Here is a 56,615-nt window from a genome sequence, read left to right as displayed (position 1 = left end):
GCGGCGCGCAGCCGCGTAGGCAAAGGCGGACAGGCCGATGGCCAGCGCGTGCGAGCTCATGTGCCAGCCGTCGGCCAGCAGCGCCATCGAGTTGAACCAGAGGCCGGCGGCGATTTCCACCACCATCACGATGGCGGTGATCACCATCACCAGGCGCGTGCCGCGCTCGGCAGCACGGTTGCCCCCGTCGAAGGTATGGCTGTGGGTCCATGCGGACAGGTCTTGGGTATGCATGGTCAGATCTGGCTATGGCTGGAAGTCAGTACGGATGCTGCAAGGTTAGCAGAGCGCGGCTGTGCGGCTGGCTGCGTCCCTGCCGGCGGCAGGGGCGGGCCGGCAGGGATAGATTCATGAATACTTCGACCGAATGAGTGTCGCTGCAGGAAATCCTGTCTCATCGCTTAGTGATTACACTAGCCGGCACGGATGCAGACGGCCGCCGGCCGGCCAAGGAGACAGACAATGTTCGAAGGATTCACGCCGCACCGGATCGACTGCGGGGATGTCGCCATCCACGCAGTGGCCGGCGGCCAGGGGCCTGCCTTGCTGTTGCTGCATGGCCACCCGCAGACCCATGCGATCTGGCACAAGGTGGCGCCGGAACTGGCGCGGCATTTCACCGTGGTGGCCGCCGATCTGCGTGGCTATGGCGACAGCGGCAAGCCCGCGGGCTTGCCGGATCACGCCAACTACAGCAAGCGCACCATGGCCGCCGACCAGCTTGCGCTGATGCGCGCGCTCGGCTTCGAACGATTCAGCGTGCTGGCGCACGACCGCGGCGCGCGCGTGGCGCACCGGCTGGCGCTGGATCATCCACAGGCGGTGACGCGGCTGGTGACGCTGGATATCGCACCCACGCTGGCGATGTACGCGCAGACCAGCGAGGCCTTTGCCCGCGCCTACTGGCACTGGTTCTTCCTGATCCGGCCCGCGCCGTTTCCGGAAACACTGATCGAAGCGGATCCTGCGCTCTACCTGCGCCAGACCATGGGTGCCCGCAGCGCCGGGCTGGCGCCATTCACCGACGCCGCCATGGCCGAGTACCTGCGCTGCCTGAGCCTGCCCGGCGCAGCGCACGGGCTGTGCGAGGACTACCGCGCCAGTGCCACCATCGACCTTGAGCATGACCGTGGCGACCTCGCCGCGGGCCGCATGGTCGAGTGCGAGATGCTGGCGCTGTGGGGCGAGCAGGGCGCCGTCGGGCAGTGTTTCCGGCCGCTGGACGAATGGCGCAAGGTGGCGCGGCGCGTGCGCGGGCATGCGCTGCCATGCGGCCACTATATTGCCGAAGAGATGCCGGAGCGGCTGCTGGAGGAGGTGCTGCCGTTCCTGCGCGGCTGAAAAGCCCAACCCGTTCGGCCCGCGGCATCTCGCCGCATCAAGCGCCTGCTGCATGCCGCAACAGGCGCTTTTTGTCTTCCACGTTACGAAAAATCCCCATGCACCTCAGGGAAATCCGATTTGCAGCTTACATACATTCATGAATGGATGTATGATTTTGCGAAAAATTCATATTCCCGCAACAACTTTATTGTCGGTTCTGAGATGACATACCGCTTTATTGCTTTCGCACTGGTGACCTGGGTGGGCGTCTGCGCCACCGCAGGCTGGGTCGTCGAACGCCTCTGGAGTTGAGGCAGCGCCCTGGGAGCGGCGCAGGCCCGCGCTCTCGCCACGAACAACAACAAGACCACAATCAGAAGAAGAAGGCTCTCGCATGCGCATCATCGCCGCCATGCTTGCCGCTACGGCCAGGAAGACCTCTGCGGCTGTCGTCCTGCTTTTGATCGGCGCACTGCCGCTCGCTGGTACCGCTCATGCCGATCCTGCGGTCTACGCGGCATTCGGGCGTGATCCCGGTCATGACATCAACAAATACGAGATCGGCATGAACTGGGATTCCGGTTTCGCCTGGGGCAACCCGCAAGGTTGGCTGGCGAGGCTGCAGTGGGAAGTGACGCTGGCGCAGTGGAATGCGCGCAGCGGCACCAACCGGCAGGACGTGACGGAATTCGGCTTCGCGCCGATCCTGCGCCTGGAAAAACGCGGCGGTGGGGTGGTGCCGTTCCTGGAGGCGTCCGTGGGTGCGCGCGTGCTCAGCCATACCAGCACGTCGGACGAGCATCGCTACAGCACGGCGTTCCAGTTTTCGGACATGATCGGCGTGGGCGTGGCCTTCGGGCCGCGCGCGGCGGCCGAGGCCGGCTTCCGCTTCCAGCACCTGTCCAATGCGGGTATCAAGGGCCCCAACCCCGGCACCAACTTCTATACCGGCTACCTGCGCTACCGCTTCTGAGGTAGCCGACTCTCACGCAGCGGCGGCACGCGGCGCCTGTGCCAGCCTGTCGAAGAACTGCCACAGCTGCGGCGCGTCGCCGGTGGCCACGTTGAAGCGAATCCAAGGCGAATCGGTCTCGTCCGGCTCGAAGTACGAGCCCGGCGCCAGCCAGATGCCGTGCTCCAGCGCCAGCGTGGCCAGGCGGTTGCCGCTCAGCGGCTCGCCGCGCCGGCTCGCCTGCAGCCGCTGCTGGATGTCTTCGCGCAGCCGCGCCCAGGCAAACATCCCGCCTTCGGGGCGCAGCAGCACCTCCAGACCGTGCGCCTCCATCTTTTCGGTCACCAGGTCCTGCTGTGCGCGCAGCCGGTCGGCCAGCGCGGCCACGTGGCGGCCGTAGTGGCCGCTGGTCAGCACCGAGTAGACCAGGCGCTCGGTCACTTCCGACGAGGTCAGCCCGACCGCCATCTTGGTCCGCGCAAAGGCCTTGGCCAGGTCGGGGCTGGCGGCCAGGTAGCCAACGCGCAGCGACGGCGTGATGGTCTTGGAAAAGCCATTGACGTAGACCACCTGCGATAACCCGTCCATGGCGGCCAACATCGGCGAGCCGGCCGGCGCCAGCTCGCGGTAGATATCGTCTTCCACCACCAGCAGCCGGTGCTGCTCGGCGAGCTGCAGTACGCGGAAGGCGTTCATGCTGCTGAGGCTGGCGCCGGTCGGATTCTGCAGCACGGTGTTGACGAAGAGGGCGCGGGGAGCGTGGGCGCGGATCGCGTCGTCGAGCGCATCGGTATCGAGCCCGGCCGCCGAACGCGGCACGCCGATGACGCGCAGCCCCGCCAGCCGCAGGATCTGCAGCAGGTTGCAATAGCAGGGCGCTTCCACCAGCACAGTGTCGCCTGCACGCAGCAGCGTGCGCACCACCAGGTCCAGCGCCTGGGTCGCGCCCTGCGTCAGCACTACCTGCTGCGCCTGCAGCGGGATGCCGTACTGGCCGAGGCCGGTGGCGATATGCTCGCGCAGCGGCGCGAAACCGTACGGATGGCCGTAGCCTGACAGCTGTGCCGCCGGCACCCGGGCCGAGGCGCGCATGGCCTGGTGCAGCCCTTCCTCGTTGAGCCAGTCGCCTGGAAGCCAGCCGGCGCCGGCCTTGATCGGCACGGAATGATCGGCGAACACGTCCGACAGCAGCCAGGCCGCGTTCAGTCCCGGAGCTTCCCATTGCGGCGCACGGGCGCTGCCGGTGGGGGCGTGACGGTGCGCCACGGTGTAGCCGGAGCCCGGCCGCGCGGCCAGGTAGCCCAGCGCGGTCAGCCGCCCGTAGGCCTCGGCCACGGTGAAGGTGCTGACCTGGTGGTGCTGGGCAAAGCGGCGTACCGACGGCAGCGTGGTGCCGGCGCGCAGTGCGCGCTGCTCCACCAGCGCGGCGATGCCGGCGACGATCTGCTCGGTGAGGGTTTCGCCGCCACGGCGGCTGCGGGTCAGGCTCAGGGTCAGCATCGGAAGCGTTGCACTAAGCACCTCGGAAGGCATCAACCTGTACAGTTTAACGGGCCGCGCAGGGCGCCGCGCGCGGTGCCATTCCGCGTTGCGAAATTGCCGCAGTGCAGCGTGGGATGCCGCACTGCGCTCGGCAAGCGCCACGTGGCAGGGTGCCGTGCCCCGCGCGCGCCGCGGCTGCTTGCCTGTACGGTTTGGCGTGATCAAACTGTACGGTAAGGCGGTGCTGTCCGGACTGTATATTTTGTCGGCCAGACGCCGCCGGTAGAGTGGCCGTCATTGCCGCCGTTTCCGTGCCCGCTTCAGTGCTCGTCACTCGCAGCGGCGCCGGAACGGCACCAGCCAACCGACCCGCCCAATTGCCCCGAGGAGGACGTATGGACGCCGCCAAGACCGTGATTCCCGATCTCGATGCCCTGTGGATGCCCTTCACCGCCAACCGCCAGTACAAGGCGGCGCCGCGCCTGCTGGCGTCGGCGAGCGGCATGTACTACACCACCCACGACGGCCGCCAGATCCTGGACGGTTGTGCCGGCCTCTGGTGCGTGGCCGCGGGCCACTGCCGCAAGGAGATCGCCGAAGCCGTCGCCCGCCAGGCGGCCACGCTGGACTATGCGCCGCCGTTCCAGATGGGTCACCCGCTGTCGTTCGAGGCCGCCACCAAGGTGGCCGCGATCATGCCGCCGGGGCTGGACCGCATCTTCTTCACCAACTCGGGTTCGGAGTCGGTCGATACCGCGCTGAAGATCGCGCTCGCGTACCACCGCGCGCGGGGCGAAGGCCAGCGCACCCGCTTCATCGGCCGCGAACGCGGCTACCACGGCGTGGGCTTTGGCGGCATGGCCGTGGGCGGCATCGGCCCGAACCGCAAGGCCTACTCGGCCAACCTGATGCCGGGCACGGACCACCTGCCGGCCACGCTCAACATCGCCGAGGCCGCCTTCTCCAAGGGGCAGCCGCAATGGGGCGCGCACCTCGCCGACGAGCTGGAGCGCATCCTCGCGCTGCATGACCCGGCCAACGTCGCCGCCGTGATCGTCGAGCCGCTGGCCGGCTCCGCCGGCGTGCTGGTGCCTCCGGTCGGCTACCTGGAAAAGCTGCGCGAGATCACCAGCAAGCACGGCATCCTGCTGATCTTCGATGAAGTGATCACCGCCTTCGGCCGCCTCGGCGCGGCTACCGCGGCCGAGCGCTTCAACGTGACGCCGGACCTGATCACCATGGCCAAGGCGATCAACAACGCGGCGGTGCCGATGGGCGCCGTGGCCGTGCGCCGCGCAGTGCACGACGCCGTGGTCAACAGTGCCGCGCCGGGCGCGATCGAGCTGCTGCATGGCTACACCTACTCCGGACACCCGCTGGCCGCCGCCGCTGCCGTGGCCACGCTCGACCTGTACCAGCGCGAGAACCTGTTCGGCCGCGCGGCCGAGCTGTCGCCGGTGTTCGAAGCGGCGGTGCACAGCGTGCGCGGCGCGCCGCACGTGAAGGACATCCGCAACTTCGGCATGGTGGCGGGGATCGAGCTGGAGTCGCGTCCGGGCCAGCCCGGTGCACGTGGCTACGAGGCCTTCCTCAAGTGCCTGGAGCTGGGCGTGCTGGTGCGCTACACCGGCGACATCCTGGCGTTCTCGCCGCCGCTGATCATCTCGGAAGCGCAGATCGGCGAACTGTTCGATACGGTGAAGAAGGCGCTGCAGCACATCAAGTAAGCGGCGCTCGCCGCATCGCATTGCCACCGGCCCTTCGGGGCCGGCTCTCAGATTGCAAGCCACGGCGCGCGCCGTGGCCATCGAAGGAATCCCAAGTGAGCATCGCAGAAAACCGGCAACTGGCCGAAATCCATCATTACATCGGCGGCGCCATGCGCCGCGCCGGCGGCCAGCGCCTGGCTGACGTATTCAATCCCGCCACGGGCGAAGTTGCCGCGCGCGTGGCGCTCGCCACTGCGCAGGACGTTGCCGATGCCGTGGCCGCCGCCAAGGCCGCCTTTCCCGCATGGTCCGAGACGCCGCCGCTGCGCCGGGCGCGCATCCTGTTCAAGTTCAAGGAACTGCTCGACCAGCACCACGACGACCTGGCCGCGCTGATCACGCGCGAGCATGGCAAGGTGTTCTCGGATGCCAAGGGCGAGGTCACGCGGGGCATTGAGGTGGTGGAATTTGCCTGCGGCATTCCCAACCTGCTCAAGACCGATTTCACCGACAACATCGGTGGCGGCATCGACAACTGGAACCTGCGCCAGCCGCTGGGCGTGGTGGCGGGAATCACGCCGTTCAACTTCCCGGTGATGGTGCCGATGTGGATGTTTCCGGTGGCGCTGGCGTGCGGCAATACGTTCGTGCTGAAGCCGTCTGAGCGGGATCCGTCTCCGAGTTTGCTGATTGCGGATCTGCTGCGCCAGGCAGGCTTGCCCGATGGCGTGTTCAACGTCGTGCAGGGGGACAAGGAAGCGGTCGATGCGCTGTTGGCGCACCCGGATGTGCAGGCATTGTCGTTCGTTGGCTCGACGCCGATTGCCGAGTACATCTATACGGAAGGGACGAAGCACGGCAAGCGGGTACAGGCGCTGGGCGGGGCCAAGAACCACCTGGTGGTGATGCCTGATGCGGATCTCGACCAGGCGGTCGATGCGCTGATTGGTGCGGCCTATGGCTCGGCGGGAGAGCGCTGCATGGCGATCTCTGTTGCGGTGGCCGTGGGCGAGGTTGCCGACAAGCTGGTGCCGCGGCTGGCGGAGCGCGCGCGTGCGCTGAAGATCCGCAACGGCATGGAGTCGGACGCGGAAATGGGTCCGCTGGTGACCGGGGCGCACAAGGCCAAGGTCGAGGGCTATATCGCCAAAGGCGTGGAAGAGGGCGCGACGCTGGTGACCGATGGGCGGGGGCACAAGGTCGACGGGCATGAGAACGGGTTCTATGTCGGCGGCACGCTGTTCGATCATGTGAAGCCCGACATGACCATCTACAAGGAAGAGATCTTCGGCCCGGTGCTGTCGGTGGTGCGGGTGCATGACTTTGCCGAAGCCGTTGCGCTGATCAATGCGCATGAGTTTGGCAATGGGGTGTCCTGCTACACCAGCGATGGTGGGATTGCGCGGGCGTTTGCGCGGCAGATCCAGGTGGGGATGGTTGGCATCAACGTGCCGATTCCCGTGCCGATGGCCTGGCATTCCTTCGGCGGGTGGAAGCGCTCGCTGTTCGGCGACCACCATGCCTACGGCGAAGAGGGCGTGCGGTTCTACACGCGCTACAAGAGTGTGATGCAGCGCTGGCCGGATGCTATTGCCAAGGGGGCTGAATTTACGATGCCGGTGGCTAAGTAGGGGGCTGTTTGTCAGATTGCTGACAGACTTCATATTGACCGTCGTTCCCGCGTGCACGGGAATGACGGGGACAGGTTCCGTTTGACGCCGGGCCCGGGCTGATCACCCTGCGTGACTGGCCAACAACGCGCCATGCCCCGCGATTCAGCCTTTGCGTGCCACCTCCGGGCGCGCCTTCCACATGTCGGACACTGCGCGAACGATTTCTTCCAGCGTCCGAGTCGTGCCATCGTCCAGCTTCACCCCCCCGCAGATCGCCGCTGCGAAGTATCCAGAGCCGAATGGGCCGTCGAAAAGGCCTGGCCGCACACAGATACCTGGCATGTGCCGGTGGTATGAAAGTCCCGATTATGCCGGGTGGCGCTTGGTCAGAACCCATGCCATGCCGGGCAGTCGCGCCCGGCCGCCTATCGCGTTAAACATTTCTTAAATTAAATTCGAAAACGCGAAATTGGATTCGGATGAATCCTATGGTTTCCGCAGTCACTTTGGGGAGCATATACCACGCGGGCGCGCATTGCGCCTGAGCGTGGCATTGGTGCGATCCATGCCGCCGTTTCCCCATCGTCTGTTGCCCTGCCGAAGGAGTCTTCCTCATGGGTGGTCGTGACCGTTTGCCATGTTCCCGCCGTACCGTTTCCGTTTCGGGGCCGGCCCTGCCCCAGTTGCTGGGGCAGCCCACGCTGGTGTTCTCCCGCCTGTCTGGCACCGACAACCTCAATGAGTTGTTCGAATACGAGTTGGAGTTGCGCACGCCGGATGAGCGTAACGCAATCTATGGCCCTGCCGCCGATCTCGACAAGAAGGCATTGGAAGGCACCGAGGTCACGGTGCAAATTGAGCTGGACGGCTCAGGCATCGGCTTACAAGGGGGCGTGGGCGCCGGCAAGCGCGAGATCACCGGCATTGTGACGCAGGTGCGAGGTCCCTGCCTGGTGGGCCGGCACATTGCCTACCGCCTCACCTTGCGGCCCTGGCTATGGCTTGCCACCTTGCGCTCCGATTACAAGATTTTCCAGAACAAGAATGTGGTCGAAATTCTGGATGAGCTGCTCGGCAAGTACAACTACCCGGTGGAAAAGCGGCTGGACGTGCGGCTGTATCCGCAGCGCCTCTTCCAGCAACAGTACGGGGAGACGGACTACGCCTTCTTTCAGCGGCTCACCCAGGAGTGGGGCATATCCTGGTTCGTCGCGCACTCGAACGAACGCCACCGCGTGGTGCTGACCGACGGTAACGGTGCCTTTGCGCGTTTCACGAGCCCGGCCTATCACACCATCCGATGGCAGGCCGCATCCGACCGCATCGATGAAGAGCATATCCATGAATTCGAGGTCATCGATAAGCTCGTGTCCGGCGAGTGGCGCAGCTCGGATTACGACTTTGGCAAGCCTCGTGCCGATCTATCGGTTAGCCACAGCGACCCGCGCGACACCGCGCACGATAGACAAGGCATCTACGAGTACCCCGGCGACCACAGCCAGCCCATTACCGGCAACGAACCGTGGGAGGACGGCCGGTTCCTTGCACGCATCCGCATGGAGGAAATCCGCCAGCATGGGCTGCGTGGCCGGGGCAAGGGCAACCTGCGCGCCATGGTGCCTGGTTGCACGTTTCACCTCACCAATTTCCTCGGGCGCGAAGCCAACCGGGAATACCTGATCTTCGCCACCCAACTGCGCATTGAAGAGGTGGGCGAAACCAGCGGAGCCGGCCAGCAATGGCACTGCGAAGTGGCATTCGGGGTGCAGCCCACCAGCGAGGTGTTTCGCCCGATGCGCACGCAGAAGAAACCGCGCATGTTCGGCCCCATCCAGGCCCGCGTGGTCGGCCCCAAGGGCCAGCCAATTCATACCGATGAATACGGGCGCATCAAGGTGCAAATGCCGTACGACCTCTACGGCAACGACGACCAGAACAGCTCGTGCTGGGTGCGGGTGGCCAATGGCTGGGCGGGGCATCGCTATGGCGCCATGCATTTGCCGCGTGTCGGACAAGAAGTGCTGGTGATCGGTGTGCAAGGCGATCCGGATTGTCTCGTTGCCGTCGAGCGCGTCTACAACAAGATAAACCTGCCGCCGTGGGCCTTGCCCGATATGCAGGCCCTATCGGGCTTCGCCACCGAGGAATTGCCCGATGGCGAAGGCAATTGCAGCGGGCGGCAAAACAAGATTCTGGCCGACGATACCCCCGGCCAGCCCCAGGCACAGATCGGCTCGGATTTCCAGTCGTCGGAGCTGGCGCTAGGCCACATCGTTGCCATCCCTGACTGGCAGGGGCGCAAGGAGAAGCGCGGAGAGGGGTACGAGTTGCGCACCGATGCCTGGGGCGCCCTGCGCGCGGCCATGGGCATGCTGCTCACGACCTACAAGCGCGGCAATGGCGGCGACTATGCCCTGAGCATGGGCGACATGGTGCAGGCGCTGCAACAGGCCGAGCAGCAGACCGAACAGTTGGCCGATGCGGCGCAGCAAGTCGAGGCGCAGGATGGTGAACAGAAGGACGTAGCCAAGGCCATTGCCCGCCAGCATACGGCGCTCAAGGGCGATGGGCCGCTCAAGGAATTCACCGCACCGCATCTCGCGCTCACCAGCCCCGTGGGCATCGTTAGCGCCACGCCGGGCCTCACGCACGTGCAGAGCGGCACGCATCTTGCCATTACCACCGGGGAGCACGTTTCCGTCACCGCCAATGGCGGTCTCTTCGCCAGCGTGCGCAAGGCGCTGCGGCTGTTCGCCTATGAGGCCGGCATGAAGCTGGTCGCCAACATGGGCGACATCGACCTGCAAGCCCTGAAGAACAATATCAACCTGCTGGCAAAGCTGAAGATCACGATGACCGCGAATGAGATCGTCATTCAGGCCAAGGAGAAGCTGTTGCTGGCGGGCGGCGGCAGCTACCTGCGGCTGGACGGGAATATCGAGCACGGCACCAATGGCAAGTTCACCGTACACGCCGCCAGCAAGCTGCTGACGGGGCCGAACAGCATCCCATCGGAATTGAGCACGAAACAGGTTTGCCTCGAATGCCTGCTCAAGGCGGCCAAGCGCAACACCGGCCTGCTGCTGCGCTGAACCCGAGGCCATCGATGACCACCGAACGAAACCCTGTTTACATCTACGCGCTCGCCGACGGTGCCCAGCACCCCTTGCTCATCGGCGACCTCATGCGCGAGGCCGCCGAGCATCGCAACGTCTATGCCGGCCTGCCCGAGGAAGACGCGGGCGATGCGTCGCTCTTCGTGGCGCACATCATTGATGCGGATGAACCGTGGCTTGCCAGGCTGGACGAACTGGACTTGCAGGCGCCCTGCATGACCTTGCTGTGGAGCCGTGTCGGCATCGATGCGCTTGCCACACACCTGCGGCAGTTCCTGGTGGCCGACCTCGGTGGCGGTGTGAGCGCGATGGTGCGCTACTTCGATCCGCGCAACCTGCACACGGTGACGGCGTTGTGGGGCGACGAGACGACGCGCAAGCTGATGGCCCCCATCCTGCAATGGAAGTATCGCGGGCATGAAGCCGAGTGGAAGCGCCTGGATGGGCCGCTGAACGGCTATCAGGTTCAGATGGCCCCGGTCGCCATCACGCTCAATCAGCAGCAGGTCGATGACTTCCTGGCGCACTGCGAGCCGGACCAGATGCTGGCGGGGCTGGTGGAAGACGGCACCGTGCCGGGGGATGGTCCCTACCTGCCGCGCTTCCTGGATTTCATCGAACGCTATCGGCGCGTGGCGGCCTGGCGGCTCACCGCACACGCCGACCGGCTGGGGTACTGCCAGTACTCCTACCGGTATGGCGCCGACTTCGACCAGGATCCCGAGGTGCGCCGCGCGCTGGAGGTGCGCATGCGTGAGGGCGGGACCTTCGATGGCTGCATGAACCGGGTTTCCGATTACGTGTGGAACCGTGTGCTTGCGAGGCAAGCCGATACGCAAACGAAGAAGAATCATGACGACAAATAGCTGGAGTCGGAAACGCGCACATCCATGGCTCGCCGCTCTGGTGCTAGTGGGCGCATTGAGTGGTCTCTCTGCTTGCTCGGATGATTCGCGGCTTGATCTGTCGGACACTTCCACTGGCTTGAACGACAAGGAGCAGGTTTACGGGGGCAGCGCCCGAGGCCTGAACTACTCGTCCGACGCAATCTATGGCTATTACGTCACGGGTCCAAGAGGCATGAACGGTGGCGGTTCAAAGATGTGGCCGGCAGATAAGGATGGGCCCTCCGAGCCTGGGGAAGTGTGCTGCATCGGCATCCCTCAGCCATGGCAGCCAAACACGCAGTTAAGAATTGAATGGGAGCGGGACCGCAAGCCCTTCGATTACAAGGACAGAAGTGGACTGGCGGTGCTGACTGCAACGGTCACGGTACCTGAGTATGGCCGGAAGACTTCCGGCTTCTGGGCCATCTTCTTGCCGGGAGATCGCGTGAAAGTATTGGTCGGGGATGGCAATGCAAATGGGCATAACGATCTCAACGTAAGACCCGCTGAAGACGATTCCTTTATCGTCGAGGGGGTACGCGATGATGCCTTGACCAAGCAAGCACTGGAGAGATTTCAATAGCGGAGAAGAACCGTGACAACAAATAGCTGGAGTCGGAAGTGCGCGTGCCCATGGTTCGCCGCCTTGGTGATGCTGGGCGCATTGAGTGCTCTATCTGCTTGCTCGAATGATTCGCGACTCGACTTGTCAGACCCCGCAACGGGCGGGGCCGGAAAGGAACAAATTAACCCCGGTGGCGTGCGCGTGCTGAACTACTCCCCCAATTACATCCACAGCTTTGGAGTCACCGGCCCACGCGGCATGAATGGTGGTGGTGGAAATATGATCCGTGGCGATACGGACGGACCTGGTGAAGCGGGGGAGCGATGCTGCATCGGCATCCCTCAGCCATGGCAGCCCAACACCAGTCTCGAAATCGAATGGGAACTGGATCGTTCTCCCTATGACAATAACCTCCAAAATGGTTTGGAAGTGATGAGGGCAATAGTCACCGTGCCGGAATATGGCCCGGAAACTTACGGCTTCTGGGCCATCTTCTTGCCAGGGGATCGAGTCAAGGTGATGGTCATGGATGGAAATGCCAATGGCCAAAACTCCGTAAAGACGAAACCCGCAGACGATGATCCCTTCGTCGTCCAGGGGGTACGTGATGACGCCCAAACTAAAGAACTACTGGAGAGATATCGATGAGCGTATTCCGCCTGCCCAATGCCATGCCGGAAACGGATAAGGGGCGCCTGCCCGAGGGGATGCGGGCCTACGAGAATGGAAAGACCACAGTCAGTGATCCGCTGGGCGCATGTGAACAGACCATTCACATCAATCTGTTTTTCGACGGCACCGACAACAACGACAACGAGAAGAATCATGACAACGAATAGCAGGAGTCGGAAACGAGCACATCCATGGCTCGCCGCTCTGGTACTGCTGGGCGCATTAAGTGCTCTCTCTGCCTGCTCGGGCGATTCACGGCTTGACCTGTCGGACACTGCTGCTGGCTTGGACGACAAGGAGCAGATTTACGGGGGCGGCGCTCGCGGCCTGAACTACTCGTCAGACGCAATCTACGGCTATTACGTCACGGGTCCAAGAGGCATGAACGGCGGCGGTTCAAAGATGAGGCCTGCAGATAAGGATGGGCCCGCTCGGCCTGGAGAAGTGTGCTGCATCGGCATCCCCCAGCCATGGCAGCCGAATACGCAGTTAAGCATCGAATGGGAGCGTGACCGCAAGCCCTTCGATTACAAGGACAGAAGCGGACTGGCAGTGCTGACTGCAACGGTCACGGTACCTGAGTATGGCCGGAAGACTTCCGGCTTCTGGGCCATCTTCTTGCCGGGAGACCGCGTGAAAGTCATGGTCGGGGACGGCAATGCAAATGGGCATAACGATCTCAGTGCCAGACCCGCCGAAGACGATCCCTTTATCGTCCAGGGGGTACGTGACGACGCCTTGACCAAGCAAGCACTGGAAAGATTTCAATAACGGGGAAGAACCATGACAACAAATGGCTGGAGTCGGAAGCGCGCGCGCCCATGGTTCGCCGCCTTAATGATGCTGGGTGCATTGAGTGCGCTCTCTGCTTGTTCGGGTGATTCGCCGCTTGATCTGTCGGACACTGCCCCTGGCGGTGCCGGCAAGGAACAAATCTACCCCGGTGGCGTGTTCGCGCTGAACTACTCCCCCAATTACATCCACAGCTTTCGCGTCACCGGCCCACGCGGCATGAACGGCGGAGGTAGCAATATGAGTCCTTCATATAAGGATGGGCCCGCCGAACCTGGAGAGGTATGCTGCATCGGCATCCCTCAGCCGTGGCAGCCCAACACCAAGCTCGAAATCGAATGGGAGCTGGATCGTTCTCCCTATGACAATAACCTCCAAAATGGTTTGGAAGTGATGAGGGCAACGGTCACCATACCGGAGTATGGCCCGAAGACTTCCGGCTTCTGGGCCATCTTCTTGCCGAGAGACCGAGTGAAAGTCATGGTGGGGGATGGCAATGCAAATGGGCATAACGATCTCAACATCAGGCCCGCTGATGACGATCCCTTTGTCGTCCAGGGGGTACATGATGACGCCCAAACTAAAGAGCTACGGGAGAGATATCGATGAGCGTATTCCGCCTCCCAACGCCATGCCGGAAACGGACAAGGGTCGCCTGTCCGAAGGAACGCGGGCCTACGAGAATGGCAAGACCACGGTGAACGACCCGCTGGGCGCCTGTGAACAGACCATCCACATCAATCTGTTTTTCGACGGCACCAACAACAACGACAACGCGAAGAAGAATCATGACAACAAATAACAGGAGTCGGAAACGAGCACGCCCACGGCTCGCAGCCCTGGTGATGCTGGGTGCACTGAGTGCGCTCTCTGCTTGCTCGGATGATTCGCGGCTTGACCTGTCGGACACTGCCGCTGGCGACGCCGGGAAGGAAAAAATCTACCCCGGTGGCGTCCGCGGGCTGAACTACTCTCCAAATTACATCCACAGCTTTAGCGTCACCGGCCCACGCGGCATGAATGGTGGTGGTGGAAATATGATTCGTGCCGGCGCGGACGGACCTGGCGAAGCCGGCGAGCGATGCTGCATCGGCATCCCCCAGCCATGGCAGCCCAACACCAGGCTCGAAATCGAATGGGAGCTGGATCGTTCTCCCTATGACAATGACCTCCCAAATGGTTTGGAAGTGATGAGGGCAACGGTCATTGTCCCTGAGTACGCGCGAAAGACCTCGGGGTTCTGGGCGATCTACCTGCCAGGAGATCGAGTGAAGGTCATGGTGGCCGAAGGTAATGCCAACGGCAAGAACGATCTTAATGTTCGACCTGCTGACGATGATCCCTTTGTCGTCCAGGGGGTACGTGATGACGCCCAAACTAAAGAACTACGGGAGAGATATCGATGAGCGTATTCCGCCTGCCCAATGCCATGCCGGAAACGGATAAGGGGCGCCTGCCCGAGGGACTGCGGGCTTACGAGAATGGCAAGACCACGGTCAGCGACCCGCTGGGGCCTGTGAACAGACCATTCACATCAATCTCTTTTTCGACGGCACCAACAACAACGGCGACGCTGAGAAGAGCCATGACAACAAATAGCTGGAGTCGGAAGCGCGCGCGTCCATGGCTCGCCGCCCTGGTGATGCTGGGCGCATTGAGTGCTCTCTCTGCTTGCTCGGATGATTCGCGGCCCGACTTGTCGGACACTGCAGCTGGCGGGGCCGACAAGGAAAAAATCAACCCCGGTGGCGTGCGCGCGCTGAACTACTCGTCGAATGGGATCTACAGTTTCAGCGTCACCGGTCCGCGTGGGATGAACGGCGGGGGAGGTGATATGAATCCCGCATCTCCCGAAGGCCCTTCCCAGCCCGGAGAAGTGTGCTGCATCGGCATCCCCCAGCCATGGCAGCCGAATACGCAGTTAAGAATCGAAAGGGAGCGGGACCGCAAGCCCTTCGATTACAAGGATAGAAGCGGACTGGCTGTGCTGACCGCGACGGTCACTGTACCTGAGTATGGCCCGGAAACTTACGGGTTTTGGGCCATATTCTTGCCAGGGGATCGCGTCAAGGTGATGGTCATGGATGGAAATGCTAATGGCCACAACTCTGTAAGAACGAAGCCCGCAGTCGATGATCCTTTCGTCGTCTAGGGGGTACGTGATGACGCTTTGACCAAGCAAGCACTGGAGAGATACCGATGAGCGCATTCCGCCTGCCCAACGCCATGCCGGAAACGGACAAGGGTCGCATGCCCGATGGAACGCGGGCCTACGAGAATGGCAAGACCACGGTGAACGACCCGCTGGGCGCCTGTGAACAGACCATCCACCTCAATCTGTTTTTCGACGGCACCAACAACAACGACAACACGAAGAAGAATCATGACAACAAATAGCAGGAGTCGGAAACGAGCACGCCCATGCCTCGCAGCCCTGGTGATGCTGGGTGCATTGAGTGCACTCTCTGCTTGCTCGGGTGATTCGCGGCTTGATCTGTCGGACACTGCCACTGGCTTGAACGACAAGGAGCAGATTTACGGGGGCAGTGCTCGCGGTCTGAACTACTCGTCAGACGCAATCTATGGGTATTACGTCACGGGTCCAAGAGGCATGAACGGCGGAGGAAGCAATATGAATCCCGCTTCCAAAGATGGGCCCTCGGAGCCAGGAGAAGTGTGCTGCATCGGTATCCCTCAGCCATGGCAGCCGAATACGCAGTTAAGAATTGAATGGGAGCGGGACCACAAGCCCTTCGATTACAAGGATAGAAGCGGACTGGCTGTGCTGACTGCAACGGTCACCGTACCCCAATATGGCCCGAAGACGTACGACTTTTGGGCCATCTTTTTGCCAGGGGATCAAGTCAAGGTGATGGTCATGGATGGAAATGCCAATGGCCATAACTCCGTAAGAACGAAACCCGCAGACGATGATCCTTTCGTCGTCCAGGGGGTACGTGATGACGCCTTGACCAAGCAAGCACTGGAGAGATACCGATGAGCGCATTCCGCCTGCCCAACGCGATGCCGGAAACGGACAAGGGTCGCCTGCCCGAAGGAACTCGGGCCTACGAGAATGGCAAGACCACGGTGAACGACCCGCTGGGTGCATGTGAACAGACCATTCACATCAATCTGTTTTTCGACGGCACCAACAACAACGATGATCCCAAGACGCCTGCCCGCTGGCGAGACTCGACCCGCGAGACACACACGAACGTAGCGCGGTTGTTCAGAGCCTGTCCTGCTCGACCGCGGCAGGGTATCTTCAGTTCTTACATAGCCGGGGTTGGCACACTGTTCCCCGAGCTTGGTGAGAACACCTATAGCGCCAGCGGAAAAGCCTTTGCCAGCGGTTTCGCCAAGCGCTGCGCGTGGGGCTACACCCGCGTGCTGAATGCCGTGCACCAAGCGATGGTGGCGGGCGACGAAGAGGGGCTCATAGCCAACCAGGAGGCAAGCACAATCTGCGCAAGGCTTGACTGGAACCTTGGTTCCGCCTTGCTCACCGCCAAGGAGAAGCACCTCGGCAACTTGCACGACGCTCTGGTCCGCCAGTGCCAGCGCAACCGTCTCGTCAAGAAGGCCTACATCAACGTATTCGGTTTCTCGCGTGGCGCGGCGGGCGCGCGAGTGTTCGTCAGTAAGCTGATCAATTACTGGGCCAAGGCCGGCAAGCTGGTGGACAAGATCGACTATGAAGTCAACTTCATGGGCCTGTTCGATACCGTCGCGTCAGTCGGGCCGCCGGAGTCCTTTCAGACTGCCGTGGATCTGAATTTCTTCGACGGGCATTTTTGGGCAGCAGCAGACGGTGCCCTGAACATCCCGGCCCAGGTTCGGCGATGCGTGCATTTCTTCTCCATGCACGAACAGCGTATGAGCTTTCCGCTGGATTCCATCCGCAAAGGACAAAGCTACCCGGCGGGGGATAGCAAACTGCTGGAAGTGCCCTATCCGGGGGTGCATTCGGACGTGGGCGGCAGTTACGCACCGGGCGACCAGGGCAAGTCCGTGAAGGGCGAGGGCTACCGGCTGGGCAAGATTCCGTTGCACGATATGTACATCGAGGCATTGAAGGCGGGGGTACCGTTGCGGCGGTTGGATGCCACGAGCGAAGAAGACCGGATGGCCGCGAACAACGTGCAGGATTTCGCTATCGACCCAGCCGTCGCCAATGCCTTCAACAACTGGCGCGCCGCCTTGCCCCCCATCGACAGCGTGGAGAAGGCCCTCGAATTCGGCCTGCGCCAGAGCCTGCAATGGCGCACCCTGCGCGCACGCTGGCACACCGGCACCTACGTCACCAACCAGGGGTTCTATCGCTATTGCGCGGACCCGGCGAACAAGCGCGAGGACAGCAAGACACCCCAGCAACTGCGCACGGAAGTTGACCAGGCGAAGAAAGACGATCCCGTCATTCAAAAGCTGGAACAGGAAAACACCCTTCTAAGGCTGCAAATCCAGCGACTCAGGGACCGTGCCATGTTTCCGCAGACCACTGCGCAGACCATGGCGGATTTGACGGAGCGCCGGACGCTGGAAGCCAGGATTGTTGCGAACGACGCCGCCATCGCTGCGCGAGAAAGGGAGTTGATGGCGAAAGCGGCAAACAAGAATGCCGCCGACTGCCGTCCGGGAGAAGGCGCCGACGAGTTTGTCACCAATGACCGCACCGACTTGCTGGAGGCGGCGGAAGAATTGCAGTTGCTCCTGGGATGCCTGCACCCCGAACTTCAGCCCAGCTTGAATGTGCGGAAGGAACTTGTGACGCGGCCGCTCTCGCCGGTCGGGGCAGTGGAGCGGGCCGCCAAGGGTTTCAGGTACCTGGTGACCCCGCGCGCAGAACATCCGCACACCGATTCAAAGCTGCTCGCGCTGGTCGATGGCGACTTGCTGACGAAAAGCGCTGCGGTGCGCGGCTATTGGCCCATTGATGACGTATTGGTGGAGCCTGCGCCGGAGATGATCCCCTATCTCAAGGCCACAACTTCTGCCAAGGCAGTGGACGACTTTGCCTTGCGCGAGAAGGCGACCATCGAATTGTTCGATCACTACATCCATGACAGCCGCGCCTGGTTCCGCGTGCCGAACTTCCACGAGTACGCGCCGGGTGGCTACGGGTGGGCTCGGACATTTTTTGTCGGCGACAGCAATGCCGTGCGGCACCTCGGCATGAAGGCAAAGGGCGTGCTGGATAAGCTGCAAGATACCGCTCGGGCCGTCGAGCGCGAGTTCGATGCCGCCAGCGACAGGACGATTCGGGCGGTGGGCGACGCAGCCGGACGCGCAGTGGATGCCGCCCGCGATGCCGTCATCGATCAAGGCAGGCGGGCCATCGATCAGGTCATCCCCTCTGGATTCCCGACGCCACGACTATGAATGGCCACTGACGTTTCGTCATGGCACGTGTCAGCATGTTCCACTCTCGTTCTATCGAAAAATGAAAATCAACTATTCCGCACAACAACCTTCGTTCGCTTTCGTGGCGGCCTCGTGGGCCGCGCTTCTGGCAGGCTTCCTTGCCTTTCTAGTCGGCCTGTTCAATGCCGACATGCAGCTCAATGAAAAAGGCTATTACTTCACCGTCCTGGTGTATGGCCTGTTCGCCGCCGTGTCGGCGCAAAAATCCGTGCGCGACAAGCTCGAGGGCATTCCCGTTACCGGGATTTATTACGGACTGAGCTGGATGTCGGTGCTGCTGGCGGTACTTCTGCTCTGTATTGGGCTGTTCAATGCCACGCTCGCCCTGAGCGAGAAGGGCTTCTATGCCATGTCGTTCGCGCTGGCGCTGTTGGGTGCCATTGCCGTGCAGAAGAACACCCGCGATGTCCAGGCGGCACGGCCAATGGTCGTCAACGCCGATGCCGTTTGCATTGCCGATGGCAGCGCGACGTCCAACCGGATGGAGGAAGCATGACCACATGGCTGGACCGGGACGATCCCGCGCCGCAATGCAAGCCGCGGAAGCCTGGGGCCTCTGCCAGGCAGGCCGTAACTGGCCAGGAAGCCCGGGAACCCATTACCACGCTGCTCCCTGCGGCGAAGACCGTCGAGGCCCGCGTGGCGGAGGTCAAGGGCGCGTTCAATCCGCTGCTGGAGGCTGCCGAGCCGCTGCTGCGGGCGCTGGCCGACATCCCGCCCAAACTGGAGAAGCGCGGCGCGGTGGAACACTTGCGCGCCTTGCTGGAGCAGGAGCTGCGCACATTCCAGGCGGTATGCGACCGGCTCAACATCGACCGCAAGCACACCATCGCGGCGCACTATGCGCTGTGCACGGCGCTGGACGAGGCCGTGAGCCATACCGAGTGGGGTGGCGGCAGTGCTGCTTCGCTGGGCGCGTGGCCGAGCAGCGCCCTGGCCTCGACCTTCCACCAGGATCGCGAGGGCGGCACCAAGGTGTTCCTCATCCTGGGCCGGTTGGTGGAGTCGGTGGCCGAGAACATCGGCCCCATCGAGGTCTGCTATCGCATCCTCTCGCTTGGGTTCCAGGGACGATATCGTGGCCTGGCGGACGGCGACCAGCAGTTGCGCATGATCCGTGAGCGCCTGCTAAGCGCGATCAGCAAGCACAATGATCCGGTGCCCCCGGAACTATCCCCTCACTGGCAGCCGGCTCAGTCGGGCCGCTTCCGTCACCTGAGCGGCATTCCGGTCTGGATGACGTGGGTGACAGGACTCCTGGTCGTCGCCGGCCTGGCTGGCTGGTACAAGTACCACCTGCTGCGCCAGGCGCATGACTTGACGAACCAGATCGCCGCCATCGGCAACCTGACGCCGCCGCCCCCGCCGAAGGGGCTGCGCCTGGCCGAGCTGCTTAAGGACGAGATCGCGCGCGGCGTGGTGGCCGTCATGGACGGCGACCACCGCAGCACTGTGGTGTTCCGTGGCGACGACATGTTCGGCGCGGGTCAGGCCGACGTGAGCCGGAAGCTGCTGCCGACGCTGGACAAGGTGGCCGCCGAAATCAACAAGGTGGAAGGCAGGGTGCAGGTGACTGGCCACAGCGACAACCAGCCGATCAGGAGCGCCCGCTACGCGTCCAACCAGGCGCTGTCCGAGGAACGCGCCGCCGTGGTCAGCGAGTACCTGACGAGCCAGGGCGTCGCCAAGGGGCGTCTGGAAGCCATTGGGAAGGGCGATACCGAGCCGCTGACCGACAACAAGACCCCCACCGCACGCGCGGCAAACCGGCGCGTCGAGGTGGTGGTGATCCAGTAACCCGGGAGTCATCAATATGCCTGGAACACTCATCAAGCTGGGCGACAAGACCAGCCATGGCGGCGTGGTCATCTCCGGTTCGGAGGACGATCTGCTCGACGGGCAGCCGGTGGCGCGCCTGGGTTCGGCGCCAGCTACCTGGGCACGGTAATCCTGACCTCGATGTTCTGCTTCGAGCGCTCTGGCAGCCGGATCAAGGGCAAGGTGTTCGGGCTGCTGTTCCTGGACCACCAGCTCGGCGCCTTCCTGACGGTGCAGCTGGGCGCGTGGTCGTTCGATGCCACGCGCAGCTACCAGCACACCGTCGTCGCATTGGTCGGGATCACGCTGTGTTCGGCGGCGTGCTCGTGGTTCGGGCTGCGCCGTGCGGGGGCGTTGCCGGTGGAGGCAACTGGCCGGGCTGTGGCGGCGAGCCGTTGAATCGGCACCATGTTGCTGAAGCTTCTCCTGCTTGCCACCACGCTGGCTCCGCTGGCAGCGGCGGCCTGCACGATGCCGCGCACGCGGCACGCCCGGATTCTCGTTCTCGCGGCGCTAGTGCTCGCCGGCGCCGCCATGCTCCTGCTGGACCCGCTCTCCACCGCGCTGGCGCGCGTGGACGGCGTCCTTTCCGCGCCCGGCTGCGGCGGCTGACGCCTGACTTGTCGCCGGTCAGCACCCGGACGATCGCGCGTTCCCTATTATTCCGATGTCGTGTCCGCCGGGCGCGGGCGCCGAAAGTGACGTTTGCGCAGTGGGGCAGGCGTAAACTGGCGCGCTTTTTCCGGGCCGCCGCCAATGCAGAAGCGGGCGTCCTGGCCACTGCTGCAGGAGTCTGAATGAGTTTGTTCCGCACCAAGGACATCGACGCGATGCTGGCCGTCGCGCGCGATGACGGCCTGAGGAAGGTGCTGGGTCCGGTCGACCTGGTGATGATGGGGATCGGCGCCATCATCGGCACCGGGATTTTCGTGCTGACCGGCACCGGCGCGCTGACCGCGGGGCCGGCGTTGACGGTGTCCTTCGTCATCGCCGCGCTGGCGTGCGGCTTTGCCGCGTTGTGCTACGCGGAGTTTGCCTCGGCGATCCCGGTATCGGGATCGATCTATACATACAGCTATGCCACGCTCGGCGAGATCGTCGCCTGGATGATCGGCTGGGACTTGCTGCTGGAGTACGGGCTGGCCACTTCGGCGGTGTCGGTGGGCTGGTCGGGCTACTTCCAGTCGCTGATGGCGGGCTTCGGGGTGAAGCTGCCGGCGGCGCTGAGCGCTGCGCCGGGTTCGGTGCCGGGCGCGGAAACCATGGTCAACCTGCCGGCCTGCCTGATCATGCTGGCGATTACCTGGGTCGTGTCTTACGGCGTGCGCGAATCCACGCGCGTGAACAACCTGATGGTGGCCGTGAAGATCGGCGTGGTGCTGCTGTTCATCGCGGTCGGCGTCTGGCACGTGCAGCCGGCCAACTGGGAGCCGTTCGCACCGTTCGGCTTCAGCGGAATCTTTAATGCGGCGGCGCTGGTGTTCTTCGCCTTCATCGGTTTCGACGCCGTGACTTCGGCAGCGGAAGAAGTGCGCAACCCGCGCCGCGACCTGCCGATCGGCATCATCGGTTCGCTGGCGGTATGCACGGTGCTGTATGTCGTGGTGGCGGCGATCATGACCGGCATCGTGCCGTTCGCCAGGTTTGCCGGCGTCGACCACCCGGTGTCGCTGGCGCTGCAATACGCCGGACAGAACTGGGTGGCAGGCTTTGTCGACCTGGGCGCGATCCTGGGCATGACCACGGTGATCCTGGTGATGACCTACGGCCAGACCCGCGTGATCTTCGCCATGTCGCGCGACGGGCTGCTGCCGGAACGGCTGTCGTCGGTGCATCCGGTGCATGCGACGCCTTACTTCGCCACCTGGACCGTGGGCCTGGTCTTTGCCGCGATTGCCGGCTTCGTGCCGCTGAGCGTGCTGGCCGAGCTGATCAATATCGGCACGCTGGCGGCCTTTACACTGATCTCGGTGGCGGTGCTGGTGCTGCGCAAGACCCGTCCCGACCTGCCGCGCGCGTTCCGCTGCCCGGGCGTGCCGGTGGTGCCGCTGCTATCGATCGGCTTCTGCCTGTTCCTGATGGCGCACCTGCAGGCACTGACCTGGATTGCCTTCCTGGTGTGGCTGGCGCTGGGGCTGGTGATCTACTTCGCCTATGCGCGGCGCAACGCCGTGCTGCATAACCACGGCGGCTAGGCGTCAGCGCGCGCGGCGCTCCGCGGCGGCCTGCATGAAGGCCACCGCGCGCGGCTCGTTGGCATAGGCGGCGTTGATGCGGATCCAGGCCGAGGTCTCGCCGCCGGGCCGGAAGTAATTGCCCGGCGCCAGCGTCACGCCGTATTCCTCGCCCAGCGTCACCAGGTCGCGCGAATCCTCGATGAAGGGCGGCCGCGCCCAAAGGAAGTTGCCGCCGGTCGGTTCGCAGAACACTTCCCAGCCGCAGCCGGTCAGCTGCCGCACTGCGTTGGCCGATGCCTCGCGCACGCGCAGGCGCAGCCGCTCGACGTACTTGCGATAGCCGCCGCGCTCCAGCAGCGCCGCCGTGACCGCTTCCGCGAAGTGCGAGCCGGCGACACTGGTCAGCACCTTCACGTCGACCAGGTCCTTGATCAGCGCCTTGCCGGCCACCACGTAGCCTATCCGCAGCGACGCCGACACCGTCTTGGAAAAACCGCCGATGTAGATCACGTGCTCGAGCTGGTCCAGCGTGGCCAGCCGGTCGGTGAAGTGCGTCTGGAAGTCCGAGAAGATATCGTCCTCGACAAAGCGGAAGCCGTGCCGGCGCGCCAGCTCCAGCAGCCGGAACGCGACCGGCGGCGCCAGCGTGGCGCCGGTGGGGTTCTGCAGCACGCTGTTGGTGAAGAACAGCTTGGGCTTGTGCTGGCGCAGCAGCGCCTCGCACGCGTCGGGATCCGGGCCGTGGGGCGTGTGCGGCACGCCCACCAGCTGCACGCCATGCAGCCGCAGCAGGCCGAACAGGTTGTAGTAGCCGGGATCCTCTACGAACACCGTGTCGCCCGGCTTGAGCAGGTGGCGCACCACCAGGTCCAGCGCCTGGCTGGCACCGGTGGTGATCAGCACCTGCGGCAGTTCCGCCGCGATGCCGAGCTGGCGCACGCGCAGCAGCACCTGCCGGCGCAATTCCGGATGGCCCAGCGGCGTGGCGTAGTGGATCACGCTGTCGATCTCGGTGCGCGAGATCGCGCGGATCGCCTGCTGCAGCCCTTCCACGTCGCGCCAGGTCTCGGGCACGAAGCCGCCGGCCAGCTTCAACGTGCTGCTGGGGTGGTTGAACTGCTCCAGGATGTGGTCGGAAAGATCCTCCGCCAGGCTGGGGTCCGACCAGCCGCGCGCCGAGCGCCCCGCGAGCGGGCTGTCCGCCACGTAGAAGCCCGACCCCTGCCGCGAATCCAGCAGCCCCTGCGACACCAGCCGGTCATAAGCCTCGATCACGGGGAAGCGGCTGATGCCGTTTTCTGCCGCCAGCTGGCGGATCGAGGGCAGCTTTGCCCCCGGCCGGGCCTCGCGGTTGCCGATCCACGACTTCACGCCATTGACGATCTGATCGGTCAGTGGAATCCCGGTGGAAGCATCTAATATGAGTTTCATAGGCAGGCAGCCGGGGGAAACCGGGGTATGCAACTGTCAGCGCAACTGTCAGGGAAAACTACCGAACAGTTCATCGAAAACTGTTCACAACTGTACATGGGATTGTAGTGAAGGATGCGAATAATGGAAGCGTGGCGGAGGTAATGAGACCGCTCGAGAACGCTCGAGACCGCCAGGCTGATCAGGAGTGCATCATGCGGGAACTAAGGACTTTCGAACTGGACGAGCCCGGCCAGCCAGTGAGCTGGCGCGCCGGTTACGGGCAGACCGTCTGCGCGGCCGCGGGCAAGCTGTGGGTGACCGTCGAGGGCAATCCCAACGATATCTGGCTGGAGCCCGGCCAGGAACTGGCACTGCCGGAGGGCTATCGCGTATGGCTGTCGGGTGATGCGACGGGGGCGCGCTTCACGCTGGCCCAGACGCCGGCACCGTGGTCGATGCGACGGCTGGCGGCGTGGCTGCACGCGCTGCGCCATCGGGTGGAGGAGCACAGCACGGATGCGTTTGGAGAGTGCCCCCGGATCTGGGCGTTGTGCCGGTGATTTCTTGCATTGCTGACGAAGTACCCCACAAGGCCACCGCGAGGTGGCTTTTTGTTTGCCCGCCATCCGCTGCGGATACCTACTCTATAAGCACCGCAGAGCCGCGCCGTTGGGGTTCTGCCCCATTGATTGACGTTTACGTCAACGTCATATAATCGACCAGCACCCCATCCGAGGCCTGCCCGCGCATGCCAGCCAAGCCGGCACAGAACGGCGTCTGAGGCGGACCTCGCGGTGGCAGCCAACACCCAGAGACGGTGGAGACAATGACCGACCTTTCCGATGTGCACGATGTGCGCCGCGGCGCGCCGCAGCCCAAGCCGGCGGAGCAGGGCCGCGGTCCGGCCAACAAGGTGCGCTTTGTCACGGCGGCATCGCTGTTCGACGGCCATGACGCCTCGATCAACATCATGCGCCGCATCCTGCAGTCGCACGGCTGCGAGGTGATCCACCTGGGCCACAACCGCTCGGTCGAGGAGGTGGTCACCGCGGCGTTGCAGGAAGACGTGCAGGGTATTGCCATTTCCAGTTACCAGGGCGGCCACGTCGAGTACTTCCGGTACATGGTCGACCTGCTGCGCGAAAAGGGCGGCGAGCATGTGCAGGTCTTCGGCGGCGGCGGCGGCGTGATCGTGCCGGACGAGATCCGCGAGTTGCAGGCCTACGGCGTGGCGCGCATCTACAGCCCGGAAGACGGGCAACGCATGGGCCTGGCCGGCATGATTGCCGACATGGTGCAGCGTTGCGACATCGACCTGTCGCGCTACGCGCCCACATCGCTCGATCCTGTTGCCGGCGGCGACCGCCGCGCGCTGGCGCAGTTGATGACCGCGCTGGAAAACGGCAAGGCCGATCCCGCGCTGGTGCAGGCGATGCAGGCGCAGGCAAAGCAGGCGGCGATCCCGGTCCTCGGCATCACCGGCACTGGCGGTGCTGGCAAGTCGTCGCTGACCGACGAACTGATCCGCCGCTTCCGCCTCGACCAGCAGGACGCGCTGTCGATCGCAGTGATCTCGATCGACCCGTCACGCCGCAAGTCGGGCGGCGCGCTGCTGGGCGACCGCATCCGCATGAATGCGATCAACCATCCGAACATCTTCATGCGCTCGCTGGCCACGCGCGAGGCGGGCTCGGAGATCTCGCAGGCATTGCCGGACGTGATCGCGGCATGCAAGGTGGCGGGCTTCGACCTCGTGATCGTGGAGACCTCGGGCATCGGGCAGGGCGATGCTGCGATCGTGCCGCATGTTGATTTGCCGCTGTACGTGATGACGCCCGAGTTCGGCGCGGCCAGCCAGCTTGAGAAGATCGACATGCTGGACTTTGCCGACTTCGTCGCCATCAACAAGTTCGACCGCAAGGGCGCGCAGGATGCGTGGCGCGATGTGGCCAAGCAGGTGCAGCGCAACCGCGAGCAATGGCATGGCAAGCCGGATGACATGCCGGTGTACGGCACGCAGGCATCGCGCTTCAATGACGATGGCGTGACCATGCTGTACCAGGGTTTGCGCGCGGCGCTGGCCGAGCGCGGCCTGAAGTTGCAGCCCGGCACGCTGCCTGAACTGTGGGGGCGCATCTCTACCGGACAGAACGTGATTGTGCCGCCGGCACGCAGCCGCTACCTCGCTGAGCTGGCCGACACCGTGCGTGCTTACCACCGCCGCGTGGCTGAGCAAAGTCGGATAGCGCGCGAGCGCCAGCAGTTGCGCGAATCGAGCCGCATGCTGCAGGCCGCGCAGGGAGACGGCGCCGCACTCGATGCACTCGCCGCCGAACGCGATGCTGCCCTCGGCCAGGTCGAACGCAAGCTGCTGGCAATGTGGCCGCAGATGCGCGAAGCCTACAGCGGCGACGAATACGTGGTGAAGATCCGCGACAAGGAGATCCGCACCGGGCTCGTCACGACGACGCTGTCAGGCACCAAGGTGCGCAAGGTGGTGCTGCCGCGCTTCGAGGACGACGGCGAAGTGCTGAAGTGGCTGATGCGCGAGAACGTGCCCGGCAGCTTCCCGTACACCGCCGGCGTGTTCGCTTTCAAGCGCGAGAACGAGGATCCCACGCGCATGTTCGCCGGCGAGGGCGATGCCTTCCGCACCAACCGGCGCTTCAAGCTGGTGTCCGAGGGCATGGATGCCAAGCGCCTGTCGACCGCGTTCGACTCGGTCACGCTGTACGGCGAAGACCCGCACGTGCGCCCGGATATCTACGGCAAGGTCGGCAACTCGGGCGTTTCGATCGCCACGCTCGATGACCTGAAGGTGCTGTACGATGGCTTCGACCTGACCAGCCCGTCGACGTCGGTGTCGATGACCATCAACGGCCCGGCGCCGACTATCCTGGCGATGTTCATGAACACCGCCATCGACCAGCAGCTCGACAAGTTCCGCGCCGACAACCAGCGCGATCCCACCGCCGACGAAGAAGCCAAGATCCGCGCGTGGGTGCTGCAGAACGTGCGCGGCACGGTGCAGGCCGATATCCTGAAGGAAGACCAGGGCCAGAACACCTGCATCTTCTCCACCGAGTTCTCGCTCAAGGTGATGGGCGATATCCAGGAGTACTTCGTGCACCATCAGGTGCGCAACTTCTACTCGGTGTCGATCTCGGGCTATCACATCGCCGAGGCCGGTGCGAACCCGATCTCGCAGCTCGCCTTCACGCTAGCCAATGGCTTCACCTACGTGGAAGCCTATCTCGCGCGCGGCATGCACATCGACGACTTCGCCCCCAACCTGTCGTTCTTCTTCTCCAACGGCATGGACCCGGAGTACAGCGTGCTCGGCCGTGTTGCGCGCCGCATCTGGGCCGTGACCATGCGCGACAAGTACGGCGCCAACGAACGCAGCCAGAAGCTCAAGTACCACATCCAGACCTCGGGCCGCTCGCTGCACGCGCAGGAGATCGATTTCAACGATATCCGCACCACGCTGCAGGCGCTGATCGCGATCTACGACAACTGCAATTCGCTGCACACCAACGCCTACGACGAGGCCATCACCACGCCTACCGGCGAATCGGTGCGCCGCGCGCTGGCGATCCAGCTGATCATCAATCGCGAGTGGGGCGTGGCCAAGTGCGAGAACCCCAACCAGGGCAGCTTCCTGACCGAGGAGCTGACCGACCTGGTGGAAGAAGCGGTGCTGCAGGAGTTCGAGCGCATTGCCGAGCGCGGCGGCGTGCTGGGCGCGATGGAGACCGGCTACCAGCGCGGCAAGATCCAGGAAGAATCGCTCTACTACGAGCAGCTCAAGCACGACGGCACGCTGCCCCTCATCGGCGTGAACACCTTCCGCAATCCGGATGGCGACCCGGTTCCGCAAAAGCTGGAGCTGGCGCGCTCCAGCGAGGCCGAGAAGCAGAGCCAGCTGGACCGCCTGCACGCCTTCCAGCAGGGCCATGCCGACGAGGCGCCGGCGATGCTGCAGCGGCTGCGCCAGGCGGTGATCGACAACCAGAACGTGTTCGCGGTGCTGATGGATGCGGTGCGGGTCTGCTCGCTGGGGCAGATCACGCACGCGCTGTTCGAGGTCGGCGGGCAGTACCGGCGCAATATGTAGACCCCGATTCACGTCGTGCCGGCGCAGTGGCCGGCGCAGTGACCGGCGCAGTGACCGGTAATCGCGCAGGGCGGCCGCAGTGAGGGCCGCCCTGCGTTACACTCGAATGCTGCGCCGCACCCTAACCGCAACATAGCGCAACATAGCGCCTGGCGGCAACCAATCCCGAGACAACCGCAATACAAGACCATGGACAGCCAGTACAACCCGAACAATATCTTTGCGAAGATCCTGCGCGGCGAGATGCCGTGCATCAAGGTGTACGAGGACGATGACACCATCGCCTTCATGGACATCATGCCGCAGGCCGACGGCCATACGCTGGTGGTGCCCAAGGAAGCCGCGGTCAATCTCTTCGACCTGTCGGAGCACGGCGCACAGTCAGCCATCGTGGCCACCCAGCGCGTGGCGCGCGCGGTGCGCGCCGCCTTCAGCCCCGACGGCATCTCGATCGGCCAGTTCAACGGCGCAGCGGCGGGCCAGACCGTGCCGCACGTGCATTTCCACATCGTGCCGCGCTACAACGACCAGGCGCTGCGCGGCCACGCGCGCGACATGCAGGAGCCGGAAGTCCTCAAGGGACATGCCGAACGCATCATCGCCGCGCTGAGCAAGCAGGCGGACTGAAACCAGACATCCATAAGCACCAGCAAGCAACCAGCAAACAGAGGAAGAGAAGATGGCAATCAGGACAGTGGGTATCGTGGGTGCCGGCACCATGGGCAATGGCATCGCCCAGGCCTGCGCAGTGGTCGGCCTGGACGTGGTGATGGTCGACATCAGCGACGCCGCCGTGCAGAAGGGCGTGGCCACCGTGGCGGGCAGCCTCGACCGGCTGATCAAGAAGGAAAAGCTGACCGAGGCGCAGAAGGCCGAGGCACTGGCGCGCATCCAGGGCAGCACGTCGTATGACGACCTGAAGGCCGCCGATATCGTGATCGAGGCCGCCACCGAGAACTACGACCTGAAGGTCAAGATCCTCAAGCAGATCGACGGCATCGTCGGCGAGAACGTGATCATCGCGTCCAACACCTCGTCGATCTCGATCACCAAGCTGGCCGCGGTGACTTCGCGCGCCGACCGCTTTATCGGCATGCACTTCTTCAACCCGGTGCCGGTGATGGCCCTGGTCGAACTGATCCGCGGCCTGCAGACCAGCGACGCCACCCACGCCGACGTGGAAGCGCTGGCCAAGGCACTGGGCAAGTACCCGATCACGGTCAAGAACAGCCCGGGCTTTGTCGTCAACCGCATCCTGTGCCCGATGATCAATGAAGCCTTCTGCGTGCTGGGCGAAGGCCTGGCCTCGCCGGAAGAGATCGACGAAGGCATGAAGCTGGGCTGCAACCACCCCATCGGGCCGCTGGCGCTGGCTGACATGATCGGCCTGGACACCATGCTGGCCGTGATGGAAGTGCTGTACACCGAATTCGCCGATCCGAAGTACCGTCCGGCGATGCTGATGCGTGAGATGGTGGCTGCGGGTTACCTGGGCCGCAAGACGGGTCGTGGGGTGTACGTCTACAGCAAGTAATCTGCGCGGCACCTGCTGCACGCAGACTGCCCGCTTCCGCTCGGAAGCGGGCTGCAGTATCCGCGGTTATCGGTGGCCGTGCCAGCGGCTTCCAGCCTTGCCCCGTGGTGCCTTCGTCCCGGCGGTCCCGGATCTCGCTTACATGGCGTTACATGCCGAAACACTCCGCCGCATTTGGTAACGGGAATGCGCGGTAGAGTGCACGCTCCGTTTACGACAGACGAATCACAATGCTCCCTCAGGTTCTTGTTGCCGCCCTTCTGGCTGGTGCGGTCTCCCTGCTTGCTGCCCGATCGGCCATGGCGCATGTCGACGTGGGTGTACATATCGGCGTGCCCGCCCCGGTCTACGTGGCGCCGGCGCCGGTCTATGTGGCGCCGCCGGCGCCCATGGTCTACGCCCCGCGCTATGGTCATGCGTGGCACGGCCACCACCATCGCCACCACCGGCACCACCGGCACCACCGGCACCACCGGCACCATCACCATCGGCACCACGACCACGGCTATCACCGTCGCCACGGGCATCACGGACACCACGGCCACCATGGCCATCGCGGCCACCGTGGCCACGACGACTGAACGCCGCACCGGCTGAGGGGCCGTCGGCAGGCCCCCGGACGGCGCTGCGTCAGCGCAGCAGCACCAGCCGCGGCACCGCGTCGGCGCCGCTCCACACCACCGCGTTCTGGCCGTATTTCTCGCCCAGCAAGCGCGCATCCTCAAGCGACAGGCCCGGCACCAGAAGGCTGGGCTCGGCCGGCCAGCCGTTGGCGGGATGCTTGCCGGCGGCCTCGATCGCACGCAATCCCATGCGCGCAATGTCCTGCGCCAGCGCCTGCTGGCGCGCCGCGTTGGCGTTGTCGTCGCAACGCTGGCTGAAGGGATTGGCTGCGGTAATGAAGGCGCTGCACGCTACGCCAAGCAACTTGTGCAGCGTTGCCAGCGGCGCGCTGGCCTGGTCGACCCGCAGGATCATCGGCGTATCGCCCAGCACGCGATAGTGCGTTTCGCGATAGGCCTGCAGCGTGGCCGCGTTGATGACGGTGGCCACCGCTACTCCCCGTACTGCCGCAATCCGTCGAGGTCCAGCACTTCGATCACGCCGTAGTCCACCCGCACCAGCCGCTGCTGCTCCAGCACCTTGAGCGCCTGGTTGGCGCGCTGGCGCGAGATGCCGGCAAGCAGGCCGATTTCTTCCTGCGAGATCTCCAGCGTCTTGCCGATGCCGGGGTACAGGTGCTCATTGAACAGCGACGACACGGCGCGTGCCACGCGCGAGTCGATGTCCAGCGAGCGTTCATATTCCACCGCCGCGATGAACTGCCCCAGGCGCTCGTTGAGCTGCGTCAGCAGGAAGCGGGTGAAAGGCAGGCTCGTCTCCAGCAACCACTGAAAAGTCTCGAGCGGCAGGAAGGCGATGGTCGAGCGGCGCAGTGCCATCACGTCGTACTTGCGGATCTCCGACTTGAGCACCGCACCTTCACCGAACCAGCCGCCGGTGGGCACGCCGGTAAAGGTCACCGACTTGCCCGACGGCGAGACCGTGGTGATCTTGACGATGCCCTCGAGCACGCCCATCCAGTGTTCAGCCTTGTCGCCTTTGTGGCAGACGTAGTCGCCCTGGCTGTATTCATGCACGCACATCGCGCGGCGCACGCGTTCGCGCTGCTCGGGGCTCAGGTCTGCTGCCCACACGCAGCGGTCGACAAAATCGTTCAGCATGGCCTGCAAAAGCTCCCGTAGGGATTAACCCGGAATTGTCACCGGCGTGACAACCCGGGTGGTTGGCATGGGCTATCGTACGATCACAACGGAACCGCGGGTGCCAGAAAGGGCACGCCGGGAAGGCAGAAGACGCTTCCCCCGGCCCCTCCAGACAAGGCACAGACGGGCTTGATGCGATGCGGCAGATGCCGCCGGGCAAAGCAAGCCAAGTATAACGACCGGACCGGCGCTTGACACCGGGCGTGGACCCCCCACGCCGGAGGGACAGGAGACAGCGATGCAGGAATCGTCGGCGACGACCTTCCCGCGATGGCTGCTGGCACACGCCCAGCAGCGGCCGGAGCATCCGGCCTATCGCGAGAAGGATCTCGGCATCTGGCAGACATACAGCTGGGCCCAGGCGGCACAGCAGGTGAGGGCGCTGGCATGTGGTCTGGCCGCGCTCGGTTTCAAGCGCGGCATGAACCTGGCGGTGGTTGGCGACAACCGCCCCCGCCTGTACTGGGCCATGACCGCGGCGCAGGCGCTGGGCGGCGTGCCGGTGCCGCTGTACCAGGACGCCATCGCCAACGAGATGGTGTACGTGCTCAACGATGCGGAGGTCGACTTCGCCATCGTCGAGGACCAGGAGCAGGTCGACAAGCTGCTGGAAGTCGAGGCCCAGCTGGCCGAGTCCGGCCGCGTCGTGCGCCATGTCATCTATGAAGATCCGCGCGGCCTGCGCGACTACGAACATCCCTCGCTGATGTCATATGAGCGGTTGCAGGAGCTGGGGCGCGAATACGACCAGGCGCATCCGGGCTTCTATGACGACGCGATTGCCGCGGGCCAGCCTGACGACACCGCGATCATCCTCTACACCTCCGGCACCACCGGCAAGCCCAAGGGCGTGTGCCATTCGCATGCGGGTTTGATCGGCTCCGCGCGCCATGGCTGCGCGTTCGACGGCCTGACCGCGAAGGACGACGTGCTGTCGTACCTGCCGATGGCATGGGTGGGCGACAACCTGTTCTCCTATGCGCAGGCGATGGTGGCGGGCTTCACGGTGAATTGCCCCGAATCGCGCGAGACCGTGATGACCGACCTGCGCGAGATCGGCCCAACTTATTACTTTGCACCGCCGCGTATCTATGAAGGCCTGCTGACGCAGGTGATGATCCGCATGGAAGATGCGGGCTGGATCAAGCGCAAGCTGTTCCACTGGGCGATGGACGTGGCGCGCCGCTGCGGCGCGGATATCCTCGACGGACGCCGGGTGTCCGCCATGGAGCGCGCGCGCTACGCACTGGGCGAAGCGCTGGTGTACGGCCCGCTGCGCAATGTGCTCGGCATGAGCCGTATCCGCGTGGGCTATACCGCCGGCGAGGCGATCGGCCCGGACCTGTTCCGCTTCTACCGCTCCATCGGCGTGAACCTGAAGCAGTTCTACGGCCAGACCGAGACCTGCGCCTACGTGTGCCTGCAGCCCGACGGGCAGGTCAAGTTCGATTCCGTGGGACCGGCCGCGCCGGGCATGGAGATCCGCATCGCCGACAACGGCGAGGTGCTGGTGCGCGGCGTGGGCCTGCTCAAGTCCTACTACAAGCGCGACGACGCCACGCGCGAGGCCATCAACGACGAGGGCTACTTCATGACCGGCGATGCCGGCGTGATCGATGCCGACGGCCACCTGAAGATCATCGACCGTGCCAAGGACGTGGGCAAGCTGGCCGACGGCTCGATGTTCGCGCCCAAGTACATCGAGAACAAGCTCAAGTTCTTCCCGTACATCAAGGAAGCGGTGGCTTTCGGCAATGGCCGCGACCAGGTCTGCGCCTTCATCAACATCGACTTCGAGGCAGTGGGCAACTGGGCCGAGCGCCGCCACCTGCCGTACGCGGGCTACATCGACCTGGCCGCTCAACCGGACGTGATCGCGATGATCGGCGAATGCGTGGACCAGGTGAATGCCGACCTGGCCAACGATCCGATGCTGGCAGGCTCGCAGGTCGCGCGCTTCCTGATCCTGCACAAGGAACTGGACCCCGACGACGACGAGCTGACGCGCACGCGCAAGGTGCGCCGCGGCTATATCGCCGAGAAATACGGCGTGCTGGTGGATGCGCTCTACGCGGGCAAGTCCGAGCAGTTCATCGAGACGCGCGTCAAGTTCGAAGACGGGCGCGAGGGCAGCGTGTCGGCCACGCTGAAGCTGGTCGACGCCAAGCGGCTGCCGGTGGCAGCGCGCGCGGCATAGCTGAACAAGGGCGGAGGCAGCAACATGACGCAAGTGGCATGGCAAGGCGCCGGCAAGCGCGAATGGACCGGCGCGGCGCGCACCGATGCAAGCGGGGCAGGCGGCGGTGGCGCGATCGCGCCCGCGGGCCCGCTGTCCCCGGCGGGACTGGCGAACGATAGCGGCGCGCAACCCGGCACGCAGCACGCGCAGCGTACCGGCGAACAAGCCCGCACCGGCGGCGAGGTGATCCTGGACCTGCAGCACATCTCGCTGTCGTTCGGTGGCGTGAAGGCGCTGACCGATATCTCGTTCGATGTCTGCGAGCACGAGATACGCGCCATCATCGGCCCCAACGGCGCGGGCAAGAGTTCGATGCTGAACGTGATCAATGGCGTGTACCACCCGCAGCAGGGGCGCATCGTGTTCCGCGGCGAGGAGCGCAAGCAGATGCACCCGACCGCCGCCGCGCGGCAGGGCATCGCGCGCACGTTCCAGAACATCGCGCTGTTCAAGGGCATGACGGTGCTCGACAACATCATGACCGGGCGCAACACGCAATTCCGCACCGGGCTGTTCGCGCATGCGCTGTGGTGGGGGCCGGCCCGCAATGAAGAGATGCGCCACCGCCAGAAGGTGGAGGAAGTGATCGATTTCCTGGAGATCCAGTCGATCCGCAAGACGCCGGTGGGACGCCTGCCGTATGGCTTGCAGAAGCGCGTGGAGCTGGCGCGCGCGCTCGCCGCCGAGCCTTCGATGCTGCTGCTCGACGAACCGATGGCCGGCATGAACGTGGAAGAGAAGCAGGACATGTGCCGCTTCATCCTCGATGTGAACCGGCAGTTCGGCACCACCATCGTGCTGATCGAGCACGACATGGGCGTGGTGATGGATATCTCGGACCGCGTGGTGGTGCTGGACTACGGCAAGAAGATCGGCGACGGCACGCCGGAGGAGGTGAAGGCGAATCCGGATGTCATCAAGGCGTACCTGGGAACTTCACATTGAGCGCGGTGTGCTCCCCTCTCCCGCGCGCGGGAGAGGGGCCGGGGAAGAGGGCAGGCGCTGGCAATATCGACGCGCGTCACTTCGTTGAGGCTCCGGCCCTCTCCCCCAACCCCTCTCCCGCAAGCGGGAGAGGGGAGCCGGACAGCGGTATTGGTAGACCAACAGAAGCAAGCAAAGGCAAATCATGACGTTCTTCGTTGAAATCCTGCTCGGCGGCCTGCTGTCGGGACTGATGTACTCGCTGGTGGCGCTGGGCTTCGTGCTGATCTTCAAGGCCTCGGGCGTGTTCAACTTTGCCCAGGGCGCGATGGTCTACTTTGCCGCGCTGGCGGTGGTGGGGCTGATGGACAAGGGCATGCCGATGTGGGCGGCGGTGATCGGCGCCTTCGTGGTGATGATCCTGGTCGGCATGAGCACCGAGCGCTTCGTGCTGCGCAAGCTGGTCAACCAGCCGCCGATCACGCTGTTCATGGCGACCATCGGGTTGTCGTTCTTCCTGGAAGGGCTGGGGCCGCTCTTGTTCGGCAATGAAGTGCGACCGATCAACCTGGGTATCGTCGACGAGCCGATCGAATCGATCCTGACCAACTTCAACATCGTCATCTCCAAGTTTGACCTCGCCGCAGCGGGGATTGCCGGCGCGCTGGTGGGTTCGCTGGCGCTGTTCTTCCAGTACACCAAGGTCGGCCGCGCGCTGCGCGCGGTGGCGGATGACCACCAGGCCGCGCTGTCGCTGGGCATTCCGCTGCAGAACATCTGGGCGATTGTGTGGGGTGTGGCGGGCTTCGTCGCGCTGGTGGCGGGCATGCTGTGGGGCTCGCGCAATGGCGTGCAGTTCGCGCTGACGCTGACCGCGCTGAAGGCGCTGCCGGTGCTGATCCTGGGTGGCTTCACTTCGGTGCCCGGCGCCATCGTCGGCGGGCTGATCATCGGCGCGTCGGAGAAGCTGGCCGAGATCTACATCCCGCCGGTGTTCCAGTCGATGTTCGGCGGCAATTTCGGCGGCATCGAAGGGTGGTTCCCGTATGTGTTTGCCTTGCTCTTCCTGCTGGTGCGGCCTGAAGGGCTGTTCGGCGAAAAGCACATTGATCGCGTCTGACCGACTTCGCACAGGAGAGTTGCCATGTTTTATCGTGAAGCCGGCCAGTTCAAGACCAGCTACGTTGCCGACAGCCAGATCTTCCCGATCCGCCAGGACCGCATCGGCTTTGCCGTCCTGATGGCCGTGGCGTTTGTGGCGATCCCGTTCGTCGGATCGGAATACTGGTTCTCGGCCATCCTGATTCCGTTCCTGATCTTCTCGCTGGCGGCGCTGGGCCTCAATATCCTGACCGGCTACGCCGGGCAGCTGTCGCTCGGCACTGCGGCCTTCATGGCGGTGGGGGCTTACGCGGCCTACAACTTCCAGTTGCGCATCGAAGGCATCCCGGTGCTGCTGTCGTTCCTGCTGGCCGGGCTGTCGGCGGCGCTGGTGGGCGTGGCGTTCGGCCTGCCCTCGCTGCGCATCAAGGGGTTCTACCTGGCGGTGGCCACGCTGGCAGCGCAGTTCTTCGTGGTATGGGCGCTGACCAAGTTCCCCTGGTTCTCCAACAACAGCTCGTCGGGCGTGATCACGGCGCAGCGGCTGGACCTGTTCGGCATTGCCATCGATACGCCGGTGAAGAAGTACCTGTTCGTGCTGGCCATCGTTACGGTGCTCGCGCTGATCGCCAAGAACCTGGTGCGGTCGGCGACGGGCCGCGCCTGGATGTCGGTGCGCGACATGGACGTGGCGGCCGAGGTGATCGGCATCCCGCTGATGCGCACCAAGCTGATGGCGTTCGCGGTCAGCTCGTTCTACTGCGGCGTCGCCGGCGCGCTGTATGCCTTCTGCTACCTGGGCTCGGTCGAGCCGGACGGCTTCTCGCTGGACCTGTCGTTCCGCGTGCTGTTCATGATCATCATCGGCGGCGTGGGCAGCATCCTGGGCTCGTTCCTGGGCGCTGCGTTCATCCTGCTGCTGCCGATCTTCCTGGACAACGTGCTGCCGCCGCTGGCCGCGCTGCTGCACCTGCCCTTTACCAATGCCACCGTGTCGCACATCCAGATGATGGTGTTCGGCGGGCTCATCATCTTCTTCCTGATCGTGGAGCCGCACGGGCTGGCCCGGCTGTGGCAGATCGCCAAGGAGAAGCTGAGGCTGTGGCCATTCCCCCACTGACGGGGTGGGACCAGACTTACCGCAGTGCCTGTTTGTCATCCGAAGCATTGACGCTTCAGCATAACGAAACGCCCCACCGAGGGCGAAGGAGACTGTCATGACCAACCTGATCCGCAATGTGCAACGCGCCGCCCTGGTGGTCAGCGCCGCGGCTGCACTGCTGGCGCCGGCGGCGCCGGCACTGGCGCAAAGCAATGAGCAGTTCGTCGCGCTGCCGAGCTATCGCGTGGGGCCGTATGGCGCCAACGGGCAGTCCTGGTTCGGTGGTTTCATCGACTACCTCAACTACGTCAACCTGAAGGAAGGCGGCGTCAACGGCGTCAAGCTGAGCTGGGAAGAGTGCGAGACCGAGTACAACAACGCCAAGGGCGTTGAGTGCTATGAGCGCCTGAAGGCCAAGAACGCCACCACCAAGGGCACCGCGTATCACGCCATGTCCACCGGCATTTCCTACGCGCTGGTCGACAAGACCGCCGCCGACAAGGTGCCGCTGGTGATGATGGGCTATGGCCGCACCGACGCGGTGGACGGCTCGGTGTTCCCCTATGCGTTCCCGCTGGTGACCACGTACCAGATGCAGGTGTCGGCGATCGTCAAGTACCTGGCCTCGAAGAACAAGGGCTCGCTGGCCGGCAAGAAGATCGTCTACCTGTACCACGACTCCGCCTACGGCAAGGAGCCGATCGTGGCGCTGCAGGCAGAGGCCAGGATCGGCAAGTTCAACCTGGTGGAGATCCCGGTCGCGAACCCTGGCAACGAACAGGGCGCGCAATGGCTGAAGATCCGCCAGGAAAATCCCGACTACGTGATCTTCTGGGGCTGGGGCGTGATGAACCAGACCGCGCTGAAGGCTGCGCAGAAGGTCGGCTTCTCGCGCGAGAAGATGATCGGCTCGTGGTGGGCAGGCTCCGAAGAGGACACGGTGCCGGCGGGTGATGCGTCCAAGGGCTACATGAGCGCGACCTGGAACGTCGCGGGCAAGGGTGTGCCGCTGATCGCCGATATCGAGAAGGTGGTCTACGGCGCCGGCAAGGGCAATATGCAGGACAAGGCCAAGGTTGGTTCGGTGCTCTACAACCGCGGGGTGTCGGCCGCAGTGGTGACGGTCGAGGCCATCCGCGTGGCCCAGGCCAAGTTCGGCAAGGGCAAGGTCATGAGTGGCGAGCAGATGCGCTGGGCCTTCGAGAACCTGAACCTGACCAATGCCCGCCTGCAGCATCTAGGCGCCACCGGCCTGCTCCCCGAAATCAAGACCAGCTGCGACAACCACGAAGGTTCCGGCAAGGTGAAGATCCAGCAATGGGACGGTACCAAGTGGGTGGTGGTGTCCGACTGGATCGAAGGCAACAAGAGCCTGATCCACCCGCTGTTCAAGGCCAATGCCGCGCAGTATGCGAAGGAGAAGGGGATCACGCCGGCGTGCTCGAAGTCTTGATGGGCCGCAACCTCCGACTGTTTGCTCCCCTCTCCCGCTTGCGGGAGAGGGGCAGGGGGAGAGGGCTGGCGCTGGCAATAGCGACCGCATTGACTTCGTGGCAGCGCCTGCCCTAGCCCTCTCCCAGAGGGAGAGGGGGCACCCAATCGGCAATCCGCAAGCACAACCGCCCTACCGCAACACCAATCCGAGCCGCACTATGAGCCTCCTGTCCATCAACAACATCGAAGTCATCTACGATCACGTGATCCTGGTGCTCAAGGGCGTTTCGCTCGAGGTGCCGGAAGGCAAGATTGTGGCGCTGCTGGGCGCCAACGGCGCGGGCAAGACCACGACGCTGAAGGCGATCTCCAACCTGCTGCACGCCGAACGCGGCGACGTCACCAAGGGCACCATCGAGTATCGCGGCGACCGCGTCGACCAGCTCACGCCCAACGACCTGGTACGCCGCGGCGTGATCCAGGTGATGGAGGGTCGCCATTGCTTCGCGCACTTGACCATCGAAGAGAACCTGCTCACCGGCGCATACACGCGCGGCCTGTCGCGGTCGCAGACGCGCGATGAGCTGGAGAAGATCTACAACTACTTCCCGCGCCTGAAGACGCGCCGCAAGTCGCAGGCGGGCTACACCTCGGGAGGCGAGCAGCAGATGTGCGCGATCGGCCGGGCCATGATGGCCAAGCCCGCGATGATCTTGCTCGACGAACCGTCGATGGGCCTGGCGCCGCAGATCGTCGAGGAAATCTTCGAGATCGTGCGCGACCTGAATTCGCGCGAGAAGGTCAGCTTCCTGCTGGCCGAGCAAAACACCATGGTGGCACTGCGCTATGCCGACTACGGCTACATCCTGGAAAACGGCCGCGTGGTGATGGACGGCGACGCCGAGTCGCTGCGCACCAACGAGGACGTGAAGGAGTTCTACCTGGGCGTGGCCGCCAACGACGCGGATGGCGGCGCGCGCAAGTCCTTCCGTGACGTGAAGAGCTATCGCCGGCGCAAGCGCTGGCTGGCCTGAGAAGGGCGTATAGGCCGGCTGCGCGGGCCGTATCGAGCCCGGCGATGCTCGCCGTACCGCGGGTCTGCGGTTGCGGCTGCGCTTCTCGGACTCGCGACGGCCCGCTTGCTGCGGTCTCTGCGCCCGCTGCGCCCCTTTTTGGACACGCTCTACTATCCATACAGACCTTTGCCACTCACGGCAGCACTGATCATGCCCGAATACTTCGATTCGCTCGAAACCCGCGCGCCGGCAGTCCGCGAGCAGGCGCTTCTTGCCGCCCTGGCTCGCCAGGTGGCCCACGCGCGCGACAACGCACCGTATTTCACCGAGCTGCTGCGCGACGTGGATCCGCGCTCGCTGACGTCGCGCGAGGCGCTGGCAGCATTGCCCGTAACGCGCAAGTCCGACCTGACCGCACGCCAGCGCGCGCTGCCGCCGCTGGGCGGCCTCAATGCGACGCCGCTGGGCGGGCTGCGCCATGTATTCCAGTCACCCGGCCCGATCCATGAGCCCGACGGCCACGACGCTGACTGGTGGCGCACGGCCCGCGCCATGCACGCCGCGGGCTTCCGTGCCGGCGACCTGGTCTACAACACCTTTTCCTACCATTTCACGCCGGCCGGCATGATGATGGAGACCGGCGCGCACAAGCTGGGCTGCTGTGTGTTCCCCGCGGGCGTCGGCCAGACCGAGTCGCAGGTGCAGGCATTGGCCAGCCTGCAGCCGGCGGCCTACGCGGGCACGCCATCGTTCCTGAAGCTGCTGCTGGAACGCGGGGACGAGATGGGCCTGCCATGCACCAGCCTCACGAAGGCACTGGTCTCCGGCGAGGCGCTGCCGCCGTCATTGCGCGCGTGGTTCCAGCAACGCGGGGTGCGCGTGCGGCAGATGTACGGCAGCGCGGATCTCGGGCTGATTGCTTATGAGACCGAGGGCGGCGACGGCTGGGTGGTGGACGAGGGGGTGCTGGTGGAGATCGTCGAGCCGGGCGGTACACGGCCGATGCCTGAAGGCGAGACCGGCGAGGTGGTGGTGACGGTGCTGGGCAACGGCGACTATCCGCTGATCCGCTTCGGCACCGGCGACCTGTCGGCGGTGGTTGCCGAGTCCTCGCAGCGGCCGAGCCCGTGCGGGCGCACAAATATCCGGCTCAAGGGCTGGCTGGGTCGCGCGGACCAGGCCACCAAGGTCAAAGGCATGTTTGTGCATCCGGGGCAGGTGGCCGACGTATTGCGCCGCCATCCGGAAATCCGCGCCGCGCGGCTGGTGGTGACCGGCGATCCTGGCGCGGACGTGATGACGTTGCGCTGCGAGGCAACGCGCGAGGATGCGGAACTGCAGCGCGCAGTGGCCGAGTCGCTGCGCGAGGTGATGCGATTGCGCGGAGAGGTGGCGTTCGTGGCGGCAGGGTCGTTGCCGCAGGACGGGAAGGTGATCGAGGATGCGCGGCGGTATGAGTGAAATCCGGGTGATCGGGCTGGCGGACTTCGTTGATACGCCGGCCCTCTCCCCCGGCCCCTCTCCCGCAAGCGGGCGAGGGGAGCAAACCGTTGGTGTACGAGGGCGTTCGAGCTTGCGACCAACTCTGGCCATCGCTCCCTCTCCCGCAAGCGGGCGAGGGGAGCGACCGTTGGTGTACGAAAGCGTTCGCGCTCGCCACTAACCCTGGCAATCGCACCCCTCTCCCGCTAGCGGGAGAGGGGTGGGGGAGAGGGCCGATGCGTCAATGAAGTCAGTCGCCCCAATCGACCGCAGTCAAGACTCCCCGCCCTCCGCAGGCCGCGTTGGCAATCGGACCATCCACACACTCACCCCCACCGCGCAAGCCAGCAATGCCGCCGATGCAACCGGCCGCCCCCGCAGCAGCCACGCCGTCGTTCCCATCGACACCCACATCATCGACAGCGCCAGACACTTCGCCTTGAACGGGATGCTCCGGTGCCGCTGCCAGTCGCTGACCAGCGGCCCGAAGCGCGGATGCCCCATCAGCCAGCCGTGAAAGCGCTGGGAACCGCGCGCGAAGCACGCCGCGGCCAGCAGCACGAACGGCGTGGTCGGCAGCACCGGCAGGAAAATCCCAAGCACGCCCAGCAGCAGGCAGAGCCCGCCCAGCGCCACCCAGACGGCGCGCAGCACGCGCTGGCGGTGGCTCAGCTCGGCTTCAGGATCAGGCGAAAGTTCAGGGTTGGAAGGCGGCAATGGTCGAACAAAGGGCCGCAAAGCGGCCCCGGTGATGGATCGGTCAGCGCGAAATCCCAAGCCGCGCCTTGGCCGCATCGTACTCCGCTTTCATGCGCGCGACGATCTCGCCAGCGCTCGGGATGTCGTGGATCTGGCCCACGCCCTGGCCGGCGCCCCAGATGTCCTTCCACGCCTTGGTCTTGGAGCTGCCGCTGGAGAAGTCCATCCTGGTCTTGTCGGCCACCGGCAGGTTGTCAGGGTCCAGGCCCGCGTTGCTGATGCTCTCGCGGATGTAGTTGCCGTGCACGCCCGTGAACAGGTTGGTGTAGACGATATCGGCGGCGGCCGAGCTGGTGATCGACTGCTTGTACGTTTCCGCTGCGTGCGCCTCCTGCGAGGCGATGAAGCGCGTGCCCACGTAGGCGAAGTCGGCGCCCATGGCCTGCGCCGCCAGCACTGCCTCGCCCGTGGCGATCGAGCCCGACAGCGCGATCGGGCCGTCGAAAATCTTGCGCACTTCGCCCACCAGCGCGAATGGCGACAGCATGCCGGCATGGCCGCCGGCGCCGGCCGCGACCAGGATCAGGCCGTCGACACCGGACTCGACCGCCTTCTCGGCATGGCGCAGGCTGATCACGTCGTGCAGCACGATGCCGCCATAGCTGTGCACCGCGTCGATCAGCTCCTTGGGCGGCGCGCGCAGCGAGGTGATGAAGATCGGCACCTTGTGTTCGACGCAGACCTTGATGTCATGCTCGAGCCGCGCGTTGGACGCGTGCACGATCTGGTTGACCGCGATGGGCCCGACCGGCGCGCCCGGGTTGGCGGCCTTGAATGCGGCCAACTCGTCCTGGATCTGCGTCAGCCATTCGCCGAGCAGCTCCGCGGGGCGCGCGTTCAGCGCCGGGAACGAACCGACGATGCCAGCCTTGCACTGCGCCAGCACCAGTTCGGGATAGCTGACGATGAACATGGGCGAGGCAATCACGGGCAGGGCCAGGTTCTGCAGGACCTGGGGCAGTTGCTTGGCGGCGGGCATGGTGTCTCCTGAACCACTGGCGGGCACGTGGAACGTGCCCTAAATGAACGGTCGTTCGATTATAGGGAGTTTCTGGCGTGCGTCGCTAGAAGCCCAAGTCTATGCCGATCCGGCGCGCCATGGCAGGCGGGTCAGTCCGCGGGCAGCGTCAGTTCGGCCATTGCGCCGCCGTCCGGCCGGTTGGCCAGCGTCACGCTGCCATGATGCAGCGCCGCCACCTCGCGCGCAAAGCACAGGCCCAGGCCAATGCTCTTGTCGGCGCCCTGCGGGCGCGGCAGGGAGTAGAAGCGCTCGAACACGCGCGGCAGCGCATAGTCGGGGATCCCGGGGCCGTGGTCGGCCACCGTGACCGCCAGTTGCGCGCCGCGCCGTTGCAGCCGCACCGCGATGGCGCTGTCGGCGGGCGCGAAGTCGATGGCATTTTCCAGCAGGTTGGCGATGGCCTGGCGCAGCAGGAACGGGTCGCCCGCCACCACGTCGGGGCTTGGCAATACCTCCAGCCGCAGCGCCACGCCGCGCTGCCGCGCGCGCGGTTCCAGCTCGGCGCACAGCCGGGCCAGCATCTCGCCTAATCGCACCGGCTCGCGTGTTTCCAGCCGCTGCCGTTGTTCCACCTCCGCCAGCGCCAGCAGCTTGCGGATCATGGTTTCCAGCCGGCCGGACTGCGCGCGGATATTGGCGACGAAGCGCTCGCGGTCCGCCGCCGGCATCTCCTCCTGCAGCAACTCGGCGGCGCCGCCGATCGCCGCCAGCGGGCTCTTCATCTCGTGCGTCAGCGTGTGGATGTAGTGCTCGACATACTGCTTGTCTTCGAGCCGCTCGCGCATGCTCTGCACCGCGCGGCCCAGCTCGGCCAGCTCGCTGGTGCCGCGCAGCGGCATCTCGGCGCGCTCGCCGGCGGCCACCGCACGCGCATAGGCGCGCAGCCGGCGCAAGCCAAGCACCAGCCACAGCGTGCAGGCCAGCCCGATCACGCACGCAGTGCCGATCAGCAGCCCGCCGTACAGCAGGATACGGTGCTGGCTGCGTGCGATGAAGGGTGCCATCGTGGCATTGGGCTTGGCCACCGTGAGCGCGCCGATGATGCCGTTGCCGTCGCGGATGGGGGCGGCCACGTACATCACGGTGCTGGCCTCGTCGTCCGGATCGCTGCGTGTGCTGCGCGCGCCGTACTCGCCGCGCAGCGTCAGGTAGACATCGTTCCAGCGCGAGTAGTCGCGGCCCACGTCGGTGCCGGTAGAGTCGTAGCGGACGATGCCGTTGGCATCGGTGACATAGACGCGATAGCCGATGCTGTCCTTGTGCATGCCCCACACGTCCGCATTGACCGGCGCTTCGCGCAGCGCCGCCATGCGCCGCGCGAAGTCGCCGTCGGCGATGCGGCCGGCCTTCATGTCGTCCGCGGCCAGCGCGGCCAGCACGTGGGCGGTGTCGATCAGCGTGTCTTCCATCGCCTGCCGCACGCCGGGCTTGACCTCCTGCACGAACACGCGCAGCGTCAGCACCGTCGCCAGGCCGACGATCAGGAAGAAGCCGAAGAAGATGCGCAGGCCGATCCGCATGGCGCGCTCAGGACGGCACGGGATCGAGCGAATAGCCCATGCCGCGGTGCGTGCGGATGCGCTCCGCGCCTTCGCCTTCCGGCGTGGCGTCGCGCAGCTTGGCGCGCAGTGTCTTGACATGGGTGTCGACGGTGCGGTCGCTGGTGTCGAGGGCGTCCTGCCAGACCAGTTCCATCAGCTGCGCGCGGGTGTAGAGGCGGCCCGGGTGCGCCACCAGCAGTGCCAGCAGCAGGTATTCGTAGCGGGTCAGGTCCAGCCAGCGGCCGCGGTAGGCTAGCCGTGCGCCGTCGGCGTCGTGGGTGAAGCCGGCGTCGGCGGCCGCGGGTGCAGCGCCGCCGCGCGCGCGGCGCAGGATGGCGCGCACGCGCGCGGCCAGCTCGCGCGGCGAGAACGGTTTGACCACGTAGTCGTCGGCGCCGATCTCCAGGCCGACGATACGGTCGATCTCCTCATGGCGCGCGGTCAGGAAGATCACCGGCGCATCGCAGAAGGTGCGCAGCGTGCGGCAGACCTCGAAGCCGTTCACATCGGGCAGGCCAACGTCCAGGATCACCAGGTCGGCCGCATCGATGCGCATCCGCGCCAGCGCGGCGCTGCCCAGCGTGCAGTGCTCGGCCTGCATGCCATCGGTGCGCAGGGCGTAGAGGATGGTATCGGCGATGGCCTGCTCGTCTTCCACCACCAGGATGCGCGCTTGTTCCATGCCCGGCATTCTAGTCCACGTCAGAGGCTGGGCACCGTGCGCGGCGGCGGCGCGGCCTGGCCGCCGCGGCGCTTGTGGAAGTAGATCTGCTCGGCTGCCCAGCGCAGCGGCGGTGAATACAGCATCAGGTCGAAGGGCCAGTCGCACTGGAAGCGGTCGAACATCCAGCGCAGCGCGCGCTTGCCGCGAAAGCGTGGCGCGCTGGCGGCGGCTACGGCTTCCGGCGCCGGGCCGTTGTGCAGCAGGTGTTCGGCGATGGCGTTGCCGACCGATTCGCCATGGGCAAAGGCGTAGTGGATGCCGCCGGCTGTCAGGGGCGAGACGATGCCGGCGGCGTCGCCGGTCAGGATCACGCCGTCGCGAGCAATTGGCATGGCGGGGCCGCCGCACGGGATCAGGCCGGCGCGGGTGGCGGCGGGCCGCGTCAGTTCGGGCAGGCCGGCGCGTGTGCGTACATGGGCGAGCAAGCCGTCGAGGTCGGGGGCGCGGCCGTGACGGGGCAAATAGCGCAGTGCCAGGCCGGCCTGGACGCCGGTGGGGTTTTGTGCGATCCAGCCTATGTAGCCGGGGGCGAAGCGGCGGGTGATGAAGCAATGGAGCATGGCGGGATCGGGGAGGGAGAGGCCGGGGAATTCGTATTCGATGCCATACAGGAAATTGTGTGTGAAGACGAGGCCCGCGCATTGCGCGACGCGTGATTTGGCGCCGTCGGCGCCGATCAGGTAGCGGGTGGTGCCGACGCCGGTTACGTGCCAGCCGCCGCGGCGTGGTGCGGCGCGGATGAACGACTGGCCCAGGCGCAGTGTTGCGCCGTGGCGCACCAGCTCGTTGGCTAGCCAGCGCATCAGGTTGGGGGTGTCGGTGGTGTGGAAGTAGTAGCCTGGGGCGGCCAGGTCCAGGCTGCGCAGGCGTGGGGAGTAGAGTCGCACGCGGTTGACGCGGTGTATGCAGTCGGCGGGGGCGCGGCCTAGCCAGGTTTGTTCGACGGCTTCTTTGACGAGGATGCCGGTGGTGTGGAGTTTTGCGCCTGGGTCGGGTTTGCGTTCGAGGACCAGGACGCGCAGGCCGGCGCGGGCGGCGGCCAGGGCGCAGGCTGCGCCGGCGAAGCTGGCGCCGGATACTACGAGGTCGTAGTCGAAGGTTGGCATGTTGGAGTGGCTTCTTGGTGAGGGGGACTCCAGTGTGGTTTTGCCGGGTGAGGGGAGTGTGGGGTGGATGTGAAGTGGGTGGTGATTTTCGCGGCTGTGGCTCGTTGTTTTTTGTGACAGGCTGTCGGCTTTTGAAGCTGTGTTGTCGCTGTTGGTGACATGCTGTCGGCCGTTGAACCGCCTGGTTCCGCCCTCCTGGGCGGGTAACTTTTTGTCCGAGCGACAAAAAGTCACCAAAAAGCGCGTTTACGGCCCTGCGGGCGGCCACTCTTATCATAGTGGGCGGGGGCTTCCGTACGGGGCTTGGCTTCGTTGCAGGACCGGACTGCCTGACGCCCTGGTGCGCCACGGTGGCTTGGGATTGATGCGGTGTTTGAACGAGCCCAGAGCTGTGGGTGGCCCCTGTTGCTGACGTCAACGTAGGGACGCCTACGGCTGCGCTGCGCGCCGGCAGTCTCAGGTCAGGGGTCGTGGCACAGAACGCGTTGCTGCGCTCGCTTGGCGCTATCGCGGGTGAACCCGCAAGCCTTTCCCTGCCGCTTGTTTGCTCCCCTCTCCCGCTTGCGGGAGAGGGGCCGGGGGAGAGGGCCGGAGCCTCCACGAAGTAAAGCCAGCCAATTCCCCGGCGCTGCGCCAAGACCTTCGTATGCGCCAGCCATGTCGCCAAGCGTGCGACGCTGATCCCGAAGAGCGAGCCAGGATGTGGATGCCAGCTCTGCCACGTTAGGGCCAGCGCGCAGCGCAGCCGAAGGCGTCCCACCGATGGCGCAGTTGGCAGGCGGCCACCACCCTGCTTCGGGTTCGTTCAACAGCCCGTCGACGCAGGCACATCCCGGGGGCGTAGCAGGGTCGAACGGGCAACCACGGTCAAAGGAGACCAAAGCCGCCCGAACCACTGCCACCGTGAAATTGATAGCCAGCCGCTCAGGCGACGCGTTTTTTGGTTACTTTTTGTCGCTTGGACAAAAAGTGACCCGCCCAGGAGGGCGGAACCAGGCGGTTCAAAGGCCGACAGCATGTCACCAAGTGTGACAACGCAGCTTCCAAAGGCCGACACCATGTCACCAACGGCGACCACAGTACCTGGCCCAATCAGCCCACACAAAAAAACGCCCCGCAACATGCGGGGCCATCAATTACCACGAAGACTGATACTGCCGGCAGGGCACCTGCCAATGCCACAACCGCCTGCGAAGCATAGAAGACCAATATGACGCCCACGTGGCAACAAGGTGAACACCGAATGACAGCCAAATTCAAAGCCCATACCGCTTGATCTTGTCATAAAGCGTAGCCTTGCCAACCTGCAGCAAATCAGCCGCCTGACTAACGGCGCCCCCCGTCCGCGCCAGCGCATCAGCAATCACCGCCCGCTCATACCGCTCCATCCGCTCCCGCAGCGGCGCTGACTCGTCTGACGCCGCGGCATGCCCACCAGCCTGTCCGCCCTCTGGCACCCCCAACACCAGCCGGTCCGCCGCATTCCGCAACTCCCGCACATTCCCCGGCCAAGACCGCTGCTGCAGCCCCTGCCGCTGCGCCTCCGACAAAATCGGCGCCGGCCGCTGATATCGCACCGCCGCCACCAGCATGAAATGCTCGAACAACGCCACGATATCCTCGCGCCGTTCCCGCAGCGGAGGCAGCGCAATCGTGACCACGTTCAGCCGGTAATAGAGGTCCTCACGAAAGGAACCATGCGCCACCAGCGCATCCATATCCCCCTTGGCCGCCGCCACAATACGCACATCAATCTTCACCGACGCATTCGACCCCAGCCGCTCCAGCGTCCCTTCCTGCAGCACCCGCAACAGCTTGACCTGCAGCGCCAGCGGCATGCTTTCAATCTCATCGAGAAAAAGCGTCCCGCCCGAAGCATGCTCCAGCTTGCCAACACGTCGCTTGCCCGCGCCAGTAAAGGCACCAGCCTCATGCCCGAACATCTCGCTCTCGAAGATGGCCTCAGGCACCGCACCACAGTTCAGCGCGATAAATGGCTCCTCGGCGCGGCCAGACAACGCATGCAGGCTGCGCGCCACCAGCTCCTTGCCGGTCCCGGTTTCGCCATTGATCATCACTGGCACGTCGGTCGGCGCCACGTTGGCCACGAGCGCCCGCACCTGCCCGATCGCCGGCGAGCGCCCGATGATCCGCGTACCCGCTGCGGGCCCGGCCAACTCGCGCCGCAGCGCCTGGTTCTCCAGTTCGAGCGCGCGCCGCTCAAGCGCGCGACGGACGGTGTCGGTCAGCCGGTCAGCTCCAAACGGCTTTTCGATAAAGTCATACGCGCCTTCACGCATTGCCTGCACGGCCATCGTGATGTCGCCGTGCCCGGTCACCAGCACCACCGGCACGCCCGGTGCCGCATTGCGGCAGTGCTGCAGCAGGTCCAGCCCGCTGGCGCCGGGCAATCGAACGTCGGTCACCAGCACACCGGGAAAGCCCGCATGCAGATGCGGCATGGCAGCCTCCGCGGACGGCAACGCCAGCACGGTAAAGCCCGCAAGCTCCAGGCTTTGCGCGGTAGCCTGCCGCACCAGCGGCTCGTCTTCGACAAACAGGACACGCAGACCGTCTTGCATGGCAATGCTCATTGGAGTGTGGAAACCGGCAGCGCAGCTTCACTGGCTGGCGCGCGCGCCAGCACCAGCGTGAACTGCGCGCCGCCGCCGGGCACGTTGGCCACGCTGAGCTGGCCGCCGAACTCGCGCACGATCGACGACGAGATCGCCAGCCCGAGTCCGAGGCCCTGCCCGGTTTCCTTGGTGGTGAAGAAGGGTTCGAACAGGCGCGGCAGCGCTTCCGGCGCGATGCCGGTGCCGTTGTCGCGCACGGCGAGGGTGACGGTGCCGGCATCGGCATGCACCTCGATGTCGATGCGGCCTTGCGCCGGCGCCGCCGAGGCGATGGCATCGAGCGCGTTGCCGATCAGGTTCAGCAGCACCTGTTCGAGCTTGAGTTCGTCGGCACGCACGGACAGGCCCGGCTGTTCGTCGAGCCCGCCCACGCTGACCGTGACCGCGCCCAGCCGCGGCGTCAGCAGCGCCAGTACGTGGTCCAGCGCGGTGCGCACCACCACCGGGCGCCGCACCGGGCGCGCCTTGCCGGCGAACAGCTTGAGCTGGCCGGTGATCTTGCCCATGCGCTCGGTCAGGTCGGCGATGGCAGTCAGGTTGCCTTCGGCGGCAGCAAGCTGGCCGCGTTCCAGCAGCACGCGGGTGTTGTCGGAGAAAGTGCGCAGCGCCGCCAGCGGCTGGTTCAGCTCATGCGTGATGCCGGCCGCCATCTGCCCCAGCGCGGCCAGCTTGCTGGCCTGCACCAGTTCGTCCTGCGCCGCGCGCAGTTCGCTTTCGGCGCGGGTGCGCTCGGCAACCTGTTCCTCCAGCTTCTCGTTGATCGCCATCAGGTCGGCGGTACGCGCTTCCACACGGCGTTCCAGCTCGTCGTAGGCCGCTTCCAGCAGCCGGCGGCTGTACTGCATGTCGCGCGCGCGCTGGCGGCGCTGGCGCCAGTTGACCAGCAGCAGGCAGATGCAGGCATAGGCCAGCGCCGCGGCCACGGTGGCGTTGCGCGCATTGGCCAGCACCGGTTCCAGCGGCGCCATGACCTGCATGGTCCAGTCGGCCGGACCCACCGTGCGGCCCAGCTCCAGGTAGCGGTCGGCGCGCGCGGTGGCGTCAGGGGTAAAAGTGGTGCGGGCCGAGGTCGACTCGTCGCGCACGCGTACCAGCCGCGCGTTGGCGCCCAGCGTGGTCTGCGCGAGCCAGCGCGTGACGGGTGAGTCCAGCGGCTCCAGCGGCAGCGGCGTGACGGCGCGGCCATGGTACTGGCGCGTGTTTTCCATCTCGGCCTGCAATGCCGGCGGCAGCGGTTGCAGCGTGCGGTACTGCCAGGCCGGCACCGACGACAGGAAAATCACCCCGTGGTCGTCGCTGACCATCAGCGGCTCGGCGCCGCTGCCGGCGCGCTGGAACCACTCCAGGTTGAGCTTGACCACGGTGACGCCGATGACCTTGCCGTTGGATTCCACCGGCTGCGCGATGTAGTAGCCGGGTTCGTCGCTGGTGATGCCGATGGCGTAGAAGCGGCCCATCTTGCCGCCCGCGGCGATCTGGAAGTAGGGGCGGAAGCGGTAGTCGGTGCCGACGAAGCTGCCGGGCAGGCCATGGTTGCTGGCGGCCAGCGCGATGCCGTTGGCGGCGATTACGTACGTGGCCGACGCATGCGCGCGGCGGTTGACCTCGGCCAGGTAATGGTTGGCGGCGGTGACGCGCGCCGGGTCGTTGGGGGATTCGAGCAGCCCGCGCACGAAGGGGTGCAGCGACACCAGCGCGGGCAGGAATTCGTAGCGGTCGAGGGTGCTTTCGAGCGTGGCGGCGTAGCGGTCGGCACGCGTGGCGGTGCTCTGCTGCAGCGCAGCCAGCCCGCGCTGGAACGACACCAGCCAGGTCAGCCCGCATAGCAGCAGCAGGCCCACCGCCAGCGCGACGGCGAAGCCCCACCACCGGCTGCTGCCGGTGTCCGGCGCATGGGCCGCGCGGGTGGTGGCGGGATCATGCACGGCTAGAAAATCGTCGGAGTGTGGCATCGGCGCGCGCAAGGGCTGTCGCGCCGATGATACCCGCTGGCGGGCGGCCGGGGCAGCCGCCCATCCTGCTATGCACTTAGAGGGCGCGCTGGCAGGCGTCGGCAAGCTCGTCGCGGTCCGCTCCCTCGCCGCCGCCCTGCAGCACCTGCGCCAGGCGCTTGCGGTCCAGCTCGCGTTCCCACGCCGACACCACCACCGTGGCCACGCCATTGCCGATGATGTTGGTCAGCGCGCGGCACTCGCTCATGAAGCGGTCGATGCCCAGGATCAGCACCATGCCCGCCACCGGGATGGTCGGCACCACCGCCAGCGTCGCGGCCAGCGTGATGAAGCCAGAGCCGGTCACGCCGCTGGCGCCCTTGGAGGTGATCATCGCCACCGCCAGGATGGTCAGCTGCTGCATCCACGTCAGTTCGATGCCGGTCGCCTGCGCGATAAAGATCACCGCCATCGTCATGTAGATGTTGGTGCCATCCAGGTTGAACGAATAGCCGGTAGGCACCACCAGGCCCACCACCGACTTGGAGCAGCCCAGCTTCTCCAGCTTCTCCATCATGTGCGGCAGCGCGGCTTCGGACGAGCTGGTGCCCAGCACGATCAGCAGCTCTTCCTTGATGTACGAGATAAAGCGCACGATGCTGAAGCCGGTCATGCGCGCGATCGAGCCCAGCACCACCAGCACGAAGATGATGGCCGTGAAGTAGAAGGTGCCGATCAGCTTGAGCAGCGGCACCAGCGAGCCCAGGCCGTATTTGCCGATGGTGAACGCCATCGCGCCGAAGGCGCCGATCGGGGCCACCTTGGTGATCACGTGCACGATGTGGAAGAACACCTTGGAAACCTGCTCGATCAGCTGCACCACGAAGCGGGCGCGTTCGCCGAGCGTGGCCAGCGCGGCGCCGAAGAACAGCGACACCAGCAGGATCTGCAGGATGTCGCCGTTGGCGAAGGCGCTGAACACCGTTTCCGGGATGATGTGCATGAAGAACTCGACCGTGCTCTGGCCATGCGCCTTCGACACGTATTGCGCGATCGCCTTGGTGTCCAGCGTCGACGCGTCGATGTTGAAGCCCACGCCCGGCTTGAGCAGGTGTGCTGCGCCCAGGCCGATCAGCAGCGCGAAGGTCGACACCACTTCAAAGTAAAGCAGCGCCTTGCCGCCGACGCGGCCGACCTTCTTCATGTCGCTCATGCCGGCCATGCCGGTCACCACGGTACAGAAGATGATCGGGCCGATGATCATCTTGATCAGCTTGATGAAGCCATCGCCCAGCGGCTTCATGGCCACGCCCGTATCGGGCCAGTAATGTCCCAGCAGGATGCCGACCAGGATGGCGAACAGCACCTGCACGTACAGGATCTTGTAGAAGGGTTTCTTCATGGTGTCGTCCTCGGTGTTGACCGTACCCGGGGCGATGGCGCCGCGGGCGCGCGCCGTCACGGTTGCGGCGCGTTCAGGGACGGGAATTTGCAACCGGCATGCCAGTCCAACCGGTATCGCTAACTGATTGATTCACAAGGAAACGCGGGCTTTGCCAAGGCGCAGGGCCTCCGGGATTCCGGAAATCCGGAATCCGGGCTTCCGGGGATTCGGAATGCCGAAGCCGGCAAAGGTGGCCGAGGCGCCACCTGAAGCGGTGGGATGCGGCCATCAATGGCGTGGCGCGGGTGCCGGAAGGCGCGGGCGGGCCGCCGTGACGCCGTATAATTCCGAGCTTCCGTTCAATGTTCCGCGGCCATGCCGCCGCGCGGGCCCACCCTCCTTGTCACCGCATCGCATGAGCAGCTACTACCAGCACCACGTCTTCTTCTGCCTGAACCAGCGCGAGGCCGGCGAGAACTGCTGCGCCGACCACAACGCCAAGGCCATGCAGGAATACGCCAAGAAGCGTTGCAAGGAACTCGGTATTGCCGGCGGCGAAGGCCGCGTGCGCATCAATAAGGCGGGCTGCCTGAACCGGTGTGAACTCGGGCCGGTGCTGGTGGTCTACCCCGAGGCAATTTGGTACACGTTTGTGGACGAGAACGACATCGATGAAATCATCGACAGCCACCTGCTCAACGGCAAGCCGGTTGAGCGGCTGATGGTGGACCGCTGAACGAGAACGAACCCGCGGCGCTGCCGATGACGCAGCGCCGATGCCAGACACCGCCGCCCGCACGCCGGACGGTTTTTTCATTTTTTGCCCCGGGATTTCCGGGTTTGAGCCAGCCGGCGTATCACCATCCTGAAGCGCCATCCTGAACGCCTCCTGATTGCCCCTGACCGTCCTATGAACGCGCATACCCAGGTACTTTCCATCGCCGGCCCCGTCGGCGCGATCGACGTTTCGGTGGACCTGCCGCAAGGGGAGCCGCGCGGCCTGGCGCTGGTCGCGCACCCGCATCCGCTGTTCGGCGGCACCAAGGACAACAAGGTTGCGCAGACGCTCGCGCGCGCCTTCGTGCAGCTGGGCTATGCCACCGTGCGTCCCAATTTCCGCGGCGTCGGCGCGACCGCCGGCGAGCATGACAACGGCGTGGGCGAGCAGGACGACCTGCTGGCAGTCGTCGCCTGGATGCGCGAGCAGACCGCGTGGTCGGCGCAGGCCACGACGCTGCCGCTGGCGCTGGGCGGCTTCTCCTTCGGCAGCTTTGTCAGCACGCACGTGGCCCGGCGCCTGGCCGAGGCCGGCACGCCGGTGCAGCGCCTGGTGCTGGTCGGCACCGCCGCGAGCCGCTGGCAGGTGGCCGAGGTGCCCGCCGACACCATCGTCATACACGGCGAGCAGGATGACACCGTGCCGCTGGCGAGCGTGTTCGACTGGGCGCGCCCGCAGGAACTGCCGGTCATCGTCATCCCCGGCGCCGATCATTTCTTTCACCGCAAGCTGCACCTGATCAAGCAGCTCGTCGTCAACGCGTGGGACCGGTGAGCGGCGCAGCGTCGCCACCGCGCCATCCCGTCCCGCACGATCCCTTTCTTGTCGGAAACAGAAACAATGCTGAATAGAGCCACGACACGTCTTTCGTCCGCCTTTGCACCCGCCGCCATCATCGCCGCCGTAGCCACGGCCACGCTGGCCGCCGCGCCTGCCGCCGTCCTTGCGCAGGGCGTGCCGATGCCGCAGGTCGCCGCCAAGTCGTGGATGCTGTATGACGTGACCAGCGGCCAGGCGCTGGCCTCGCAGAATGCCGACCAGCGCATCGAGCCGGCCTCGCTGACCAAGCTGATGACCGCCTACCTGGCGTTCGAGGCACTCAAGGAAAAGCGCCTGACGCTGGAGCAGACCGTGGTGCCGACCAACCTGGTGCTCAAGGTCAAAAGCGACGAGTCGCGCATGTTCATCGAGCCCAACAAGCCGGTCAGCGTGCAGGACCTGCTGCTGGGCCTGATCGTGCAGTCGGGCAACGACGCCGCGCTGGCGCTGGCCGAGGCCGTGGGCGGCTCGGAAGAGGGCTTCGTCGCGATGATGAACCGCGAGGCCCAGCGCATGGGCATGAAGAACACCCATTTCACCAACACCGACGGCATCCCCGACCCGAACCACTACACCACCGCGGTGGACCTGGCGACGCTGACCACGCACCTGATCAAGGACTTCCCCGAGTACTACAGCATGTACTCGCAGAAGGAGTTCACCTATAACAAGATCAGGCAGCCCAACCGCAACCGCCTGTTGTACATCGACCCGACCGTGGACGGCGTCAAGACCGGCCACACCAAGTCCGCCGGCTATTGCCTGATCTCGTCGGCCCAGCGCCCGCTGGCCAATGTACCCAACGGCCAGCGCCGCCTGATCTCGATCGTGATCGGCACCACCACCGAGCAGGTGCGCACGCAGGAAAGCCTGAAGATCCTCAACTACGGCTTCCAGTTCTTCGACACGCTGCGCCTGTACGACAAGGGCCAGGTGCTGGCCACGCCGGAGATCTACAAGGGCAAGGCCGGCACGGTCAAGATCGGCGTGCAGCACGAGACCTTCGTCACCGTCCCCAAGGGCACCGGCAGTCGCCTGAAGCCGGTGCTGGAGCGCCAGGAGCTGATGATCGCCCCGATCGCGGCGGGCCAGCAGGTGGGCATGGTCAAGCTGATGGACGGCGCCAACAAGGTGGCCGAATTCCCGGTGGTGGCACTGGAAGAGGTGCCCGAGGCCGGCTTCTTCGGCCGCCTGTGGGACACCATCCGCCTGTGGTTCAAGCGTAAGTGATTGGCATGCGCGGTGCTGGCATGTGCCGGGCCGCGTTGGAGGAAACGAGATGACAGCAGACAACCAGGGCAGCGGCAACAAGCCCGGCGGCAACAAGCCCGGCGATATCCCGCCGGAGCAGTCGCTGATCGAATACCCGAGCCATTTCCCGATCAAGGTGATGGGCTCGATGCAGGACGGCTTTGCCGAGGCCATCGTCACGCTGGTGCAGGAGTTCGATCCGGACTTCCATGCGGGCAAGATGGAAATGCGGCCCTCAAGCAAGGGCAACTACCTGGGACTGACCGTGACGGTGTGGGTGACCAGCCGCGAGCAGCTGGATGATCTGTACCGGGCGCTGACATCGCATCCGATGGTGAAGGTGGTGCTGTAAGCAGCAATGCTGTAGGACTTTCTCTCCCGTATTGTTTGCTCCCCTCTCCCGCATGCGGGAGAGGGGCCGGGGGAGAGGGCGGGCGCTGGCATACCGACACGCGCCACTTCGTCTGAAACTCCGGCCCTCTCCCCCAACCCCTCTCCCGCCAGCGGGAGAGGGGAGCTTCGCCGCAGCGTGCAAAACACCGCGGCTTCGGCAAGTTTCTTCCCCATACCAACATGAACACCATCACCCTGAAACCCGGCAAGGAAAAATCCCTGCTGCGCCGCCACCCGTGGATCTACGCGACCGGCGTTGCCACCACCGAAGGCCGCTGCGAGCCGGGCTCGACCGTGACCGTGCGCGCCGCCGACGGCCGCTTCCTGGCCAAGGCCGCCTACAGCCCCGAATCGCAGATCCGCGCGCGCGTGTGGACCTTCGACGAGAACGAGCCGGTCGACCACGCGCTGTTCAAGCGCCGCGTGGCCGCGGCCATCGCCTACCGGCGCCAGTGGGTGAAGGACAGCGACGCCGTGCGACTGATCTTCGGCGAATCGGACCGGCTACCGGGGCTGATCGTCGACTACTACGGCAATGGAGAAACGGGCCAGCTGGTGTGCCAGTTCAATTCGGCCGGCGTGGAGCACTGGAAGACCGCGATCGTGCAGGCGCTGGTCAAGGAGACTGGCTGCCCCAACGTCTATGAACGCTCCGACGCCGCCGTGCGCCAGCGCGAAGGGCTGGAGCTGGTGACCGGCGTTCTGGCCGGCGCGGAGCCCGATCCGGCGCTGTCGGTGACCGAGCATGGCGTGCGTTATTACGTCGACGTGCGCAATGGCCACAAGACCGGCTTCTATGTCGACCAGCGCGACAACCGCAAGCTGGTGGGCGACCTGGCCGAAGGGCGCGAGGTGCTGAACTGCTTCTGCTATACCGGCGGCTTCTCGCTGGCGGCGCTGCGCGGTGGCGCGAAAGCGGTGACGTCGATCGATTCGTCGGGCGAGGCGCTGAAGATCGCCGCGGGCAACGTGACGCTGAACGGGTTCGAGCCGGAGCGCGCGGCCTGGCTCGACGCCGACGTGTTCAAGACGCTGCGCGAATTCCGCGCCGAAGGGCGTCAGTTCGACTTGATCGTGCTTGACCCGCCCAAGTTCGCGCCGTCGGCGCAGCATATCGACCGTGCCGCGCGTGCCTACAAGGAGATCAACCTGGTCGGCATGCAACTGCTGCGGCCGGGCGGGTTGCTGTTCACGTATTCGTGCTCGGGCGCGATCAGCATGGAACTGTTCCAGAAGATCGTGGCGGGCGCGGTGACCGATGCGCGGGCGGATGCGCGCATCCTGCGCAGGCTGTCGGCTGGCACCGATCACCCGATGCTGGCGGCGTTCCCGGAAGGGGAGTATTTGAAGGGGTTGCTGCTGGAGCGGGTGGGGTAAGGCTGGGAATGCTAGCGGCGAAGGCTTTAGCTTTGCCACTTGTTTTCTCCCCTCTCCCTCTGGGAGAGGGGCGGGGGAGAGGGCCGGCGCGCCCACGAAGTCAGGCGCCATCGTGCTTGCCAACGCCGGCCCTCTCCCCCAACCCCTTGTATGTTCTCGGAACGTTGTTCAGAAGACAATGCAGAGGGATAGCGACCGGCAGAGTCGTCAATGTAGGATTGCTTGTTTTTCGTGGTT

The 56,615-nt window shown here is 65.0% G+C and carries 53 protein-coding genes (1 of these 53 running past the window's edge); 40 read left to right on the top strand and 13 right to left on the bottom strand.

Going from position 1 to position 56,615, the window contains the following annotated elements:
* A protein-coding gene (dmeF, locus tag ACIP1U_RS23495; RefSeq protein ID WP_400320039.1) for a CDF family Co(II)/Ni(II) efflux transporter DmeF crosses the window boundary here: on the bottom strand, positions 1 to 234 show its beginning. Its footprint begins 732 nt before the window's first position; the window shows 234 of its 966 coding nt (coding positions 1-234); the start codon lies at positions 232 to 234; its stop codon lies beyond the left edge, outside the window.
* A 228-nt stretch (positions 235 to 462) separates the two neighbouring features.
* Here dmeF and ACIP1U_RS23490 point away from each other — a divergent pair, with 228 nt between their 5' ends.
* Complete coding sequence (locus ACIP1U_RS23490) at positions 463 to 1,341, top strand: alpha/beta fold hydrolase (protein ID WP_400320037.1); 879 nt, start codon at positions 463 to 465, stop codon at positions 1,339 to 1,341.
* Positions 1,342 to 1,723: 382 nt separating this feature from the next.
* Positions 1,724 to 2,296 carry an acyloxyacyl hydrolase gene (locus ACIP1U_RS23485; protein WP_400320247.1) on the top strand — a complete coding sequence of 191 codons (573 nt, stop codon included), beginning with the start codon at positions 1,724 to 1,726 and terminating at the stop codon, positions 2,294 to 2,296.
* A gap of 12 nt (positions 2,297 to 2,308) precedes the next feature.
* Here ACIP1U_RS23485 and ACIP1U_RS23480 read toward each other — a convergent pair whose 3' ends face one another.
* Entirely contained in the window at positions 2,309 to 3,775 is a 1,467-nt protein-coding gene (locus ACIP1U_RS23480) for a PLP-dependent aminotransferase family protein (protein WP_400320034.1), read from the bottom strand.
* A gap of 377 nt (positions 3,776 to 4,152) precedes the next feature.
* Between ACIP1U_RS23480 and ACIP1U_RS23475 the strand changes: the two genes are divergently transcribed.
* From ACIP1U_RS23475 to ACIP1U_RS23375, 21 genes are all read left to right on the top strand, one after another.
* Positions 4,153 to 5,484: an aspartate aminotransferase family protein gene (locus ACIP1U_RS23475; RefSeq protein WP_400320031.1), complete on the top strand. Its 1,332-nt coding sequence runs from the start codon at positions 4,153 to 4,155 to the stop codon at positions 5,482 to 5,484.
* A 95-nt stretch (positions 5,485 to 5,579) separates the two neighbouring features.
* Positions 5,580 to 7,097 carry a CoA-acylating methylmalonate-semialdehyde dehydrogenase gene (locus tag ACIP1U_RS23470; RefSeq protein ID WP_400320029.1) on the top strand — a complete coding sequence of 506 codons (1,518 nt, stop codon included), beginning with the start codon at positions 5,580 to 5,582 and terminating at the stop codon, positions 7,095 to 7,097.
* A 596-nt stretch (positions 7,098 to 7,693) separates the two neighbouring features.
* Complete coding sequence (locus ACIP1U_RS23465) at positions 7,694 to 10,171, top strand: type VI secretion system Vgr family protein (RefSeq protein WP_400320027.1); 2,478 nt, start codon at positions 7,694 to 7,696, stop codon at positions 10,169 to 10,171.
* A gap of 14 nt (positions 10,172 to 10,185) precedes the next feature.
* Positions 10,186 to 11,061 carry a DUF4123 domain-containing protein gene (locus tag ACIP1U_RS23460; protein ID WP_400320024.1) on the top strand — a complete coding sequence of 292 codons (876 nt, stop codon included), beginning with the start codon at positions 10,186 to 10,188 and terminating at the stop codon, positions 11,059 to 11,061.
* Positions 11,048 to 11,665 (top strand): DUF3304 domain-containing protein, encoded by a 618-nt coding sequence (locus ACIP1U_RS23455; RefSeq protein WP_400320021.1) that lies wholly within the window; start codon positions 11,048 to 11,050, stop codon positions 11,663 to 11,665. Before ACIP1U_RS23460 ends, ACIP1U_RS23455 begins: the two co-directional genes overlap by 14 nt.
* A gap of 12 nt (positions 11,666 to 11,677) precedes the next feature.
* Entirely contained in the window at positions 11,678 to 12,295 is a 618-nt protein-coding gene (locus ACIP1U_RS23450) for a DUF3304 domain-containing protein (RefSeq protein WP_400320018.1), read from the top strand.
* The gene (locus ACIP1U_RS23445; RefSeq protein WP_400320015.1) at positions 12,292 to 12,486 is read left to right on the top strand and encodes a hypothetical protein; all 195 of its coding nucleotides are present in this window, start codon (positions 12,292 to 12,294) and stop codon (positions 12,484 to 12,486) included. Before ACIP1U_RS23450 ends, ACIP1U_RS23445 begins: the two co-directional genes overlap by 4 nt.
* Positions 12,473 to 13,090, top strand: a complete 618-nt coding sequence (locus tag ACIP1U_RS23440) for a DUF3304 domain-containing protein (protein WP_400320012.1) — start codon at positions 12,473 to 12,475, stop codon at positions 13,088 to 13,090. The genes ACIP1U_RS23445 and ACIP1U_RS23440 overlap by 14 nt, the downstream gene beginning before the upstream one ends.
* 12 nt (positions 13,091 to 13,102) lie before the next feature.
* Positions 13,103 to 13,720, top strand: a complete 618-nt coding sequence (locus ACIP1U_RS23435; protein WP_400320009.1) for a DUF3304 domain-containing protein — start codon at positions 13,103 to 13,105, stop codon at positions 13,718 to 13,720.
* Complete coding sequence (locus ACIP1U_RS23430) at positions 13,677 to 13,913, top strand: hypothetical protein (RefSeq protein ID WP_400320006.1); 237 nt, start codon at positions 13,677 to 13,679, stop codon at positions 13,911 to 13,913. Before ACIP1U_RS23435 ends, ACIP1U_RS23430 begins: the two co-directional genes overlap by 44 nt.
* On the top strand, positions 13,900 to 14,517 hold the full coding sequence (locus ACIP1U_RS23425; RefSeq protein WP_400320004.1) for a DUF3304 domain-containing protein: 618 nt from the start codon (positions 13,900 to 13,902) through the stop codon (positions 14,515 to 14,517). Before ACIP1U_RS23430 ends, ACIP1U_RS23425 begins: the two co-directional genes overlap by 14 nt.
* Positions 14,514 to 15,263: a DUF3304 domain-containing protein gene (locus ACIP1U_RS23420; RefSeq protein WP_400320001.1), complete on the top strand. Its 750-nt coding sequence runs from the start codon at positions 14,514 to 14,516 to the stop codon at positions 15,261 to 15,263. Before ACIP1U_RS23425 ends, ACIP1U_RS23420 begins: the two co-directional genes overlap by 4 nt.
* A gap of 47 nt (positions 15,264 to 15,310) precedes the next feature.
* Complete coding sequence (locus ACIP1U_RS23415) at positions 15,311 to 15,508, top strand: hypothetical protein (protein WP_400319998.1); 198 nt, start codon at positions 15,311 to 15,313, stop codon at positions 15,506 to 15,508.
* 43 nt (positions 15,509 to 15,551) lie between these two features.
* Positions 15,552 to 16,112, top strand: coding sequence for a DUF3304 domain-containing protein (locus ACIP1U_RS23410; RefSeq protein ID WP_400320244.1), 561 nt, complete (start codon positions 15,552 to 15,554; stop codon positions 16,110 to 16,112).
* Positions 16,109 to 18,493, top strand: coding sequence for a phospholipase effector Tle1 domain-containing protein (locus ACIP1U_RS23405; RefSeq protein WP_400319995.1), 2,385 nt, complete (start codon positions 16,109 to 16,111; stop codon positions 18,491 to 18,493). Before ACIP1U_RS23410 ends, ACIP1U_RS23405 begins: the two co-directional genes overlap by 4 nt.
* Before the next feature lie 61 nt (positions 18,494 to 18,554).
* Complete coding sequence (yiaA, locus tag ACIP1U_RS23400) at positions 18,555 to 19,031, top strand: inner membrane protein YiaA (protein WP_400320241.1); 477 nt, start codon at positions 18,555 to 18,557, stop codon at positions 19,029 to 19,031.
* Entirely contained in the window at positions 19,028 to 20,332 is a 1,305-nt protein-coding gene (gene tssL / locus ACIP1U_RS23395) for a type VI secretion system protein TssL, long form (protein ID WP_400319993.1), read from the top strand. The genes yiaA and tssL overlap by 4 nt, the downstream gene beginning before the upstream one ends.
* Positions 20,333 to 20,348: 16 nt before the next feature.
* Complete coding sequence (locus tag ACIP1U_RS23390; protein WP_400319990.1) at positions 20,349 to 20,483, top strand: PAAR domain-containing protein; 135 nt, start codon at positions 20,349 to 20,351, stop codon at positions 20,481 to 20,483.
* An 11-nt stretch (positions 20,484 to 20,494) separates the two neighbouring features.
* On the top strand, positions 20,495 to 20,752 hold the full coding sequence (locus tag ACIP1U_RS23385; RefSeq protein ID WP_400319987.1) for a hypothetical protein: 258 nt from the start codon (positions 20,495 to 20,497) through the stop codon (positions 20,750 to 20,752).
* 9 nt (positions 20,753 to 20,761) lie between these two features.
* Positions 20,762 to 20,965, top strand: a complete 204-nt coding sequence (locus ACIP1U_RS23380) for a hypothetical protein (protein ID WP_400319984.1) — start codon at positions 20,762 to 20,764, stop codon at positions 20,963 to 20,965.
* A 185-nt stretch (positions 20,966 to 21,150) separates the two neighbouring features.
* Positions 21,151 to 22,548 (top strand): amino acid permease, encoded by a 1,398-nt coding sequence (locus ACIP1U_RS23375; protein WP_400319982.1) that lies wholly within the window; start codon positions 21,151 to 21,153, stop codon positions 22,546 to 22,548.
* Between the two features lie 3 nt (positions 22,549 to 22,551).
* On the opposite strand, the gene ACIP1U_RS23370 is transcribed toward ACIP1U_RS23375, so the two are convergent.
* Positions 22,552 to 23,961, bottom strand: coding sequence for a PLP-dependent aminotransferase family protein (locus tag ACIP1U_RS23370; RefSeq protein WP_400319979.1), 1,410 nt, complete (start codon positions 23,959 to 23,961; stop codon positions 22,552 to 22,554).
* Positions 23,962 to 24,155: 194 nt separating this feature from the next.
* Between ACIP1U_RS23370 and ACIP1U_RS23365 the strand changes: the two genes are divergently transcribed.
* The 5 genes from ACIP1U_RS23365 (at position 24,156) to ACIP1U_RS23345 (ending at position 30,191) form a co-directional block, all read left to right on the top strand.
* Positions 24,156 to 24,503 (top strand): DUF2917 domain-containing protein, encoded by a 348-nt coding sequence (locus ACIP1U_RS23365; protein WP_400319977.1) that lies wholly within the window; start codon positions 24,156 to 24,158, stop codon positions 24,501 to 24,503.
* Positions 24,504 to 24,769: 266 nt separating this feature from the next.
* A complete protein-coding gene (gene icmF / locus ACIP1U_RS23360) occupies positions 24,770 to 28,060 on the top strand; it encodes a fused isobutyryl-CoA mutase/GTPase IcmF (protein ID WP_400319974.1) in 3,291 nt (1,096 codons plus the stop codon).
* A gap of 189 nt (positions 28,061 to 28,249) precedes the next feature.
* Positions 28,250 to 28,687: an HIT family protein gene (locus ACIP1U_RS23355; protein WP_400319972.1), complete on the top strand. Its 438-nt coding sequence runs from the start codon at positions 28,250 to 28,252 to the stop codon at positions 28,685 to 28,687.
* 52 nt (positions 28,688 to 28,739) lie between these two features.
* Entirely contained in the window at positions 28,740 to 29,594 is an 855-nt protein-coding gene (locus ACIP1U_RS23350) for a 3-hydroxybutyryl-CoA dehydrogenase (RefSeq protein WP_400319969.1), read from the top strand.
* Between the two features lie 414 nt (positions 29,595 to 30,008).
* On the top strand, positions 30,009 to 30,191 hold the full coding sequence (locus ACIP1U_RS23345) for a hypothetical protein (protein ID WP_400319966.1): 183 nt from the start codon (positions 30,009 to 30,011) through the stop codon (positions 30,189 to 30,191).
* 33 nt (positions 30,192 to 30,224) lie between these two features.
* On the opposite strand, the gene ACIP1U_RS23340 is transcribed toward ACIP1U_RS23345, so the two are convergent.
* The gene (locus tag ACIP1U_RS23340) at positions 30,225 to 30,647 is read right to left on the bottom strand and encodes a DUF3293 domain-containing protein (RefSeq protein WP_400319963.1); all 423 of its coding nucleotides are present in this window, start codon (positions 30,645 to 30,647) and stop codon (positions 30,225 to 30,227) included.
* Between the two features lie 2 nt (positions 30,648 to 30,649).
* Positions 30,650 to 31,318 (bottom strand): Crp/Fnr family transcriptional regulator, encoded by a 669-nt coding sequence (locus tag ACIP1U_RS23335; protein ID WP_400319960.1) that lies wholly within the window; start codon positions 31,316 to 31,318, stop codon positions 30,650 to 30,652.
* Positions 31,319 to 31,598: 280 nt separating this feature from the next.
* Between ACIP1U_RS23335 and ACIP1U_RS23330 the strand changes: the two genes are divergently transcribed.
* The 7 genes from ACIP1U_RS23330 to ACIP1U_RS23300 all read left to right on the top strand — a co-directional run bounded on the left by ACIP1U_RS23330 (position 31,599) and on the right by ACIP1U_RS23300 (position 40,637).
* Complete coding sequence (locus tag ACIP1U_RS23330; protein WP_400319957.1) at positions 31,599 to 33,557, top strand: AMP-dependent synthetase/ligase; 1,959 nt, start codon at positions 31,599 to 31,601, stop codon at positions 33,555 to 33,557.
* A gap of 24 nt (positions 33,558 to 33,581) precedes the next feature.
* Complete coding sequence (locus tag ACIP1U_RS23325; protein WP_400319954.1) at positions 33,582 to 34,544, top strand: ABC transporter ATP-binding protein; 963 nt, start codon at positions 33,582 to 33,584, stop codon at positions 34,542 to 34,544.
* A gap of 184 nt (positions 34,545 to 34,728) precedes the next feature.
* The gene (locus tag ACIP1U_RS23320) at positions 34,729 to 35,643 is read left to right on the top strand and encodes a branched-chain amino acid ABC transporter permease (protein ID WP_400319951.1); all 915 of its coding nucleotides are present in this window, start codon (positions 34,729 to 34,731) and stop codon (positions 35,641 to 35,643) included.
* A gap of 24 nt (positions 35,644 to 35,667) precedes the next feature.
* A complete protein-coding gene (locus ACIP1U_RS23315; RefSeq protein WP_400319948.1) occupies positions 35,668 to 36,744 on the top strand; it encodes a branched-chain amino acid ABC transporter permease in 1,077 nt (358 codons plus the stop codon).
* 97 nt (positions 36,745 to 36,841) lie between these two features.
* Positions 36,842 to 38,179, top strand: a complete 1,338-nt coding sequence (locus ACIP1U_RS23310) for an ABC transporter substrate-binding protein (RefSeq protein ID WP_400319946.1) — start codon at positions 36,842 to 36,844, stop codon at positions 38,177 to 38,179.
* A gap of 199 nt (positions 38,180 to 38,378) precedes the next feature.
* On the top strand, positions 38,379 to 39,194 hold the full coding sequence (locus tag ACIP1U_RS23305) for an ABC transporter ATP-binding protein (RefSeq protein ID WP_029046690.1): 816 nt from the start codon (positions 38,379 to 38,381) through the stop codon (positions 39,192 to 39,194).
* A 192-nt stretch (positions 39,195 to 39,386) separates the two neighbouring features.
* The gene (locus ACIP1U_RS23300) at positions 39,387 to 40,637 is read left to right on the top strand and encodes a phenylacetate--CoA ligase family protein (RefSeq protein WP_400319943.1); all 1,251 of its coding nucleotides are present in this window, start codon (positions 39,387 to 39,389) and stop codon (positions 40,635 to 40,637) included.
* A gap of 294 nt (positions 40,638 to 40,931) precedes the next feature.
* Here ACIP1U_RS23300 and ACIP1U_RS23295 read toward each other — a convergent pair whose 3' ends face one another.
* The 8 genes from ACIP1U_RS23295 to ACIP1U_RS23260 form a co-directional block, all read right to left on the bottom strand.
* On the bottom strand, positions 40,932 to 41,375 hold the full coding sequence (locus tag ACIP1U_RS23295) for a YbaN family protein (RefSeq protein ID WP_400319940.1): 444 nt from the start codon (positions 41,373 to 41,375) through the stop codon (positions 40,932 to 40,934).
* 43 nt (positions 41,376 to 41,418) lie between these two features.
* Positions 41,419 to 42,396, bottom strand: coding sequence for an NAD(P)H-dependent flavin oxidoreductase (locus ACIP1U_RS23290; protein ID WP_400319938.1), 978 nt, complete (start codon positions 42,394 to 42,396; stop codon positions 41,419 to 41,421).
* Between the two features lie 131 nt (positions 42,397 to 42,527).
* Positions 42,528 to 43,958 (bottom strand): two-component system sensor histidine kinase CreC, encoded by a 1,431-nt coding sequence (gene creC / locus ACIP1U_RS23285; protein WP_400319936.1) that lies wholly within the window; start codon positions 43,956 to 43,958, stop codon positions 42,528 to 42,530.
* A gap of 7 nt (positions 43,959 to 43,965) precedes the next feature.
* Positions 43,966 to 44,670 (bottom strand): two-component system response regulator CreB, encoded by a 705-nt coding sequence (gene creB / locus ACIP1U_RS23280; RefSeq protein ID WP_400319933.1) that lies wholly within the window; start codon positions 44,668 to 44,670, stop codon positions 43,966 to 43,968.
* Between the two features lie 11 nt (positions 44,671 to 44,681).
* Positions 44,682 to 45,809 carry an NAD(P)/FAD-dependent oxidoreductase gene (locus ACIP1U_RS23275; RefSeq protein ID WP_400319930.1) on the bottom strand — a complete coding sequence of 376 codons (1,128 nt, stop codon included), beginning with the start codon at positions 45,807 to 45,809 and terminating at the stop codon, positions 44,682 to 44,684.
* Positions 45,810 to 47,065: 1,256 nt separating this feature from the next.
* Entirely contained in the window at positions 47,066 to 48,391 is a 1,326-nt protein-coding gene (locus ACIP1U_RS23270) for a sigma-54-dependent transcriptional regulator (protein WP_400320238.1), read from the bottom strand.
* A gap of 8 nt (positions 48,392 to 48,399) precedes the next feature.
* Positions 48,400 to 50,397: an ATP-binding protein gene (locus ACIP1U_RS23265; protein ID WP_400319928.1), complete on the bottom strand. Its 1,998-nt coding sequence runs from the start codon at positions 50,395 to 50,397 to the stop codon at positions 48,400 to 48,402.
* Between the two features lie 76 nt (positions 50,398 to 50,473).
* Positions 50,474 to 51,778 carry a dicarboxylate/amino acid:cation symporter gene (locus ACIP1U_RS23260; RefSeq protein ID WP_400320235.1) on the bottom strand — a complete coding sequence of 435 codons (1,305 nt, stop codon included), beginning with the start codon at positions 51,776 to 51,778 and terminating at the stop codon, positions 50,474 to 50,476.
* Between the two features lie 397 nt (positions 51,779 to 52,175).
* On the opposite strand from ACIP1U_RS23260, the gene ACIP1U_RS23255 reads away from it, so the two are divergent.
* The 5 genes from ACIP1U_RS23255 to ACIP1U_RS23235 all read left to right on the top strand — a co-directional run bounded on the left by ACIP1U_RS23255 (position 52,176) and on the right by ACIP1U_RS23235 (position 56,378).
* Positions 52,176 to 52,496, top strand: coding sequence for a (2Fe-2S) ferredoxin domain-containing protein (locus tag ACIP1U_RS23255; RefSeq protein ID WP_400319925.1), 321 nt, complete (start codon positions 52,176 to 52,178; stop codon positions 52,494 to 52,496).
* 174 nt (positions 52,497 to 52,670) lie between these two features.
* Positions 52,671 to 53,312: an alpha/beta hydrolase gene (locus ACIP1U_RS23250; protein WP_400319922.1), complete on the top strand. Its 642-nt coding sequence runs from the start codon at positions 52,671 to 52,673 to the stop codon at positions 53,310 to 53,312.
* A 66-nt stretch (positions 53,313 to 53,378) separates the two neighbouring features.
* Positions 53,379 to 54,587, top strand: a complete 1,209-nt coding sequence (locus ACIP1U_RS23245; protein ID WP_400319919.1) for a D-alanyl-D-alanine carboxypeptidase family protein — start codon at positions 53,379 to 53,381, stop codon at positions 54,585 to 54,587.
* Between the two features lie 49 nt (positions 54,588 to 54,636).
* Positions 54,637 to 54,960 (top strand): YbeD family protein, encoded by a 324-nt coding sequence (locus tag ACIP1U_RS23240; protein WP_400319916.1) that lies wholly within the window; start codon positions 54,637 to 54,639, stop codon positions 54,958 to 54,960.
* 221 nt (positions 54,961 to 55,181) lie between these two features.
* Complete coding sequence (locus ACIP1U_RS23235) at positions 55,182 to 56,378, top strand: class I SAM-dependent rRNA methyltransferase (protein ID WP_400319914.1); 1,197 nt, start codon at positions 55,182 to 55,184, stop codon at positions 56,376 to 56,378.
* Positions 56,379 to 56,615 lie beyond the last annotated feature (237 nt).

Source organism: Cupriavidus sp. NPDC089707, assembly GCF_044748965.1.
In the GTDB taxonomy this organism is placed as follows: Bacteria; Pseudomonadota; Gammaproteobacteria; order Burkholderiales; family Burkholderiaceae; genus Cupriavidus.
This window is presented reverse-complemented; position numbering and strand designations above follow the sequence as displayed.

Bases quoted from the DNA above. Each gene is read 5' to 3' on its own strand.
- ACIP1U_RS23260 (WP_400320235.1), bottom strand. From the start codon at position 51,778: ATGAAGAAACCCTTCTACAAGATCCTGTACGTGCAGGTGCTGTTCGCC.
- ACIP1U_RS23305 (WP_029046690.1), top strand. From the start codon at position 38,379: ATGAGCCTCCTGTCCATCAACAACATCGAAGTCATCTACGATCACGTG.
- ACIP1U_RS23405 (WP_400319995.1), top strand. From the start codon at position 16,109: ATGAGCGCATTCCGCCTGCCCAACGCGATGCCGGAAACGGACAAGGGT.
- ACIP1U_RS23490 (WP_400320037.1), top strand. From the start codon at position 463: ATGTTCGAAGGATTCACGCCGCACCGGATCGACTGCGGGGATGTCGCC.
- ACIP1U_RS23350 (WP_400319969.1), top strand. From the start codon at position 28,740: ATGGCAATCAGGACAGTGGGTATCGTGGGTGCCGGCACCATGGGCAAT.
- ACIP1U_RS23385 (WP_400319987.1), top strand. From the start codon at position 20,495: ATGTTCTGCTTCGAGCGCTCTGGCAGCCGGATCAAGGGCAAGGTGTTC.
- ACIP1U_RS23345 (WP_400319966.1), top strand. From the start codon at position 30,009: ATGCGTGGCACGGCCACCACCATCGCCACCACCGGCACCACCGGCACC.
- ACIP1U_RS23330 (WP_400319957.1), top strand. From the start codon at position 31,599: ATGCAGGAATCGTCGGCGACGACCTTCCCGCGATGGCTGCTGGCACAC.
- ACIP1U_RS23465 (WP_400320027.1), top strand. From the start codon at position 7,694: ATGGGTGGTCGTGACCGTTTGCCATGTTCCCGCCGTACCGTTTCCGTT.
- ACIP1U_RS23475 (WP_400320031.1), top strand. From the start codon at position 4,153: ATGGACGCCGCCAAGACCGTGATTCCCGATCTCGATGCCCTGTGGATG.
- ACIP1U_RS23420 (WP_400320001.1), top strand. From the start codon at position 14,514: ATGAGCGTATTCCGCCTGCCCAATGCCATGCCGGAAACGGATAAGGGG.
- ACIP1U_RS23440 (WP_400320012.1), top strand. From the start codon at position 12,473: ATGACAACGAATAGCAGGAGTCGGAAACGAGCACATCCATGGCTCGCC.
- ACIP1U_RS23290 (WP_400319938.1), bottom strand. From the start codon at position 42,396: ATGCCCGCCGCCAAGCAACTGCCCCAGGTCCTGCAGAACCTGGCCCTG.
- ACIP1U_RS23390 (WP_400319990.1), top strand. From the start codon at position 20,349: ATGCCTGGAACACTCATCAAGCTGGGCGACAAGACCAGCCATGGCGGC.
- ACIP1U_RS23355 (WP_400319972.1), top strand. From the start codon at position 28,250: ATGGACAGCCAGTACAACCCGAACAATATCTTTGCGAAGATCCTGCGC.
- ACIP1U_RS23315 (WP_400319948.1), top strand. From the start codon at position 35,668: ATGTTTTATCGTGAAGCCGGCCAGTTCAAGACCAGCTACGTTGCCGAC.
- ACIP1U_RS23460 (WP_400320024.1), top strand. From the start codon at position 10,186: ATGACCACCGAACGAAACCCTGTTTACATCTACGCGCTCGCCGACGGT.
- ACIP1U_RS23250 (WP_400319922.1), top strand. From the start codon at position 52,671: ATGAACGCGCATACCCAGGTACTTTCCATCGCCGGCCCCGTCGGCGCG.
- ACIP1U_RS23240 (WP_400319916.1), top strand. From the start codon at position 54,637: ATGACAGCAGACAACCAGGGCAGCGGCAACAAGCCCGGCGGCAACAAG.
- ACIP1U_RS23415 (WP_400319998.1), top strand. From the start codon at position 15,311: ATGAGCGCATTCCGCCTGCCCAACGCCATGCCGGAAACGGACAAGGGT.
- ACIP1U_RS23275 (WP_400319930.1), bottom strand. From the start codon at position 45,809: ATGCCAACCTTCGACTACGACCTCGTAGTATCCGGCGCCAGCTTCGCC.
- ACIP1U_RS23255 (WP_400319925.1), top strand. From the start codon at position 52,176: ATGAGCAGCTACTACCAGCACCACGTCTTCTTCTGCCTGAACCAGCGC.
- ACIP1U_RS23425 (WP_400320004.1), top strand. From the start codon at position 13,900: ATGACAACAAATAACAGGAGTCGGAAACGAGCACGCCCACGGCTCGCA.
- ACIP1U_RS23320 (WP_400319951.1), top strand. From the start codon at position 34,729: ATGACGTTCTTCGTTGAAATCCTGCTCGGCGGCCTGCTGTCGGGACTG.
- creC (WP_400319936.1), bottom strand. From the start codon at position 43,958: ATGCGGATCGGCCTGCGCATCTTCTTCGGCTTCTTCCTGATCGTCGGC.
- ACIP1U_RS23365 (WP_400319977.1), top strand. From the start codon at position 24,156: ATGCGGGAACTAAGGACTTTCGAACTGGACGAGCCCGGCCAGCCAGTG.
- tssL (WP_400319993.1), top strand. From the start codon at position 19,028: ATGACCACATGGCTGGACCGGGACGATCCCGCGCCGCAATGCAAGCCG.
- ACIP1U_RS23380 (WP_400319984.1), top strand. From the start codon at position 20,762: ATGTTGCTGAAGCTTCTCCTGCTTGCCACCACGCTGGCTCCGCTGGCA.
- yiaA (WP_400320241.1), top strand. From the start codon at position 18,555: ATGAAAATCAACTATTCCGCACAACAACCTTCGTTCGCTTTCGTGGCG.
- ACIP1U_RS23445 (WP_400320015.1), top strand. From the start codon at position 12,292: ATGAGCGTATTCCGCCTGCCCAATGCCATGCCGGAAACGGATAAGGGG.
- ACIP1U_RS23335 (WP_400319960.1), bottom strand. From the start codon at position 31,318: ATGCTGAACGATTTTGTCGACCGCTGCGTGTGGGCAGCAGACCTGAGC.
- ACIP1U_RS23430 (WP_400320006.1), top strand. From the start codon at position 13,677: ATGATGACGCCCAAACTAAAGAGCTACGGGAGAGATATCGATGAGCGT.
- ACIP1U_RS23435 (WP_400320009.1), top strand. From the start codon at position 13,103: ATGACAACAAATGGCTGGAGTCGGAAGCGCGCGCGCCCATGGTTCGCC.
- ACIP1U_RS23480 (WP_400320034.1), bottom strand. From the start codon at position 3,775: ATGCTGACCCTGAGCCTGACCCGCAGCCGCCGTGGCGGCGAAACCCTC.
- ACIP1U_RS23455 (WP_400320021.1), top strand. From the start codon at position 11,048: ATGACGACAAATAGCTGGAGTCGGAAACGCGCACATCCATGGCTCGCC.
- ACIP1U_RS23265 (WP_400319928.1), bottom strand. From the start codon at position 50,397: ATGCCACACTCCGACGATTTTCTAGCCGTGCATGATCCCGCCACCACC.
- ACIP1U_RS23245 (WP_400319919.1), top strand. From the start codon at position 53,379: ATGCTGAATAGAGCCACGACACGTCTTTCGTCCGCCTTTGCACCCGCC.
- ACIP1U_RS23370 (WP_400319979.1), bottom strand. From the start codon at position 23,961: ATGAAACTCATATTAGATGCTTCCACCGGGATTCCACTGACCGATCAG.
- icmF (WP_400319974.1), top strand. From the start codon at position 24,770: ATGACCGACCTTTCCGATGTGCACGATGTGCGCCGCGGCGCGCCGCAG.
- creB (WP_400319933.1), bottom strand. From the start codon at position 44,670: ATGCCGGGCATGGAACAAGCGCGCATCCTGGTGGTGGAAGACGAGCAG.
- ACIP1U_RS23270 (WP_400320238.1), bottom strand. From the start codon at position 48,391: ATGCAAGACGGTCTGCGTGTCCTGTTTGTCGAAGACGAGCCGCTGGTG.
- ACIP1U_RS23300 (WP_400319943.1), top strand. From the start codon at position 39,387: ATGCCCGAATACTTCGATTCGCTCGAAACCCGCGCGCCGGCAGTCCGC.
- ACIP1U_RS23410 (WP_400320244.1), top strand. From the start codon at position 15,552: ATGCTGGGTGCATTGAGTGCACTCTCTGCTTGCTCGGGTGATTCGCGG.
- ACIP1U_RS23375 (WP_400319982.1), top strand. From the start codon at position 21,151: ATGAGTTTGTTCCGCACCAAGGACATCGACGCGATGCTGGCCGTCGCG.
- ACIP1U_RS23325 (WP_400319954.1), top strand. From the start codon at position 33,582: ATGACGCAAGTGGCATGGCAAGGCGCCGGCAAGCGCGAATGGACCGGC.
- ACIP1U_RS23235 (WP_400319914.1), top strand. From the start codon at position 55,182: ATGAACACCATCACCCTGAAACCCGGCAAGGAAAAATCCCTGCTGCGC.
- ACIP1U_RS23310 (WP_400319946.1), top strand. From the start codon at position 36,842: ATGACCAACCTGATCCGCAATGTGCAACGCGCCGCCCTGGTGGTCAGC.